This is a genomic window from Belnapia sp. AC561, from assembly GCF_979252845.1.
This window is the reverse complement of sequence record NZ_CEEDBP010000019.1, coordinates 42,233-97,024: the sequence shown is the minus strand read 5'-3', so window position 1 is coordinate 97,024 and position 54,792 is coordinate 42,233. Positions and strand designations below refer to the sequence as shown.

The 54,792-nt window shown below is 71.5% G+C and carries 51 protein-coding genes, 1 tRNA gene and 1 riboswitch (1 of these 53 running past the window's edge); of the genes, 25 read left to right on the top strand and 27 right to left on the bottom strand.

Annotation, left to right across the window (positions count from 1 at the left end; all coding sequences use genetic code 11):
- From rpmF to AC0IW9_RS16765, 5 genes are all read left to right on the top strand, one after another.
- Nucleotides 1–152: the 3' portion of a 50S ribosomal protein L32 gene (gene rpmF / locus AC0IW9_RS16785; RefSeq protein ID WP_290316048.1), read on the top strand. Its footprint begins 52 nt before the window's first position; only the last 152 of its 204 coding nucleotides appear in the window; the start codon falls outside the window, past its left edge; its stop codon occupies nucleotides 150–152.
- Nucleotides 153–187: 35 nt separating this feature from the next.
- Entirely contained in the window at nucleotides 188–1,243 is a 1,056-nt protein-coding gene (gene plsX, locus AC0IW9_RS16780; RefSeq protein ID WP_471649422.1) for a phosphate acyltransferase PlsX, read from the top strand.
- 47 nt (nucleotides 1,244–1,290) lie between these two features.
- Nucleotides 1,291–2,274 (top strand): beta-ketoacyl-ACP synthase III, encoded by a 984-nt coding sequence (locus tag AC0IW9_RS16775; protein ID WP_471649421.1) that lies wholly within the window; start codon nucleotides 1,291–1,293, stop codon nucleotides 2,272–2,274.
- A gap of 116 nt (nucleotides 2,275–2,390) precedes the next feature.
- Entirely contained in the window at nucleotides 2,391–2,705 is a 315-nt protein-coding gene (locus AC0IW9_RS16770) for an integration host factor subunit alpha (protein ID WP_471649420.1), read from the top strand.
- Nucleotides 2,702–3,097 carry a MerR family transcriptional regulator gene (locus AC0IW9_RS16765; protein WP_471649419.1) on the top strand — a complete coding sequence of 132 codons (396 nt, stop codon included), beginning with the start codon at nucleotides 2,702–2,704 and terminating at the stop codon, nucleotides 3,095–3,097. Before AC0IW9_RS16770 ends, AC0IW9_RS16765 begins: the two co-directional genes overlap by 4 nt.
- Here AC0IW9_RS16765 and AC0IW9_RS16760 read toward each other — a convergent pair whose 3' ends face one another.
- Together AC0IW9_RS16760 and AC0IW9_RS16755 are read right to left on the bottom strand one after the other, a co-directional pair.
- Nucleotides 3,098–3,562: a septal ring lytic transglycosylase RlpA family protein gene (locus tag AC0IW9_RS16760; protein WP_471649418.1), complete on the bottom strand. Its 465-nt coding sequence runs from the start codon at nucleotides 3,560–3,562 to the stop codon at nucleotides 3,098–3,100.
- 166 nt (nucleotides 3,563–3,728) lie between these two features.
- Nucleotides 3,729–3,917: a hypothetical protein gene (locus AC0IW9_RS16755; RefSeq protein WP_471649417.1), complete on the bottom strand. Its 189-nt coding sequence runs from the start codon at nucleotides 3,915–3,917 to the stop codon at nucleotides 3,729–3,731.
- Nucleotides 3,918–4,071: 154 nt separating this feature from the next.
- Here AC0IW9_RS16755 and AC0IW9_RS16750 point away from each other — a divergent pair.
- A tRNA-Pro gene (locus AC0IW9_RS16750) sits at nucleotides 4,072–4,148 on the top strand.
- A gap of 133 nt (nucleotides 4,149–4,281) precedes the next feature.
- A complete protein-coding gene (locus tag AC0IW9_RS16745; protein ID WP_471649416.1) occupies nucleotides 4,282–4,455 on the top strand; it encodes a hypothetical protein in 174 nt (57 codons plus the stop codon).
- On the opposite strand, the gene nrdR is transcribed toward AC0IW9_RS16745, so the two are convergent.
- The 14 genes from nrdR to dusB all read right to left on the bottom strand — a co-directional run bounded on the left by nrdR (nucleotide 4,456) and on the right by dusB (nucleotide 19,718).
- Nucleotides 4,456–4,908, bottom strand: coding sequence for a transcriptional regulator NrdR (nrdR, locus tag AC0IW9_RS16740; RefSeq protein ID WP_290316043.1), 453 nt, complete (start codon nucleotides 4,906–4,908; stop codon nucleotides 4,456–4,458). It lies immediately after the preceding gene.
- 25 nt (nucleotides 4,909–4,933) lie between these two features.
- Nucleotides 4,934–6,235, bottom strand: a complete 1,302-nt coding sequence (gene glyA / locus AC0IW9_RS16735; RefSeq protein WP_471649415.1) for a serine hydroxymethyltransferase — start codon at nucleotides 6,233–6,235, stop codon at nucleotides 4,934–4,936.
- Between the two features lie 4 nt (nucleotides 6,236–6,239).
- Nucleotides 6,240–6,698, bottom strand: coding sequence for a ribose 5-phosphate isomerase B (rpiB, locus tag AC0IW9_RS16730; protein WP_471649414.1), 459 nt, complete (start codon nucleotides 6,696–6,698; stop codon nucleotides 6,240–6,242).
- Between the two features lie 205 nt (nucleotides 6,699–6,903).
- Nucleotides 6,904–7,800 carry a pirin family protein gene (locus tag AC0IW9_RS16725; RefSeq protein ID WP_471649413.1) on the bottom strand — a complete coding sequence of 299 codons (897 nt, stop codon included), beginning with the start codon at nucleotides 7,798–7,800 and terminating at the stop codon, nucleotides 6,904–6,906.
- 75 nt (nucleotides 7,801–7,875) lie between these two features.
- Nucleotides 7,876–8,709: an inositol monophosphatase family protein gene (locus AC0IW9_RS16720; protein WP_471649412.1), complete on the bottom strand. Its 834-nt coding sequence runs from the start codon at nucleotides 8,707–8,709 to the stop codon at nucleotides 7,876–7,878.
- Complete coding sequence (gene hflX / locus AC0IW9_RS16715) at nucleotides 8,706–10,049, bottom strand: GTPase HflX (protein WP_471649436.1); 1,344 nt, start codon at nucleotides 10,047–10,049, stop codon at nucleotides 8,706–8,708. The genes AC0IW9_RS16720 and hflX overlap by 4 nt, the downstream gene beginning before the upstream one ends.
- 7 nt (nucleotides 10,050–10,056) lie before the next feature.
- Nucleotides 10,057–10,383: an RNA chaperone Hfq gene (hfq, locus tag AC0IW9_RS16710; RefSeq protein WP_471649411.1), complete on the bottom strand. Its 327-nt coding sequence runs from the start codon at nucleotides 10,381–10,383 to the stop codon at nucleotides 10,057–10,059.
- A 171-nt stretch (nucleotides 10,384–10,554) separates the two neighbouring features.
- On the bottom strand, nucleotides 10,555–11,208 hold the full coding sequence (locus AC0IW9_RS16705) for an HAD family hydrolase (protein WP_471649410.1): 654 nt from the start codon (nucleotides 11,206–11,208) through the stop codon (nucleotides 10,555–10,557).
- Nucleotides 11,205–12,077, bottom strand: coding sequence for a D-amino-acid transaminase (locus AC0IW9_RS16700; protein ID WP_471649409.1), 873 nt, complete (start codon nucleotides 12,075–12,077; stop codon nucleotides 11,205–11,207). The genes AC0IW9_RS16705 and AC0IW9_RS16700 overlap by 4 nt, the downstream gene beginning before the upstream one ends.
- Nucleotides 12,078–12,109: 32 nt before the next feature.
- The gene (ntrX, locus tag AC0IW9_RS16695; RefSeq protein WP_471649408.1) at nucleotides 12,110–13,519 is read right to left on the bottom strand and encodes a nitrogen assimilation response regulator NtrX; all 1,410 of its coding nucleotides are present in this window, start codon (nucleotides 13,517–13,519) and stop codon (nucleotides 12,110–12,112) included.
- Nucleotides 13,509–16,019: a sensor histidine kinase NtrY-like gene (locus tag AC0IW9_RS16690; protein WP_471649407.1), complete on the bottom strand. Its 2,511-nt coding sequence runs from the start codon at nucleotides 16,017–16,019 to the stop codon at nucleotides 13,509–13,511. Before AC0IW9_RS16690 ends, ntrX begins: the two co-directional genes overlap by 11 nt.
- Nucleotides 16,019–17,458: a nitrogen regulation protein NR(I) gene (ntrC, locus tag AC0IW9_RS16685; RefSeq protein ID WP_471649406.1), complete on the bottom strand. Its 1,440-nt coding sequence runs from the start codon at nucleotides 17,456–17,458 to the stop codon at nucleotides 16,019–16,021. Before ntrC ends, AC0IW9_RS16690 begins: the two co-directional genes overlap by 1 nt.
- Nucleotides 17,455–18,624, bottom strand: a complete 1,170-nt coding sequence (locus AC0IW9_RS16680; RefSeq protein WP_471649405.1) for a two-component system sensor histidine kinase NtrB — start codon at nucleotides 18,622–18,624, stop codon at nucleotides 17,455–17,457. Before AC0IW9_RS16680 ends, ntrC begins: the two co-directional genes overlap by 4 nt.
- The gene (gene dusB, locus AC0IW9_RS16675; protein WP_471649404.1) at nucleotides 18,621–19,718 is read right to left on the bottom strand and encodes a tRNA dihydrouridine synthase DusB; all 1,098 of its coding nucleotides are present in this window, start codon (nucleotides 19,716–19,718) and stop codon (nucleotides 18,621–18,623) included. Before dusB ends, AC0IW9_RS16680 begins: the two co-directional genes overlap by 4 nt.
- Before the next feature lie 155 nt (nucleotides 19,719–19,873).
- Between dusB and AC0IW9_RS16670 the strand changes: the two genes are divergently transcribed.
- Complete coding sequence (locus AC0IW9_RS16670; RefSeq protein WP_471649403.1) at nucleotides 19,874–21,031, top strand: bifunctional 2-C-methyl-D-erythritol 4-phosphate cytidylyltransferase/2-C-methyl-D-erythritol 2,4-cyclodiphosphate synthase; 1,158 nt, start codon at nucleotides 19,874–19,876, stop codon at nucleotides 21,029–21,031.
- Between the two features lie 257 nt (nucleotides 21,032–21,288).
- Here the strand turns inward: AC0IW9_RS16670 and AC0IW9_RS16665 are convergent, their stop codons facing one another.
- Nucleotides 21,289–21,498, bottom strand: a complete 210-nt coding sequence (locus AC0IW9_RS16665; RefSeq protein ID WP_471649402.1) for a hypothetical protein — start codon at nucleotides 21,496–21,498, stop codon at nucleotides 21,289–21,291.
- Nucleotides 21,499–21,538: 40 nt separating this feature from the next.
- On the opposite strand from AC0IW9_RS16665, the gene AC0IW9_RS16660 reads away from it, so the two are divergent.
- Nucleotides 21,539–22,504 (top strand): Bug family tripartite tricarboxylate transporter substrate binding protein, encoded by a 966-nt coding sequence (locus AC0IW9_RS16660; protein ID WP_471649401.1) that lies wholly within the window; start codon nucleotides 21,539–21,541, stop codon nucleotides 22,502–22,504.
- Here the strand turns inward: AC0IW9_RS16660 and AC0IW9_RS16655 are convergent, their stop codons facing one another.
- Nucleotides 22,505–22,966 (bottom strand): hypothetical protein, encoded by a 462-nt coding sequence (locus AC0IW9_RS16655; protein ID WP_471649400.1) that lies wholly within the window; start codon nucleotides 22,964–22,966, stop codon nucleotides 22,505–22,507. It lies immediately after the preceding gene.
- A 244-nt stretch (nucleotides 22,967–23,210) separates the two neighbouring features.
- Here AC0IW9_RS16655 and AC0IW9_RS16650 point away from each other — a divergent pair, with 244 nt between their 5' ends.
- Nucleotides 23,211–23,708: an SHOCT domain-containing protein gene (locus AC0IW9_RS16650; RefSeq protein ID WP_471649399.1), complete on the top strand. Its 498-nt coding sequence runs from the start codon at nucleotides 23,211–23,213 to the stop codon at nucleotides 23,706–23,708.
- Between the two features lie 125 nt (nucleotides 23,709–23,833).
- Here the strand turns inward: AC0IW9_RS16650 and AC0IW9_RS16645 are convergent, their stop codons facing one another.
- Nucleotides 23,834–25,015, bottom strand: coding sequence for an acetyl-CoA acetyltransferase (locus AC0IW9_RS16645; RefSeq protein WP_471649398.1), 1,182 nt, complete (start codon nucleotides 25,013–25,015; stop codon nucleotides 23,834–23,836).
- Nucleotides 25,016–25,097: 82 nt separating this feature from the next.
- On the opposite strand from AC0IW9_RS16645, the gene AC0IW9_RS16640 reads away from it, so the two are divergent.
- Together AC0IW9_RS16640 and AC0IW9_RS16635 are read left to right on the top strand one after the other, a co-directional pair.
- Nucleotides 25,098–26,660, top strand: coding sequence for an acyl-CoA carboxylase subunit beta (locus tag AC0IW9_RS16640; protein WP_471649397.1), 1,563 nt, complete (start codon nucleotides 25,098–25,100; stop codon nucleotides 26,658–26,660).
- Nucleotides 26,661–26,707: 47 nt separating this feature from the next.
- Nucleotides 26,708–26,893, top strand: a complete 186-nt coding sequence (locus AC0IW9_RS16635; RefSeq protein WP_471649396.1) for a hypothetical protein — start codon at nucleotides 26,708–26,710, stop codon at nucleotides 26,891–26,893.
- Between the two features lie 55 nt (nucleotides 26,894–26,948).
- On the opposite strand, the gene metE is transcribed toward AC0IW9_RS16635, so the two are convergent.
- A complete protein-coding gene (gene metE, locus AC0IW9_RS16630; protein WP_471649395.1) occupies nucleotides 26,949–29,231 on the bottom strand; it encodes a 5-methyltetrahydropteroyltriglutamate--homocysteine S-methyltransferase in 2,283 nt (760 codons plus the stop codon).
- A gap of 61 nt (nucleotides 29,232–29,292) precedes the next feature.
- A riboswitch (cobalamin riboswitch) is annotated at nucleotides 29,293–29,497 on the bottom strand.
- An 80-nt stretch (nucleotides 29,498–29,577) separates the two neighbouring features.
- Between metE and AC0IW9_RS16625 the strand changes: the two genes are divergently transcribed.
- The 4 genes from AC0IW9_RS16625 to AC0IW9_RS16610 all read left to right on the top strand — a co-directional run bounded on the left by AC0IW9_RS16625 (nucleotide 29,578) and on the right by AC0IW9_RS16610 (nucleotide 35,242).
- Nucleotides 29,578–29,919 carry a hypothetical protein gene (locus tag AC0IW9_RS16625; RefSeq protein WP_471649394.1) on the top strand — a complete coding sequence of 114 codons (342 nt, stop codon included), beginning with the start codon at nucleotides 29,578–29,580 and terminating at the stop codon, nucleotides 29,917–29,919.
- A gap of 63 nt (nucleotides 29,920–29,982) precedes the next feature.
- Nucleotides 29,983–31,665, top strand: a complete 1,683-nt coding sequence (locus AC0IW9_RS16620; RefSeq protein ID WP_471649393.1) for an efflux RND transporter periplasmic adaptor subunit — start codon at nucleotides 29,983–29,985, stop codon at nucleotides 31,663–31,665.
- Nucleotides 31,666–31,724: 59 nt separating this feature from the next.
- Entirely contained in the window at nucleotides 31,725–34,856 is a 3,132-nt protein-coding gene (locus AC0IW9_RS16615; RefSeq protein ID WP_471649392.1) for an efflux RND transporter permease subunit, read from the top strand.
- Between the two features lie 17 nt (nucleotides 34,857–34,873).
- The gene (locus AC0IW9_RS16610; RefSeq protein WP_471649391.1) at nucleotides 34,874–35,242 is read left to right on the top strand and encodes a hypothetical protein; all 369 of its coding nucleotides are present in this window, start codon (nucleotides 34,874–34,876) and stop codon (nucleotides 35,240–35,242) included.
- Between the two features lie 13 nt (nucleotides 35,243–35,255).
- Here AC0IW9_RS16610 and AC0IW9_RS16605 read toward each other — a convergent pair whose 3' ends face one another.
- Nucleotides 35,256–36,317 carry a glycosyltransferase family 2 protein gene (locus AC0IW9_RS16605; RefSeq protein WP_471649435.1) on the bottom strand — a complete coding sequence of 354 codons (1,062 nt, stop codon included), beginning with the start codon at nucleotides 36,315–36,317 and terminating at the stop codon, nucleotides 35,256–35,258.
- 332 nt (nucleotides 36,318–36,649) lie between these two features.
- On the opposite strand from AC0IW9_RS16605, the gene AC0IW9_RS16600 reads away from it, so the two are divergent.
- Complete coding sequence (locus AC0IW9_RS16600; RefSeq protein ID WP_471649390.1) at nucleotides 36,650–38,089, top strand: oligosaccharide flippase family protein; 1,440 nt, start codon at nucleotides 36,650–36,652, stop codon at nucleotides 38,087–38,089.
- 61 nt (nucleotides 38,090–38,150) lie between these two features.
- On the opposite strand, the gene AC0IW9_RS16595 is transcribed toward AC0IW9_RS16600, so the two are convergent.
- Entirely contained in the window at nucleotides 38,151–39,074 is a 924-nt protein-coding gene (locus AC0IW9_RS16595; RefSeq protein ID WP_471649389.1) for a glycosyltransferase family 2 protein, read from the bottom strand.
- Between the two features lie 437 nt (nucleotides 39,075–39,511).
- Between AC0IW9_RS16595 and AC0IW9_RS16590 the strand changes: the two genes are divergently transcribed.
- Nucleotides 39,512–40,507 (top strand): glycosyltransferase family 2 protein, encoded by a 996-nt coding sequence (locus tag AC0IW9_RS16590; protein WP_471649388.1) that lies wholly within the window; start codon nucleotides 39,512–39,514, stop codon nucleotides 40,505–40,507.
- Nucleotides 40,508–40,516: 9 nt separating this feature from the next.
- Here AC0IW9_RS16590 and AC0IW9_RS16585 read toward each other — a convergent pair whose 3' ends face one another.
- Both AC0IW9_RS16585 and AC0IW9_RS16580 read right to left on the bottom strand, forming a co-directional pair.
- Nucleotides 40,517–41,623, bottom strand: a complete 1,107-nt coding sequence (locus AC0IW9_RS16585; protein WP_471649387.1) for an alginate O-acetyltransferase AlgX-related protein — start codon at nucleotides 41,621–41,623, stop codon at nucleotides 40,517–40,519.
- Nucleotides 41,624–41,633: 10 nt separating this feature from the next.
- Nucleotides 41,634–43,034, bottom strand: coding sequence for an MBOAT family O-acyltransferase (locus AC0IW9_RS16580; RefSeq protein WP_471649386.1), 1,401 nt, complete (start codon nucleotides 43,032–43,034; stop codon nucleotides 41,634–41,636).
- A gap of 133 nt (nucleotides 43,035–43,167) precedes the next feature.
- Here AC0IW9_RS16580 and ggt point away from each other — a divergent pair, with 133 nt between their 5' ends.
- From ggt to AC0IW9_RS16555, 5 genes are read left to right on the top strand one after another with little or no spacing between them, the layout of a single operon-like run.
- Complete coding sequence (gene ggt, locus AC0IW9_RS16575) at nucleotides 43,168–44,778, top strand: gamma-glutamyltransferase (protein ID WP_471649385.1); 1,611 nt, start codon at nucleotides 43,168–43,170, stop codon at nucleotides 44,776–44,778.
- Between the two features lies 1 nt (nucleotide 44,779).
- Nucleotides 44,780–45,697 carry an ABC transporter permease gene (locus AC0IW9_RS16570; RefSeq protein ID WP_471649384.1) on the top strand — a complete coding sequence of 306 codons (918 nt, stop codon included), beginning with the start codon at nucleotides 44,780–44,782 and terminating at the stop codon, nucleotides 45,695–45,697.
- The gene (locus tag AC0IW9_RS16565; protein ID WP_471649383.1) at nucleotides 45,694–46,518 is read left to right on the top strand and encodes an ABC transporter permease; all 825 of its coding nucleotides are present in this window, start codon (nucleotides 45,694–45,696) and stop codon (nucleotides 46,516–46,518) included. The genes AC0IW9_RS16570 and AC0IW9_RS16565 overlap by 4 nt, the downstream gene beginning before the upstream one ends.
- Nucleotides 46,515–47,477: an ABC transporter ATP-binding protein gene (locus AC0IW9_RS16560; protein ID WP_471649382.1), complete on the top strand. Its 963-nt coding sequence runs from the start codon at nucleotides 46,515–46,517 to the stop codon at nucleotides 47,475–47,477. The genes AC0IW9_RS16565 and AC0IW9_RS16560 overlap by 4 nt, the downstream gene beginning before the upstream one ends.
- Nucleotides 47,474–48,415: an ABC transporter ATP-binding protein gene (locus tag AC0IW9_RS16555; protein ID WP_471649381.1), complete on the top strand. Its 942-nt coding sequence runs from the start codon at nucleotides 47,474–47,476 to the stop codon at nucleotides 48,413–48,415. The genes AC0IW9_RS16560 and AC0IW9_RS16555 overlap by 4 nt, the downstream gene beginning before the upstream one ends.
- A gap of 46 nt (nucleotides 48,416–48,461) precedes the next feature.
- Here the strand turns inward: AC0IW9_RS16555 and AC0IW9_RS16550 are convergent, their stop codons facing one another.
- The 3 genes from AC0IW9_RS16550 to AC0IW9_RS16540 all read right to left on the bottom strand — a co-directional run bounded on the left by AC0IW9_RS16550 (nucleotide 48,462) and on the right by AC0IW9_RS16540 (nucleotide 52,239).
- Entirely contained in the window at nucleotides 48,462–49,919 is a 1,458-nt protein-coding gene (locus AC0IW9_RS16550; RefSeq protein ID WP_471649380.1) for a calcium-binding protein, read from the bottom strand.
- 146 nt (nucleotides 49,920–50,065) lie between these two features.
- Nucleotides 50,066–50,707, bottom strand: a complete 642-nt coding sequence (locus AC0IW9_RS16545; RefSeq protein ID WP_471649379.1) for an MBL fold metallo-hydrolase — start codon at nucleotides 50,705–50,707, stop codon at nucleotides 50,066–50,068.
- 5 nt (nucleotides 50,708–50,712) lie between these two features.
- Nucleotides 50,713–52,239 (bottom strand): ABC transporter substrate-binding protein, encoded by a 1,527-nt coding sequence (locus AC0IW9_RS16540; protein ID WP_471649378.1) that lies wholly within the window; start codon nucleotides 52,237–52,239, stop codon nucleotides 50,713–50,715.
- Nucleotides 52,240–52,413: 174 nt separating this feature from the next.
- On the opposite strand from AC0IW9_RS16540, the gene AC0IW9_RS16535 reads away from it, so the two are divergent.
- Nucleotides 52,414–53,280 (top strand): DMT family transporter, encoded by an 867-nt coding sequence (locus AC0IW9_RS16535; RefSeq protein WP_471649377.1) that lies wholly within the window; start codon nucleotides 52,414–52,416, stop codon nucleotides 53,278–53,280.
- 300 nt (nucleotides 53,281–53,580) lie between these two features.
- A complete protein-coding gene (gene urtA / locus AC0IW9_RS16530) occupies nucleotides 53,581–54,759 on the top strand; it encodes an urea ABC transporter substrate-binding protein (RefSeq protein WP_471649434.1) in 1,179 nt (392 codons plus the stop codon).
- The last annotated feature ends 33 nt before the right edge of the window (nucleotides 54,760–54,792 follow it).

Genomic DNA, 54,792 nt, shown 5'->3' with positions numbered 1-54,792 from the left:
GCCATCAGGCCCTCACCAAGATGGCCCATGCGGAATGCTCCAATTGCGGCGAGCTGAAGCGCCCGCATCACGTGTGCTCCGCCTGCGGACACTACGATGGCCGGGAAGTCGTCCCCGCCGGTGACGCGCTGAAGGCCGCCATCCGCAACTGAGCGGCAGCAGGCACCCCGGCGGAGCATCAGGAACCGTGTCGCAAAACGTGGCGGCGCCCGCCTTCGCTCTGGCGATCGACGCGATGGGTGGCGACAATGCGCCCGACATCGTGCTCGATGGCATGGAATTGGCCGCGGAACGCCATCCGCAGGCCCGCTTCCTGCTGGTCGGCGACGAAGCCCGGGTCGGGGCCATGCTGGCCCGCCGGCCGCGTGCCGCCAAGGCCTGCATGCTGCGCCATGCGCGGGATGTCATCTCCGCCGAGATGAAGCCCACCGCCGCCCTGCGCCAGGGCCGGCAAAGCTCGATGCGAATCGCCATCGATGCGGTCGCCAACGGGGAAGCCTCCGGCGTGGTCTCCGCCGGCAATACCGGCGCGCTCATGGCGCTGGCCAAGATCGTGGTGAAGACGCTGCCGGAAATCGACCGGCCGGCGCTGGCCGCCATCGCGCCTTCCGCCCGGGGCGACGTGGTCATGCTCGACCTCGGCGCCAATATCCAATGCGATGCCCGCAACCTGGTCGAATTCGCCGTCATGGGCGACAGCTTCGCCCGCGCCGTGCTGGGCCTCAGCGCGCCGAGCTTCGGCCTGCTCAACGTCGGCTCCGAGGAGCTGAAGGGCGACGAGCGGGTCCGCGCCGCCGCCGATATCCTGCGCGAGAGCCATATCGGCGCCAATTTCCACGGCTTCATCGAAGGCCACGACATCGCCGCCGGCACCGTCGACGTGGTGGTGACGGATGGCTTCACCGGCAATGTCGCGCTGAAGACCGGCGAGGGCGCCCTCAAGCTGATGCGCGACCTGCTGCGGCAGGTCTTCACCAGCAGCGTGCCCGCCCGCATGGGCTACCTGCTCGCCCGCCCGGCGCTGGACCGGCTGCGCGAATGGATGGACCCCCGCCGCTACAACGGCGCCATCCTGCTCGGCCTCAACGGCGTCGTGGTGAAAAGCCATGGCGGCACCGATGCAACCGGCTTCGCCCACGCCGTTGATGTCGCCATGGACATGGTGACCCACCGCTTCAACGACCGCATCCGCGAGGGACTGGGCCTGCTGTCCAAACCGGTCGCCGCGCCGGCCCCTCCCTAAGCCCCCCAGGCGCCCCCCTGGGTGGGCCCCTCACCGAGGCAGTACCGATGCCGATGATCCGAAGCCTGCTCGCCGGTTGCGGCAGCTACCTGCCGGAACGCTGCGTGCCCAATGCCGCGCTGGCTGCCGAATTCGGCATCGAGACCTCGGACGAGTGGATCATCGAGCGGACCGGCATCCGCCAGCGGCATATCGCCGCGCCCGGCGAGACCGCCTCCGCCATGGGCAGCGCCGCCGCCCGCCAGGCGCTGGAGCGCGCCGGAATCGAGGTCTCGGCCGTCGATGCCATCATCGTCGCGACCGCCACGCCGGACAGCGCCTTCCCCGCGACGGCCGTCCGCGTCCAGCAGCAGCTGGGCATCACCCAGGGCTTCGCCTTCGATGTCTCGGCCGCCTGCACCGGATTCGTCTATGCCCTCAGCATCGCCGATGCGCTGATCCGCACCGGCCAGGCCCGCTGCGCCCTGGTCATCGGCACCGAGGTCTTCTCCCGCATCCTCGACTGGACCGACCGCGGCACCTGCGTGCTCTTCGGCGACGGCGCCGGCGCCGTGGTGCTGACCGCCGGCGAGGGCGAGGGCACCTCCAGCGACCGCGGCATCCTTTCCACCCATCTCCATTCCGATGGCCGCCACGGCGACATCCTGCTGGTCGACGGCGGCGCCGGCTCCACCGGCGGCACCGGCCTGCTGCGCATGGCCGGCAAGGAGGTCTTCCGCCACGCCGTCTCCAAGCTGGCGGCGGTGGTGGACGAGGCGCTGGCGGCCAATGGCCTGGGCCATGGCGACATCCGCTGGCTGGTGCCGCACCAGGCGAACCTCCGCATCATCGAGGCCATGGGCAAGAAGCTGAAGCTGCCGCCGGAGCGCGTGGTGGTGACGGTGGACCGCCATGCCAATACCTCCGCCGCCTCCATCCCCCTCGCCCTGGCCGAGGCCTCCGGCCGCGGGCTGATCGAGCGCGGCGACCTGGTGGCGCTGGAGGCGATCGGCGGCGGCCTCACCTGGGGCGCCGCATTGGTTCGCTTCTGATCCCAGGTTTGCGACATCTCGGCAACGCTGTGGCAGTTTCGCATCGCAGCGGTTGACGGCCGCAGTCGATCTGCGTTTCCTAATGGCCAGAATGGCTTGCAGGAACCAGTTGCCGGATGAATACGCTCACGCGCGCAAACCTGGCCGAAGCGATCTATACCGAGGTCGGGCTGTCGCGGAATGAATCCGCGGCGCTGCTCGAATCCGTATTGGAGCGAGTGGCGGCCGCGCTGGAAGCGGGTGAAGCGGTGAAGATTTCCGCGTTCGGCACCTTCATGGTGCGCCAGAAAGGCCAGCGAATCGGCCGCAATCCGAAGACCGGGGTCGAAGTCCCCATCCTGCCGCGCAAGGTGCTGTCCTTCCGTCCCTCCCAGGTGCTCAAGGCCCGCATCAACGGCCAGGCCCTGCCCGAGGGGGACAACGCCGCATGAGCGAGGCCTCCCCCGTCCTCCCCGGTGGCCGCGCCCGCAAGGCCCCCACCGCCTTCCGCACCATCAGCGAGGTCGCGGACGACCTGCATATCCCGCAGCACGTCCTCCGCTTCTGGGAAACCAAGTTCCCCCAGCTCAAGCCGCTGAAGCGGGGCGGCGGCCGGCGCTACTACCGGCCGGAGGATATCGGCCTGCTCCGCCGCATCTCCGACCTGCTCTATACCCAGGGCTATACCATCAAGGGGGTCCAGCGCCTGCTGCGCGAGGGCGGATTGGGCGAATCGGAATTCCCCCAGCCCGAGCCGCAGGAGGCCGGTCCCGACAGCCTCCGCGCCATCCTCGAGGATCTCGAGGACCTCGCCGCGGAGATGCACGCCCTGGCCGGGCGCTGATCAGTTGCTGGCGGCCCGGGTGCCGCCGGATGCCCCATCGGGGATCACTTCCGGCGTGACCTCCACCGGCGCCACGCCCTGGCGCCGCATGCCGAGCCGGCTGGCCACGCGCGGGCTGAGGTCGATGACCCGGCCGCGCACATAGGGGCCACGGTCGCGGATGGTGACCCGCTCGGACTGCCCGGTTTCCAGGTTGGTCACCTTGGCGACGGTGCCGAGCGGCAGGGTCCGATGCGCCGCGGTATCCGAGGCCGGGTCGAAGCGCTCGCCGCTGGCGGTGCGCCGCCCCTCGAACTCCGGCCCGTAGAAGGAGGCCTCGCCCCGCTGCGGCGGGGCCGCGGGGGCCGCCGCGGCAGTGGGCTCGGGCGCTGCGGGCGGCGTGCTGGCGCAAGCGGTCAGGGTGAGGGCTGCCAAGGTGAGGGCCGGCAGCAGGCAGGCGCTGCCGATCGTTCCTGTTCGTGCCATGGTCGGTGATGCTCCGGTTCGGTTCGTCCCCGCGCCCAGACGCCTGGCATCCCCGTCCGTTCTCACCGAATCGCGCGGCGCCGCTCCCGCTCGCGCTGCTGTGCAGGCCGCAACGCGCCCGGCGGGAATGCCGTCCCGCCGCCTCCCGCCCGCGGCGAAGCCGGCCTCAGGCCTGGTCCTCGCGCGCCCTGGCAACCGGCAGGGCCGCGGCCACCAGGCGGGCGACCAGCGCCAGGTCGGGCGCCTCGATCCCGGCCCGCAGCAGCCCGGCATAGGCCTCGGCTTCGGCCTGCCGCAGGGCCGCACGACGGGAGACAGGGGGTTCGGGGCACGGTTGGCGCAGGGATCGAAGCACCGGCAATCCTCCTCGGATCGGCTCGGCCGGCGCTGCTGCTTTCTCCCACGGGCCGATGGTCATTCCGGCGACCCTCCCGCGCAAGGGGCCGCAGCACGACAAAGGCCCTGGGGGGCTAGGCGGAGCGCGCCCGGGGTGCTATCCCGCGCGGCGACGGATCGTAGCGCAGCCTGGTAGCGCACTTGTCTGGGGGACAAGGGGTCGTGGGTTCGAATCCCGCCGGTCCGACCATCTCTTTCTCAAAATCCGGGATTGTCGCTTGACGCCGAAAGGCGCTTAGCACAACCTGTGGTTGTCCGGGGCAAGGCCTTGTGGACCGGGCGGGCAGGATGGCCGCATCCCCGATGCAAGGCCCCGCAAAGCGATGAGCAGCATTTCCGGCGTCAGCCCGCCCTTCATGGCCGGCGCGACGCATTCCACCCGCCCCATGCCGCGCGACACCGCGGCCGAACGCGCCGATGCGAAATCCGCGCCCCCTGCCCCACCCACGGCGCCGCAGTCCCCGGTCTCGAGCAAGCGGCTCGATATCCGGGTCTAGCTACTTGCCGTCGAGCTCGCCGAGGAAGGCGCGGAAGTCCTTCGCCTCGCGGAAGTTGCGGTAGACGCTGGCGAAGCGGACATAGGCCACCTGGTCCACCTCCTTCAGCGTCTCCATGACGATCTCGCCGATCTGGCGGGAGGAGACCTCGGCCTCCGCCTCCATCTCCAGCCGGCGCTGGATGCCGTTGACGATTCGCTCGACCCGGTCCTCGTCGATCGGCCGCTTGCGCAGCGCGACGCGGATGGACCGCGCCAGCTTCTCCCGGTCGAAGGGCGCCCGGCGGCCGTCGGTCTTCAGCACCGTCAGCTCGCGCAGTTGCACCCGCTCGAAGGTGGTGAAGCGGCTGCCGCAGGCGGGACAGGACCGCCGCCGGCGGATCGCCGCGGCATCCTCCGCCGGGCGGCTGTCCTTCACCTGGGTATCCTCGCTGCCGCAATAAGGGCACTTCATCCCGTGTGCCCTTTCCGGCCCCAGCCTATTGGTAGATCGGGAAGCGCTGGCAGAGCGCCAGGACGCGGGCCTTCACCGAGTCTTCCACCGCCGTATTGGCGGCCACGTCGTTGGCGCTGGCAAGCCCGTCCAGCACCTCGCCGATCAGCTTGCCGACCTCGCGGAACTCCGCCTCGCCGAAGCCCCGCGTCGTGCCGGCCGGGGTGCCGAGCCGCACGCCGGAAGTCACCATCGGCTTCTCCGGGTCGAAGGGAATCGCATTCTTGTTGCAGGTCAGGTGCGCCCGGTTCAGCCCGCCCTCGGCGAGCTTGCCGGTCAGCTTCTTCGGCCGCAGGTCGACCAGCACCAGGTGGTTCTCGGTGCCGCCGGTGACGAGGTCGAGGCCCTGGGCCTTCAGCTCCTCGGCCAGGGCCACGGCATTGCTGACCACGGCGCGGGAATAGGCGCGGAACTCCGGCTTCAGCGCCTCGCCGAAGGCGACCGCCTTGGCGGCGATCACATGCATCAGCGGCCCGCCCTGGAGCCCGGGGAAGACGGCGCTGTTGAACTTCTTGGCCAGCGCCTCGTCGTTGGTCAGGATCATGCCGCCGCGCGGCCCGCGCAGGGTCTTATGCGTGGTGGTCGTCGCCACATGCGCATGCGGGAAGGGCGAGGGATGCGCGCCGCCCGCCACCAGCCCGGCGAAGTGGGCCATGTCCACCATGAACCAGGCGCCGATCTCATCGGCGATCGCCCGGAAGCCAGCGAAGTCCCAGTGCCGCGCATAGGCGCTGCCGCCGGCGATGATCAGCTTCGGCTTGTTCTCCAGCGCGATCCGCCGGACCTCGGCCATGTCGATCCGCTGGTCGTCGCGCCGCACCGTGTACGGCACCGGCTTGAACCACTTGCCCGACAGGTTCGCCGGCGAGCCATGCGTCAGATGCCCGCCCGCCGCGAGGTCGAGGCCCATGAAGGCATCGCCCGGCTGCAGCAGCGCGAGAAACACCGCCTGGTTGGCCTGCGCCCCCGAATGCGGCTGCACATTGGCGAAACCGCAATCGAACAGCTTGGTGGCGCGGGCGACCGCCAGGTTCTCGGCGATGTCGACGTATTCGCAGCCGCCATAGTACCGGCGCCCCGAATACCCTTCGGCATACTTGTTGGTCAGCACCGACCCTTGCGCTTCCATCACCGCGCGGGAGACGATGTTCTCCGAGGCGATCAGCTCGATCCCGTCCTGCTGCCGGCCCAGCTCCAGGCCGATGGCCTCGGCAAGCTCGGGATCGGCCTCGGCGACAGAAGCGCTGAAGAAGCGGGCGGGGCTGCGATAGGCGGTTGTCTCGTTCATGGCGTCACCCAGGTATGGCGTTTGGCGCAAGCTTGGCGAGGCGGCGGGCATGCCGGCCGCCCTCGAATTCGGTGCCGAGGAAGGCCCGCAGCGCATCGAGCGCAACCTCGGGCCCGATCAGCCGGGCGCCGAAGGCCGCTACATTGGCATCGTTGTGCGCCCTGGTAAGGCGCGCCTCGGTGGTCGAATGCAGCACCGCGGCGCGGATCCCGCCGTGGCGGTTGGCGGCGATCGACATGCCGATCCCGGTGCCGCAGACCAGCACGCCGAAGCGCGCCCGGCCATCCTGCACCGCGCTACAGACCTCATGCGCGAAATCGGGGTAGTCGACGCTGGCGGTGGCATTGGTGCCGAAATCCAGCAGCGGATGGCCGGCCTCGGCCAGGGCCTGCTGGAGGATGGTCTTCAGCGGCAGGCCGGCATGGTCGCCGCCGATCGCAATGGGGAAAGGTGCGTCGGGCATGGGGCATCCCTATCACGCGGCGGTGGCCGGCGCGAAGGCCGGTGGCGCAATCCCGGCATGCAGGAAGGCAAGGTTGGGGAGGAAAAAGCATTTCCTCCCCAAGCCCCACCTTTGCTTTTTGTGAGTCCAGGCTTCGCCGCGCGGCAGGTGCCGACTCCCAAAAATAGATGAGGGGCTTGGGGAGAATACCTTCTCCCCAACCTTCCTACTGCGGCCCGATCCGCGCCTTCTCCGGCAGCGGGATGAACTCCTCCGCATCCGACGGCACCTTGGCGAACCGCCCCGCCTGCCAATCCGCCTTGGCCTGCTCGATCCGCTCGCGCGAGGAGCTGACGAAGTTCCAGAAGACATGCCGCGGCCCGTCCATGGCGGCGCCGCCCAGCAGCAGCAGCCTTGCCCCCTGCGGCCCGGCCTTGAGCGCGAGCGAGGAGCGCGGGTGAAAGACCAGCATCCGCCCCGCCCCATGCGTCTCGCCGCCCGAGGACACCTCGCCCTCCATCACATAGGCGGCGCGCTCCTCGTGCTGGTCCGGCATCGGCACCGAGGCGCCCGGCGCCAGCACCGCATCGGCATAGAACAGCGGGGAGGAGACGGCGACCGGCGCCCGCATCCCCCAGCCCTCCCCGGCAATCAGCCGCAGCGCCAGCCCGCCCTCCTCGGCGAAGGGCAGGGTCGCCGCGGCATGGTGGGCGAAGTCCGGCGCCGTCTCCTCGGCGGATTTCGGCAGCGCCACCCAGGACTGGATCCCCGCCAGGCTGCGCCGGGCCTGCCGGCTCTCGGCGCTGCTGCGCTCGGAATGGGTGATGCCCCGCCCCGCCGTCATCCAGTTCACGTCGCCCGGCAGGATCGGCTGGTCCGAGCCGAGGCTGTCGCGGTGCTGGATCGAGCCCTCGAAGAGGTAGGTCACGGTCGAGAGCCCGATATGCGGATGCGGCCGCACGTCGAGCCCGGCACCGGCGAGGAATTCGCCCGGCCCCATCTGGTCGAAGAAGATGAAGGGCCCGACCATCTGCCGCTGCTGGGCCGGCAGGGCGCGGCGCACCTCGAAGCCGCCCACGTCATGGGCGCGCGGCAGGATCACCAGGGAGATATCGTCGGACATGGTCGGATTCCCGTCTGTTCGGGCGGACCATAGCCGCCGGCGCGGCGTCCCGGCCATCACGGCTCGGGATGATGGCTATTCGCCGAGCAGCGCCTCGCGCAGGGCATCCCAGCTGTCCCGGTCGGGCGCCACGATCAGCCCGCCGCTGGTCAGGTGCGGCCCATAGGCGCTGCCGTCGAAGCGGGCGGCATAGCCCCCGGCCTCGCGGTGCAGCAGCCAGCCCGGCGCGTGGTCCCAGGGCATCAGCTTGTTGTAGAGCAGCGCATGGGCATGGCCGCCCGAGACCAGGCGGTATTCATGCGCGGCGCAGCGCAGGCTGAGGCTGGCCGCCAGCCGCGGCAGGCGGGAGGTGACGCGGGAGCGGAGCGGCTCCGCCAGCCAGCTCCAGGACACCCCGGCCACCATGCGGTTGACCGGCACCGGTGCCGCCACCCGCAGGTCCCGCCGATGCCCGTCCGGGGCCTCGATCCAGGCCCCCTCCCCGCGCAGCGCCATGGCGGTGTCGTCGCCGAGCGGATCGTGGATCCAGCTCGCCACGATCTCGCCCCGCACCATCGCGGCCGCCATGCAGGCGAAGAGCGGCAGGCCGGCGGCGAAATTGGCGGTGCCGTCGACGGGGTCGACCACGAAGGACAGCTCCACCCCAGCGATCCTGGTCAGCAGGGAGGGATCGGCCGCGCAGGCCTCCTCCCCCACCACCACGCAGCCAGGGAAGCGGGCGAGCAGGCCGGCGGTGATCATCCGCTCGGCCGCCTCGTCGGCATCGGTCACCAGGTCGAGCGGGCCGGACTTGGTCCGGATCTCGGCGGTGGCCAGGCGGCGGAAGCGCGGCAGGATCTCCGCCCGCGTCGCCTGCCGCAGCAGCGCCGCGACCTCGCCCATCGTCCGGGCATCGAAGCGCTGCGTCATGCCGGGGGCTGCTCGAAGCGGGCGCGGTCGGAGGCCGAAAGCCGCACCGTCACCTGCACGTCGTTGTCGGTATCCGCACGCTCGATGATCTCGCCATGGCGATAGAGCCAGGCGAGCCGGGCCCCGTCGCCGGCGGGAATGGCATAGCGCACGACCTCCATATTGGCGGAAAGCCGGGCGTCGAGCGCCTCGAGCAGCCCCGGCAACCCCTCCCCGGTGATGGCGGAGACTGCGATGGCATCGTCGCCTTCCATCGCCGCGCCGGGCACCGATCCGACGCCGCCGAGCAGGTCGGCCTTGTTCAGCACCTCCACCACCCGGCGCTGCCAGCCCTCGTCGAGCGGCGCATTGGCACCCTCGGCCATCTCCTCCAGCACTTTCAGCACGTCGCTGCGCTGCGCCGCGGTATCGGGATGCGCCACGTCGCGCACATGCAGGATGATATCGGCCGAGGCCACTTCCTCGAGCGTCGCCCGGAAGGCCTCGACCAGCTGGGTCGGCAGCTCGGAGATGAAGCCGACGGTATCCGAGAGGATGGCCCGCCGCCCGGAGGGCAGCCGGATGCCGCGCATGGTCGGGTCCAGCGTGGCGAAGAGCTGGTCCTGGGCATAGACGCCGGCGCCGGTCAGCGCGTTGAACAGCGTGGACTTGCCGGCATTGGTATAGCCGACCAGGGCGATGACGGGATAAGGCACCTTCTCCCGCTGCCGCCGGTGCAGCCCACGGGTGCGGCGGACCTGCTCCAGCTCCTTCTTCAGCTTCACCATGCGGTCGGTGATGAGCCGCCGGTCGATCTCGATCTGCGACTCGCCGGGGCCGCCGAGGAAGCCGAAGCCGCCGCGCTGCCGCTCGAGGTGGGTCCAGGACCGGACCAGCCGGGTGCGCTGGTAGTCCAGATGCGCCAGTTCGACCTGCAGCGCGCCTTCCTTGGTCCGCGCCCGCTCGCCGAAGATCTCGAGGATGAGGCCGGTGCGGTCGATGACCTTGCAGCGCCATTCCCGTTCGAGGTTGCGCTGCTGCACCGGGCTCAGCGCCGCATCGACGACGACGACGGCGACCCGCTGGTCGTCGATCGCCTGCTTGGCCATCGCCACCTGGCCATCGCCCAGGTAGGTGCTCGGCCGCCGCTCCCGCAGCGGCACGATCGCCTGGTGGACGATGGTCACGCCGATGCTCGCGGCGAGCCCTACGGCTTCCGCGAGGCGTGCTTCGGCAGCCCTGGGCGCAGCATCCTGGTGGAGGCCGGTGCTGCGCGGGTGCTTCTCGAAGGGCAGGATGACAGCGGCCCGGGTGGGGCCGGTATCGGAGCCGTCGCCGCGATCATTCGCTGGCGCGGGCAGCCCAGGCTCAGTCTCCGCCGACAGGATTGACCTCACGGTTCATGGTCAGGGTGTTGCCTTCCCGCGACACGGTGCTCACCGGTGCGCCTTCGCGCGCCGCGGCCGTCGCATCGAACAACTGGATCGGCGCGCCCGGCATGACGGTGCTGATGGCGTGCTTGTAGACCAGCTGGGTATGACCGTCCCGACGCAGCAGGACGGAGAAATTATCAAACCAAGTGATAATTCCTTGCAGTTTAACACCATTCACGAGGAAAATCGTGACCGGAGTCTTGCTTTTGCGAACGTGGTTCAGGAACACATCCTGCACGTTCTGGGACTTCTCGGCTGCCACGGCACGGTCCTTCTTTTTGTTGACGCCCACTCTTCGGGTGAACGCCGTAACGGGTTTACCCCGCTGAAGACTGCACCATCCAATGTTGATGCGGGGTTTGCAAGCGATGCCAGACCCTCACCGAGGGCATGGCAGACTCCCTTGCCAATGCCTGGGGCATCCCCCCGGCATTCAGCCCCGCAGATAGGCAGTCAGCGCCATCGCATCGGAAAATGCAAATTCCGGCGCCGCCGCCGCCACCCCGCCATCATGCGCCGCATCGCCCAGCAGGACGGGGGTGCAGCCGGCATTCCGGGCCGCCTGCATGTCGAGCGCCGTATCGCCGACGTACCAGACCGCCGGCCCCGCGGCGAGGCCGAGCGCCGGCAGGGCCAGGGCGAAAGGCGCCGGATCCGGCTTGTCCGCCGCCGCATCCCCCGCCCCGACGAGGCTCCGGAACTGCCCGGCCCAGCCGAGATGCTGCGCCTCGGCCCGCAGCAGCGGCCCCTGCTTGTTGCTGATGACCCCCTGCGGCAGGCCGAGCGCGGTGACGGCGGCGATGACCTCCCCCGCCCCCGGCATCGGCGTCAGCACGGCAAGGTGATGCGCCCGGACCTCGGCGTAGAAGACGTCGCGCGCCGCTTCCCAGTCGCTGCCGAAGATCTCCGGGAAGGTTTCCCGCAGGGACCGGCGGACCCGGCCGCGCACTTCCTCCAGCGTCCATTCCGGCAGGCCGAAGCGGGTGAAGGCGGCATTCAGCCCGGCGGCGATGGCGAGCCAGCCATCGACCAGGGTATTGTCCCAGTCCCAGAGGATGCCCCGGGGAAGCGCCCTGGGCTGCCTCATGCGGCATTCCTGCGGTCGCCCTGGACATGCCGGGCGAAGATCTCGAACAGCCGCCGCACGACAGGGCCCACCTTGCCATCCCCGACCGGCACGCCGTCGAGGGCCACGATCGGCTTCACGAAGGAGGTCGCCGAGGTGAGGAAGGCTTCCCGCGCCGCGCGCGCCTCCGCCAGGGTGAAGGCGCGGTCCTCGAAGGGGATGCCGGCGGCCGTCATCTCCGCCATCAGCGCCGCCCGGGTGCAGCCGGGCAGGATGACATGGTCGAGGTGCCGCGTCCGCACCACGCCCTCGGCATCGACGATCCAGAAGGTGGTGGCGGCGCCCTCGGTCACCAGGCCGGTGGCCTCGTCGTAGAGGATGGCCTCGATCGCCCCCTGCTCGCGCGCCGCCTGGCGGGCCAGGCAATTCGGCAGCAGGTTGATCGTCTTGATGTCCCGCCGCGCCCAGCGCAGGTCCGGCAGGGTGATGGCCTTGGCGCCCCAGCGATCCACGCTGACGGGATAGGGGGCGATCCGCTTGACCGTCACCACCAGCGCCGGCGCCGGGTGCCCGGCCGGGAAGGCATGGTCACGCCGCGCCACGCCGCGCGTCACCTGCATGTAGAGCAGCCCCTCGGTGACCCGGTTGCGCCGCGCCACCTCGGCCAGCACATGCCGCAGCGCCGCGCGGGACATCGGCATCGGCAGCCGGATCTCGGCCACCGAGCGTTCCAGCCGGGCGAGGTGCAGGTCCTCGTCCACGAAGCGCCCGGCGTAGAGGTGCACCACCTCATAGATGCCGTCGCCGAACTGGTAGCCGCGGTCCTCGATGTTCACTTCCGCCAGCCGCTGATCGACGTAGCGGCCGTTGACATAGGCAATGCGCGACATGAAGGACCCCGGTTTACCGAGGCCCGACCATGTCACAACCCGCTGTTCGCGGGCACCCGGTCCTCCGCATGCACGCCGAGGAATTTCAGCTTCCGGTGCAGCGCGCTGCGCTCCATGCCGACGAAATTGGCGGTGCGGCTGATATTGCCGCCGAAGCGCAGCAGCTGGGCCTCGAGGTACTGCTTCTCGAAGAGCTCCCGCGCCTCGCGCAGCGGCAGGGTCATGATCTCGGACGACCGGTCCAGCTTCAGCATGGCCGGCGCGGCGGAACCCACCTCGGGCGGCAGCATCTCGGCGCGGATCGGCTCCCGCGCCTCGCCCGGCGCCATGATCAGCAGCCAGTCGATCAGGTTGCGCAGCTGCCGGACGTTGCCCGGCCAGTCATAGGCCTGCAGCGCCGCCATGGCATCCTCGGCCAGCTCGCGGGACGGCATGCCGGAGGTCTCGCCCGAGCGGGTCATGAAATGCCGGGCCAGCGCCGGCACATCCTCCCGCCGCTCCCGCAGGGCGGGGATCTTCAGCGGCACCACCGCCAGGCGGTAGTAGAGATCCTCGCGGAAGCGCCCGGCGGCGATCTCGGCCTGCAGGTCGCGGTTGGTGGTGGCGATGACCCGCACATCCACCTTCACCCGGGTCGCCCCGCCGATCCGCTCGAAGCCCTGCTCCTGCAGGGCCCGGACGATCTTGCCCTGGGTCTCGAGCGGCATGTCCGCCACCTCGTCCAGCAGCAGGGTGCCGCCATGGGCACGTTCCAGCACGCCGGCGCGGCGCGGCGCGGCCAGGGCATCCGCCCCGGCTTCGAGGCCGAAGAGCTCCTCCTCGAAGCGGGCGGGATTGAGGGTGGCGCAGTTCAGCGCGACGAAGGGCCCATCCGCCCGGCGGGACCGGGCATGGATCATCCGCGCCGCCACTTCCTTGCCGGCGCCGGCCGGGCCGGTGACCAGCACGCGGCTGCCGGTCGGCGCCACGCGGTCGATCGAGGCCCGCAGCTGGGCGATGCCGGCGGAAGTCCCCACCAGCTCGGATTCCGGGCCGGCGCGCAGCCGCAGCTCCGAATTCTCCCGCCGCAGCCGCGCCGCCTCCAGCGCCCGCGCGACGATCAGCAGCAGCCGGTCGGAGTTGAAGGGCTTCTCGATGAAGTCGTAGGCGCCCTGCTGGATCGCCCGCACCGCCGTCTCGATCGTCCCATGGCCGGAGATCATGACGACCGGCATCTGCGGTTCCTCGCGATGGATCGCCGCGAGGATGCCCAGGCCATCGAGCTTCGAATTCTGCAGCCAGATGTCGAGCACGACCATGGACGGTCGGCGCTGCTTGAAGGCCGCCAGCGCCTGGTCCGAATTCGCCGCCTGCCGGGTTTCGTAGCCTTCATCCGACAGGATCCCCTCGATCAGGGCCCGGATGTCCGGCTCGTCGTCCACGATCAGGATTTCATGCGCCATGCGCGCGCCTCATGCTGCCATCCGGCCCAAAGTCAGGGGACATGTCGTTCGCCTCAATCTCCGTGCCGGCGGGTCGGTCCGTTGGTCGGTCACTTGGGCGGTCCGTCCCGGCACGCCACGGCAGGGTCAGCACGGCCCGGGCCCCGCCGCGCCCGGCGGCATCCTCCCGGGGCCGGTCTTCCAAGCCTAGCCTGCCTCCGTGGTCCTCCATGATCTTCTTCACGATGGCAAGGCCGAGACCGGTGCCTTTCGGCTTGTGGGTGACGTAGGGCTCGGCCAGCCGCTCCCGCTCATCTCCCTGCGGCAGGCCGATTCCATCATCCTCGATGGCAATGGCGACCGTCTCCTCGCCCGGCTCGATGCGCACGATTATGTGTCCGAGCGTGCCGGGGAAAAGCTGGGCGGCCGGCAGGGCGGCCGATTCGTCCTGCGGCTGCTCGGCCTGGGCCCGCATGGCGATCGCATCGGCGGCGTTCATCAGGAGGTTCGTCAAGGCCTGTCCCAGCAACCGGCGGTCACAGGGGACCACGGGACCCCTAACCCCGCCCTCCTCCGGCAGTTCCACCCGGTAGGCAATGCCCGGATGCGCGTCCCGCTGCAGCACCAGCGCCTCCCGCAGCACCTGGGACAGGTCCTCGGGCCGGATCACCGGCTGGGGCATCCGGGCGAAGGCGGAGAACTCGTCCACCATGCGGCCGATGTCGCCGACCTGGCGCACGATGGTATCGGTGCAGGCGACGAAGGTCTCGGGATCGTTGGTGATCTGCTTCAGGTAGCGCCGCTTCAGCCGTTCCGCCGAAAGCTGGATCGGGGTCAGCGGGTTCTTGATCTCATGCGCGATGCGCCGGGCGACATCGGCCCAGGCCGCCTTGCGCTGGGCGCTCAGCAGCGCGGTGATGTCGTCGAAGGTCAGCACGAAGCCGGCGATCTCGCCCCCCGCGTCGCCGCCCAGGCCCTTGCCCGGCCCATGCCGTTCCTCGCCGATCTGCGCCAGCAGGGTGCGGCGGTTGCTCGGCGGGCCGATGCGGATCTCCGCGGTGCGGGTCCGCTCGCCCAGCCCGTCGGCGGCCGGGCCATCGGCGGCCGAGAGGCTCCCCGGCGCCAGCAGCTCGGCGAATTCCGGCACCACCTCGGCCAGCCGCTGGCCGATGGCGGCATCGAGGTCGAGGCCCAGCAGCTCGCTCGCCCGGCGGTTCGGCAGGTTGATGCGGCCATCGGTCTCGAGCCCGACCACCCCGGCGGAAACGCCGGCCAGCACCGTCTCGGTGAAGCGGCGGCGGTCGTCGATCTGGCGATAGGCCTGCAGCAGCTCCGACCGCTGGGCGGCAAGCTGGTTGGTCATGCGGTTGAAGGCGCGGGCGAGGCTGGCGACCTCCTCGTCCGCCGCGCCCTCCTCCACCCGGGTCGAGAGGTCGCCGCCGCGCACCCGCTCGGCGGCGACGATCAGCCGGCCGATCGGCCGGGCGAGCTGGTTGGCCAGCACCAGCCCGATCAGCACCGCCGCCAGCAGCACCAGCAGCGCGGCGATGGCGAAGATCATGACGAAGGTGACCTGGAGGCCGGAGCGGTTGTTGTCCAGCTCCACGTATTCGGCGACCGCCTGTTCCACCGAATGCTGGTGCATCAGCACGGTGGTATCCAGCGGCCGGCCGATCAGCAGCATCCAGCCCTGGCCGAAGTCGAGCGCCACGACGGCCCGCACCCGGTCATCCGCCGGCAGCACCGCGACCTCGCCGAGCCGGGCGGCGGAGATGGCATCCTCCGGCGGCGGGTCCAGGGTGAAGCTGGTGGTATAGCCGGCATGGGCGATGACCTGCAGCGTCGCCGGGTCGAAGACCACCGCCTCGGTCAGGTTGCGCAGTGCGGTATGGGTCGCCAGGACGCGGGCGAAGGCGAGGCCGTTGTCCGGCAGCAGCACCCGCGCGCGAGAGAGGTCGGCGGCCATGGCCAGGGCGTCGCCGCGGATGGTGTTGCGATGCTCCTCCAGATAGCCGCGGCTGGCCTGCAGGCTGGCCTCCAGGGTGCCGCGCACCCGGTCGCTGAACCAGGTCTCGATGCCGAGGTTGAAGAACAGCGCCGCGAAGGCGGCGACGAGCATGGCCGGCACCACCGCCACCACGCCGAACAGCAGCACCAGCCGGACATGCAGGCGGGAGCCCGCCGAGCCGCGCCGGCGCTCCGCCCAGACCCGCACCAGCCGCCCGGCCAGGGAGGCCAGCAGCAGCAGCAGCACCGCGAGGTTGACCAGCACGATGCCGACCACGATGCCGGGCCGGGTCGGGCCGAAGGGGCTGCCATCCGACAGGACGGAGAAGGTGGCGATGCCCAGCACCAGGGCGCCGACCGCGAGGCCGAGGGTCATCCCCCGCCCGAGCAGCCGATCCGCCACCCGCCGCAGCAGGCCGCGGCGCTCGACCGGCGTCTCCCCCGGCCCCGGCTCGCCGCCCCGGGGCAAGCGGCCCTGGCCAGCGGCAGCGGGCGCGCGGCGGCGGAAGCGCATCAGCCGAGCCCGCGTACCACCGGCAGGTCCAGCTCCCGGATCTTCTTGCGCAGCGTGTTGCGGTTCAGCCCGAGCATGGCCGCGGCCTTGATCTGGTTGCCGCGGGTCGCGCCCAGCACCAGCCGCAGCAGCGGCCGCTCGACCTCGGCCAGGACCCGGTCATAAAGGTCGCGCACCGGCATGCCGTCCTTGTGGGCGGCGACGAAGGCCTTGAGGTGGCGCTCCACCGCCTGTTCCAGCGTCTCCGGCCCGCGGGTGCCGGCCTCGGTCGGCGGCTCGGCCTCGGACAGCTCGGCGCCGACCGCATCGGCGTCGATCGTCTCCTGCGCATAGAGCGCGGCCAGCCGCCGCATCAGGTTCTCCAACTCCCGCGCATTGCCCGGCCAGGAATGCTGCTTGAGGCGGTCCAGCGATTCCGGGCTGAGCTGCTTGGAGGGCAGGCCGGAGGCCTTGGCGCGGTCGAGGAAGTGGCGCGCCAGCAGCGGGATGTCCTCCAGCCGCTCCCGCAGGGGGGGCAGGCGGATCGGCACGACGTTGAGGCGGTAGAAGAGATCTTCGCGGAACAACCCCTGCCGGATGGACTGGCGCAGGTCGCGGTGGGTCGCGGCGACGATGCGGACATTCGCCTTGATCGGGTTGCGGCCGCCGACGGTGGTGAACTCGCCCTCCTGGAGGACGCGCAAAAGGCGCGTCTGGGCCTCCGGCGGCATGTCGCCGATCTCATCCAGAAACAGAGTGCCGCCAGCGGCCTGCTCGAAGCGGCCGATACCGCGGTTGAGCGCGCCGGTGAAGGCACCGCGCTCATGCCCGAAGAGCTCGCTCTCGATCAGCTCGCGCGGGATGGCGGCCATGTTGATGGCGACGAAGGGGCCGCCCCGCCTACGGCCGTAGTCGTGCAGGGCGCGGGCCACCAGCTCCTTGCCGGTGCCCGACTCGCCGGTGATCATCACCGTCAGGTCGGTGGTCGTGAGCCGGGCGACGGTGCGGTAGATCTCCTGCATCGCCGCGCTGCGGCCGACCAGCGGCAGGCGCTCCTCCGGCTCCTCCTCCTCGGCCGGCGCCGGGGCCTGCGGCGCCGCCAGGGCGCGCTCCACCACCGCCAGCAATTCCTTCAGATCGAAGGGCTTGGGGAGGTATTCGAAAGCGCCGCGTTGGGCGGCCTTCAGCGCCGTCATGAAGGTCGACTGCGCCGACATCACCACCACCCGCAGGTCGGGGCGGATGCGCTTGATGCGGGGGACGAGGTCCAGGCCATTCTCGTCCGGCATCACCACGTCGGTGATGACCAGGTCGCCCTCGCCGTCCTCGACCCAGCGCCAGAGGGTGGAGGCGGAGGAGGTGGCGCGCACCTGATAGCCGGAGCGCCCGAGCGCCTGGCTGAGCACGGTGCGGATGGCCCGGTCGTCGTCGGCGATCAGGATGGTACGGCTATCGGTCATGAACGGTCCTTGGCGCGCGACGCATCGGCGCCGCGAAAGCTGGCGGGCGGCATCGCCAGCGAGAGGCGGAAGATGGTCCGGCCGGGCCGGCTGTCGCATTCGATCAGCCCGCCCTGGTCGGCGACCAGCTTGGCCACCAGGGCGAGGCCGAGCCCCTGCCCGCCCCGCTTGGTGGTCACGAAGGGCTCGAACAGGGTGGCGCGGACCGGCTCCGGGATCCCCGGCCCGTTGTCGCGGACGATGACCTGCAGCGGCACATGTACCCGCTCGTTGCTGCCGGGCACGGCGATGCGGACGCCATGGTGATAGGCGGTGGCGAGGACGATCTCGCCGCCAAGCGGATCAACGGCTTCCGCGGCATTCTTCACCAGGTTCAGCAGCAGCTGCACCAGCAGGTCCCGGTTGCCCCAGACCAGCGGCAGGGAGGGATCGTATTCCTCCACGATGCGGAGATGCGCGGCGAAGCCGGTCTGGGCGACGCGGCGGACATGGTCCAGCACCTGATGGATATTGACCGGGGCCAGCTCGACCGGGCGGTCGGAGAACATGTCCAGCCGCTCGACCAGGTTGCGGATGCGGTCGGCCTCGTCCTGGATCAGCACGCAGAGCTCGCGGTCGGGCTCGCTGGCATTCTGCTCCAGCAGCTGGGCGGCGCCGCGGATGCCGGACAGCGGGTTCTTGACCTCATGCGCCAGCATCTCCGCCATGGCGGAGGCGCCGCGCGCCGCGCCGAGGAAGTTGAGCTGGCGGTTCATCATCTGCGCGGTGGAGCCGTCCTGCAGCGTCAGCACCACGGCGCCCGGCATCTCCGGCAGTGGCGCGCCGTGGGCGGCGACGCCGCGGCGGTTCAGCCGCGGGCTGTCCAGCACCAGGTCATGGTCGGAGACCGGCGCCTCATGCTGGCGGACCTGGGCCAGCAGGGCAAACAGCCGGCTGTCCGGCGGCAGCAGGTCGCCGAGCCGCATCGCCGCCAGGGTGGCGAAGGACAGGTGGAAGAAGAGCTCCGCCGCCTGGTTGGCGTAGCGGAAGCGGTCCTCGGCATCCAGCACGACGGCCGGCATCGGCAGGGCGGCCAGGATGGCGGCGCAATCCGGCAGCGGCGCCGGCAGTGCCGGGGCGATGGGCAGCCGCGGCTGGCGCGTGCGGGTGGCGAAGGCGCCGCTCATGCCGCGATCTTTTCGCCCGCATGGCCGAGGGCATGGAAGCGGGCGCGGGCGGCCTCCAGCCCCAGGTCCAGCAGCGGGCGGTAGAAGCCCTCGATCCGGGCGGCGACCTCGGCCGCGGTATCCACCTGGTTGATGCCGGAGCGGAACTCGGCGGAACCCGGCAGGCCCTTGGAATACCAGGCGATATGCTTCCGCGCGAGGCGGACGCCGGTGATGGTCCCGTGGTGCGACAGCATGTCGGCGTAGTGCTCCAGCAGGGTCGCCAGCTGTTCCGCAAGGCTTGGCTCGGCCGGCTCCTGGCCGGTCGCCAGGTAGTCCGCGACCTGGCGGGGGAACCAGGGGCGGCCGTAGCAGCCGCGGCCGATCATCACCCCATCGGCGCCCGAAAGGCGCAGCGCCTCCGCCGCATGCTGCGGGCTGAGGATGTCGCCGTTGACCAGGACGGGGATGCGGACCGCATCCTTGACCAGCCGGACGAAGCCCCAGTCGGCGGTGCCGGTATAGAGCATCTGCCGGGTGCGGCCGTGGATGGTCACCAGCCGGATCCCGCAGTCCTCGGCGATGCGGGCCAGCTTCGGCGCATTGAGCGAGCTGTGGTCCCAGCCCATCCGCATCTTCAGGGTGACCGGGACCGATACCGCCTTGACCACCGCCTCGAGGATGGCGGCGGCGCGGAGCTCGTCCCGCATCAGGGCGCTGCCGGCGGACTGGCCGACCGCCACCTTCTTCACCGGGCAGCCGAAGTTGATGTCGATGATGGCGGCGCCACGGTCGGCGGCGAGGCGGGCGGCCTCAGCCATGACGGCCGGCTCGCAGCCGGCGAGCTGCACCGCGGAGGGGGCGCCGAAGCCATCGACCTCGGCCATCTTGAGGGTCTGGCGATTCTCCCGGACCATGGCCTGGGAGGCGATCATCTCGCTGACCACCATGCCGGTGCCGAGGCGCCGGGCGAGGCGGCGGAAGGGCAGGTCGGTCACGCCGGACATCGGCGCGAGATAGACCGGCACCGCGATCGGGACGTCGCCGACCATGATCGGCGGCAAACCGCTCGCTTCAACGGCAATTGTGGCCGCGGGGGCCTGAGGGGCGGGCATGTCGATGCTCATGATTTGGGCAAAATAGGGGAAGTCGGCGCTTTCGGCAACGCGCCTCCGGCAGAAAGGCGAGAGACGTCCCAATTTGGTGCATCGCGGCGTCCAGCCGGGGGCGGGGATTCCGCAGGGAGGCCATCTGGGCTAGCCTGCCGGGGATGAGCATCGCCGCACTCCTGATGGCCGCCGGCAGCGGCACGCGCTTCGGCGCCGCCCTGCCGAAGCAATACCTGCCCCTGCTGGGCCGCCCCGTCATCCGCCACGCGGCGGAGGCGCTGCTGGCCGAGGGCGGGGTGACCCTGCTGCTGCCGGTCTGCGCCGCCGGCGAGGAGGCGCGGGTCGCCGGGCTGCTGGAGGGCCTCCCCGGGGTGCTGCCGCCCATCGCCGGCGGCGCCACCCGCCAGGCCAGCGTCCGCGCCGGGCTGGAGGCCCTGGCGGCGCATGCGGCACCGCCCGCGGTGGTGCTGGTGCATGACGCGGCACGGCCGGTGGTGCCGGCCGGGACCATCCCGGCGCTGCTGGCGGCGCTGGACGAGGCCGAGGGCGCGATTCCCGCCCAGCCCGTGGCCGATACGCTGAAGCGCGCGAGCGAGGGCAGGATCGAGGCGACGGTGGCGCGGGCCGGGCTGTTTCGGGCGCAGACGCCACAGGCCTTCCGCTTCCCGGTGCTGCTGGCGGCGCATCGGGCGGCGGCGGCGGAGGCGACCGACGATGCGCAACTGCTGGAACTCTCCGGGTCGGCGGTGCGGCTGGTCCCAGGATCGGAGACGAATGTGAAGATCACCTTTCCCGAGGATCTGGACAGGGTGGCCGCCCAGATGGGCCAGCGGATGCTGCTGCCGCGGATCGGCACCGGCTTCGACGTCCACCGGACCGAGGTCGGGCGGCCGATGGTGCTCTGCGGCATCGTGGTGCCCTGCGAATTCGGGCTGGAGGGGCATTCGGATGCGGATGTCGGCATCCATGCCCTGTGCGACGCGATCTACGGCGCCCTGGCGGAGGGCGACATCGGCCGCTGGTTCCCGCCCAGCGAGATGCAGTGGAAGGGCGCCGACAGCGCGCAATTCCTGACCCATGCGGCGTCCCGGGTGGCGGCGCGGGGCGGGGTCATCGCCAATGTCGACGTGACCATCCTCTGCGAGCGGCCGAAGATCGGGCCGCACCGGGAGGCGATGCAGCTACGGCTGGCTGAGCTGCTGGGCGTCGAGCCGGGCAAGGTAGGCGTGAAGGCGACGACGACAGAACGGCTGGGCTTCACCGGCCGGGGCGAAGGGATTGCGGCCCAGGCGGCGGCGATGGTGCTGCTGCCGGGCTGAAATCGGGCGGATAAACTCTGCTAAATTGCGCTAAATCCGGCTCAATTCGCTAAAATTCCGCTCAATTCCGTAAAATTCGCCTCAAATTTTATGAGTTTCGACCTCAGGAACGCCCCGTAAGCCATTGTTCCTGCAGCATTGCTGCCAGGGGCATCCGGTCGCCAGGGGGGCTTCCTGGCCGACCCGGCCCGCCAAGGGCGAGAAAGCCCCCTTGGCAAGGTCGGATCAAATCACGAACGATTGCGAAACGCAACGTCTCAGCGATTGGCCGCCTTGTGCGTGCCGACATTCTCGTTCCATTCCACCGGCATCCCGTCCCAGCTCGCCAGCGGCTTGCCCGGCCATTTGCGGCGGAGGTAGACGACGAAGCCATCGGCGGTCGCCTCGACATAGCCGGACTTGCCATCGGTCAGGCGGAGGTGCTCGGCCAGGGCGGCGGCCTGGTCCTGCATGTAGCTGTCGGTCATCGGGACTCCCTCGGCGGCATGGCGATTGCTGGATCATGCCATGAAACGTCGCACCCTGCTTGCTGTTGCCACCGGCCTTCCCGCGGCTGCCCTCGCCCAAGGGGGCACTGCCTGGCCCGACCGCCCGGTCCGCATCGTCATCCCCTTCCCCGCCGGCGGGCCGACCGATGTCGCGGTGCGGCTGCTGGCGGAGGCGCTGAGCCGGCAGCTCCCGCAGCGGGTGGTGGTGGAGAACCGGCCCGGCGCCGGCTCCATCCTCGGGACCGAGGCGGTGGCGCGGGGGCCGAGGGACGGCTCCGTCTTCCTGACCGCGACGGTCGCCCATGCGGTCAATCCGGCGCTGTACCGGACGCTCTCCTTCGACCCGGTGGCGGATTTTCGCGGCGTCGGGCTGATCGGCACGGTGCCGCTGCTGCTGGTGGTGCCGGCGGCGAGCCCGGCACAGGACCTCGCCGGGCTGCTGGCGATGCTGCGGGAGCGGCCGGGCGGCCACGACTACGGCAGCGCCGGCAACGGCTCGGCCCAGCACCTGGGCGCGGAGCTGCTGCAGGCGATGGCCGGGGTGCAGGTGAACCACATCCCCTATCGCGGCAATCCGACGGCGCTGACCGACCTGGCGGCGGGGCGGCTGACCTTCGTGGTCGAGAGCATGGCGACCACCCTGCCGCAGGTCCGCGGCGGCACGCTGCGCGCCCTGGCGGTGACGGCGCCGGAGCGGGTCCCGCTGGCGCCCGAGATCCCGACGGTGGCGGAGACGATCCCCGGCTATGCCGCCTGGACCTGGAACGCCATCCTCGCCCCCAGCGGGACACCGCCAGCGGCCATCGCCGGGATGCATGCGGCGATGGCCGCGGTGCTGGCCGAGCCGGCGCTGCAGGCCCGGCTGGAGGAGCTGGGGCTGGCGCTGCGGCCGGGGATCACCCCCGCCGGGGTGGATGAGTTCATCGCCGCCGAGGCGGTGAAGTGGCAGGGGCTGATGCGGGCGGCGGGGGTCCGGGCCGACTGATCAATCGGCCTGCTGCGGCGCGACCGTCTGGCGCTGGGCCGCAGTCTCGGCCGCCTCGGCGAGGCCGGTGACGGTGGCGGCGACGGCGGCCTCGGTCGCGGCGTCATCCTGCTGCGCGGCATCGGCGCCGAGCGGGGCGGTGAATTCCACGCAGGCGACGACCTGGGCCAGGTTCACCGTGGCCTCGACCGCGCCGGGCACCGGGGCGCCGAGGTAGTGCTTGGATTGCCAGGCGGTATCGGCCCGGGCGGGGACGCCGGCGTGGTCGAGCTGGACATCGAGCAGGATGGTGCCGTCCGAGCCGAGGTGGGCGGCGCGCAGCGCGGCGACGCGGAGCACGTCCCCGGTGGTCAGCAGCAGGCCGAAGGCGCCCTGCCGGGCGCCGAGCATGCGGCGGGCGAACCAGGCCGGCAGCAGATGGGTCTCGGTCGCGGGGTCGGCCACATGGGTCCAGGTGGGCATCGGGGTCAGGCGTCCTCGGGCTCGGGTTCGGTCGGCAAGGGCGATGGGGTGGCGGGCGGTTCGCCGGGCAGCGGCAGCGGCGGCTCGAGCGGGCGTTCCGGCGGCGGGTCGGCGTCTGGCGTCATGGCGGGCATGCGGCCTCCGGTCCTGGTTTCCGGGCACAACGCCGGGGCGGGCGATCTGTTCGCCGGGGGCTTTTGCCGGCCTCGGGCGTTCGACGCGGGCGAGTTCCAGGAGATAAGTCATGGCGGAGCTGACCGAGGCGATGCGCGCGGCGCTGGCGGCACTCGCCGCCCGGCATGGGGTGAGCCCGGAGGCGGCGCAGGCGCTGCTGCGGGCGGTGGCGGAGGGCGGCGGCCGGATGGCGCAGTTCAGCCATCCGGAGCTGGGCGGGCCGGGGCAGTGGATGGCCGGCGGGCTGACCATGGTCGGCGACATGTTCAACCCGGCGCTGCGGGCGCGGGTGGAGGCGCTGGCCCAGGCGGCGGCGGCGCTGCTGCGCGAGGCCGTCGCACCTCAGGATGGCGCCGGGCCGGAGGCGCCGTCCGAACCGGGAATGCCCGGGCCGGAGTTGGCCGGGCGGGACGTGGCGGGGCAAGACCTGGCCACGCCGGCACCCGGCCCTTTGCCGGTTGCCGATCCGCTCGGCCTGATCGAGCGGCTGGCGGTGCTGCATCGCCAGGGGGTGCTGACCGCGGAGGAATTCGTGGCGAAGAAGACGGAACTGCTGGGCCGCCTCTAGACCATGCCCGGCGCCGGCAGACGCAGCCGGCATGGTCCGACTTTTCGTGTTCTCGCGTGATTTACGTCTGTCGGTGATTGCACCTCAGACGATCACGCTCCAGGCCGGCGGCCCGTCGCCGGCCCTCAGCTCACCCGTTCGAGCACGCTGACGTAGTTGGCGACCGCGGCGCCGCCCATGTTGAAGACCCCGCCGAGGTCGGCCTTGGGCAGCTGCAGCGCGCCGGCGGTGCCGGTGAGCTGCATCGCCGTCAGCACATGCATCGAGACGCCGGTCGCGCCGATCGGGTGGCCCTTGGCCTTCAGCCCGCCGGAGCGGTTGACCGGCAGGCGGCCGTCGGCTGCGGTCCAGCCCTCCAGCACCGCCCGCGCCCCCTGCCCTTCCGGCGTCAGGCCCATCGCCTCGTATTCGATCAGCTCGGCGATGGTGAAGCAGTCATGCGTTTCGACGAAGGAAAGGTCGGTGACATTGCCGAGGCCGGCCTGCGACAGGGCGCGGGACCAGGCCTCGCGCGGGCCCTCGAAGCGGGTGATGTCGCGGCTGGCGATGGGCAGGAAGTCGTTCACCTGCACCGCGGCGCGGAAGCGGACGGCCTTGGCCATGGCCTTGGCCGTCTCGGCATCGGTGACGATCATGGCGGCGGCGCCGTCCGAGACCAGGGAGCAGTCGGTGCGCTTCAGCGGCGGGGCGACGAAGGGGTTCTTCTCGCTCTCGGCCCGGCAGAAGGCGAAGCCGAGGTCCTTGCGCATCTGCGCCCAGGGGTTGTCGACGCCGTTCTTGTGATTCTTCGCGGCGATGGCGGCCAGCGCATCGGACTGGTCGCCGTGGCGCTGGAAATAGGCCTCGGCGATGCGGCCGAAGACGCCGGCGAAGCCGCCGCGGATATCCTGCTCGGTCTTGCGGTAGCTGGCGTTGAGCAGGATCTCGCCGACCTGCGGGCCGGGCGTCGCGGTCATCTTCTCGGCGCCCAGCACCAGGGCGAAGCGGCCGCGCTTGGCGGCGAGGAAGTCGAGCGCGCCGTGGATGGCGGCCGAGCCGGTGGCGCAGGCATTCTCGTAGCGGGTGATGGGCTTGAAGCGCAGCTCCGGGATGGACTGCAGCACGAGGGAGGCGGGGAAGCCCTGGTTGGTGAAGCCCTCGCCGAAGACGCCGAGGAAGCCGGCATCGACATCAGCGGGGGTGATGCCGGCATCCTCGATGGCGGCGCGGCCGACGCGGGCCAGCAGGCTCTCGATATCCGGGTCCTCGAGCTTGCCGAAGGGGGTATGGGCCCAGCCCACGATGCAGGCGTCGAGCATTTCGGCCATGACGGTTCTCCTCGGGTTTCGGGGGAGGATAGGCGCCCCCGCCCGGCCCGGCTAGCGTGGCGCAAAGGACGGAGGGAATGCGATGAGCTGGCAGGCCGAGCTGGACGAGTTGGCGGCGCGCGAGACGATGGCCCGGGCCATGGGCGGGCCGGAGAAGGTGAAGCGCCAGCACGACGGCGGCCGGCTGACGGTCCGTGAGCGGATCGATGGCCTGCTGGACGACGGCAGCTTCCACGAGGTCGGCGCCATCGCCGGCAAGGCCGCCTATGGGCCGGATGGCAGGCTGGCGGAGTTCACCCCCTCCAACTGCGTCATGGGGCGGGGGCTGGTCGATGGCCGGCCGGTGGTGGTGGTCGGCGACGACTTCACGGTGCGGGGCGGCAGCGCCGATGCGACCATCCGCGACAAGCCGATCATGGCGGAACGCATGGCCGGGGAGCTGCGGCTGCCGATCATCCGGGTGATCGAGGGCTCGGGCGGCGGCGGCTCGGTCAAGACCATCGAGACGACGGGGCGGGCGAACCTGCCGGGCGGCGTCGGCGGGACCTGGCTGTACCACCACACCGGCGACAACCTGTCGCGCGTGCCGGTGGTGGGGCTGGGGCTGGGCTCGGTCGCCGGGCTGGGGGCGGCGCGGCTGGCGGCGACGCATTACTCGGTGATGACGAAGGAGACCTCGGCGATGTTCGTCGCCGGGCCGCCGGTGGTGAATGCGCTGGGGTCGAAGAAATACACCAAGCAGGAATTGGGCGGCTGGGAGATCCAGTGCCGGGCCGGCGCGGTGGACCATGCGGTGGACAGCGAGGAGGAGGCCTTCGCGGCGGCGCGGCGCTTCCTCTCCTACCTGCCGAGCTCGGTCTTCGAGGCGGCGGAGCGCGGGCCCTGCGCGGATGACCCGGCGCGGGTCGAGGAGAGCTGGCTGTCGGCCATCCCGCGCGACATCCGCAAGCCCTACAAGGCGCGGCCGCTGCTGGAGAGCATCTTTGATGCCGGCAGCGTCTTCGAGATGGGGCGGCTCTACGGGCGGTCCGTCATCACCGCCTTCGCCCGCCTCAATGGCCTGCCCGTCGCGGTGATCGCCGGCGACCCGATGCACTACGCGGGGTCCTGGACCGCCGATGCCTGCGCGAAGATCATCCGCTTCGTCGACCTCGCCGATACCTTCCACCTGCCGGTGGTCCATATGATGGACTGCCCCGGCTTCATGATCGGCCTCGAGGCGGAGCAGCGGGCGACCATCCGCTGGGGCGTGCGGGCGATGGCGGCGATCAACCAGTCCTCCATGCCGTGGTGCACCGTCATCCTGCGCAACGCCTTCGGCGTGGCGGGGGCGATCCACCAGCCGGCGGGGCGCTACTCGATCCGCTATGCCTGGCCCTCGGCGCGCTGGGGGTCGCTGCCGCTGGAGGGCGGGATCGAGGCGGCGTACCGCGCCGACATCGACGCGGCGGAGGACCGGGGGGCGAAGCTGGCGGAGATCGAGACGCGGCTGCAGCTGCTGCGCAGCCCGCTGCGGACGGCCGAGGCCTTCTGGGCGGAGGAGGTGATCGACCCGCGGCAGACCCGGCGGCTGCTGGTCGAGTTCGCCGGCTATGCGGAGAAGCTGCGCGGGGCCGGGCAGACGGCGCGGGGGATCCGGCCCTGACGCCGGGTGGGGCGCCGGGGGCGTGGCGGCGCTGGGTCGGGCTCGGCGTGCTGGTGCTGCTGCTGGGGCTGGCGATGCGGGCGGCCTGGGTGGGCTGGGTCTCGGTGGGGGATACCGAGGTCAGCGGCCATGGCTTCCTGGCGCTGGCGCTCGGCATCTTCTTCAGCCTGGCGGTGGCGGGCGGGCTGGTGGCGCTGCTGCTCTACAGCCGCCGCAACGGCTACGACCAATAGGGCTGGCGTGCAGCGGGAGAAGCGGGGGGGAGCCTTCTCCCCCCGCCCATCCCGGTCAAAGCTCGGCGCGCACCAGCCGCGCCGCCGCGACGAGGTTCTCGAGCGCCGGCCTGACCTCCGCCCAGCCGCGGGTCTTCAGCCCGCAGTCGGGGTTCAGCCAGACCCGCTCCGGTGGCAGGTTGCGCAGCGCGAGGCGCAGCAGCCCGGCCATCTCGCCGGCATCCGGCACGCGCGGGCTGTGGATGTCCCAGACGCCGGGGCCGATGCCGCTGGGCCAGTCGAACTGCTCGAAGGCCGTGAGCAATTCCATCCGGCTGCGGGCGGTCTCGATCGAGATGACGTCGGCATCCATCGCGGCGATGGCCTCGATGATGTCGCCGAACTCGCTGTAGCACATGTGGGTATGGATCTGCGTCTCGTCGCGCACGCCGGCGGCCGAGAGGCGGAAGCAGGCGACCGCCCAGCGGAGGTAGTCGGCGCGGTCGGAGGCGCGCAGCGGCAGGCCCTCGCGGAAGGCCGGCTCGTCGATCTGCACGATGGGGATGCCGGCGGATTCGAGGTCCAGCACCTCCTCGCGGATGGCGAGCGCGATCTGGCGGCAGACCGCCTCGCGCGGGATGTCGTCGCGGACGAAGGACCATTGCAGCATGGTGACCGGGCCGGTGAGCATGCCCTTCATCGGCCGGTTGGTCAGCGACTGGGCATAGGCGCTCCAGCGGATGGTCATCGGCTCCGGGCGCGTCACGTCGCGCCAGATGATCGGCGGGGCGACGCAGCGGCTGCCGTAGCTCTGCACCCAGCCGTGCCTGGTGAAGGCGTAGCCGGCGAGGCGCTCGCCGAAATACTTCACCATGTCGTTGCGCTCGAACTCGCCATGCACCGGCACGTCGATGCCGATGCTGTCCTGCCAGCGGACGCTTTCCGCGATCAGGTCGCGCATGGCGGCCTCGTACCCGGCCTCGTCCAGGGTGCCGCGGGCGAGGCCGGCGCGGGCGGCGCGGACCTCCGCTGTCTGGGGGAAGGAGCCGATGGTGGTGGTCGGCAGCGGCGGCAGGTTGAGGCGGGCCTGCTGCGCCGCGGCGCGGGCGGGGTAGGCGCTGGCGCGGTGCTCGGCGGCGGGGCCGAGGTCGATCGGCGCGGCTGGGGGTTCGGCGCGGCGCTCGGCGGCGATGCGGTCGCTGGCGGTCAACGCCTCGGCGACGGCGGCCTCGCCCTCATCCATGGCGCGGGCGAGCGTCGCGACCTCGGCCAGCTTCTCCTCGGCGAAGGCGAGGCGGCGGCGCAGCGCCGGGTCGAGCGCGGTCTCCTCGCGCAGGCTGTGGGGGACGTGCAGCAGCGAGCAGGAGGGGGCGACCATCAGGCGGCGGGCGCCGCCGGGGCGGAGCGCGGCCTGGGCCAGCAGGCCGAGGGCGGCGCGGAGGTCGGTGCGCCAGACGTTGCGGCCATCGACCACGCCGAGCGAGAGCCATTGCTCCGGCCGGGCGAGGCCGAGTGCGGCCTCGAGCTGGCCGGGATCGCGGACCAGGTCGAGGTGGACGCCGTTGACCGGCAGGCCGAAGGCCAGCGCCATGTTGTCGCGCAGGCCGCCGAAATAGGTGGCGAGCAGCAGGTCGAGGCCGGGGGCGGCCTCGGCGAGCGCCGCGAAGGCGGTGCGGTAGGCTTCGGCGGCGCCGGGCGGCAGGTCGGTCACCAGGCAGGGCTCGTCGATCTGCACCCAGGCGGCGCCGGCCTCGGCCATGCCGCGCAGCGCCTCGGCATAGGCGGGGAGGATGGCGGGCAGCAGGTCGAGGGCGGCGCTGCCGTCGGTGGTCTTCGACAGCAGCAGGAAGGAGACCGGGCCGAGCAGCACGGGGCGGGTGCGGCAGCCGGATTCCAGGCCCTCACGCACGGCATCGGCCCAGGGATTGGCGGTCAGGGCGAAGCGCTGGCCGGCGGCGAGCTCGGGGACGAGGTAGTGGTAGTTGGTGTCGAACCACTTGGTCATCTCGAGCGCGCTGGACGCGTGGTGGCCGCAGCAGGACTCGGTTCTGCCGCCGCGGGCCAGGGAGAAGTAGGTCTCCAGCGAGACCGGCCCCTCCCCCTTCCAGCCATGGCCGGGGGGGATGGCGCCGAGGGCGCAGGCGGTCTCCAGCACGTGGTCATACAGGGCGAAGTCGCCGCCCGGGATATGGCCGATGCCGGCGCCCTGCTGCAGCCGGCGGGAGGCGGCGCGGAGGCCGGCGGCGGTGGCGCGCAGCTCGGCCTCCGGGGTCTTGCCGGCCCAGAAGGATTCGAGCGCGGCCTTCAGCTCGCGGCGTGGGCCGATGCGGGGATAGCCGAGGTTGGCGGCGATGGTCATGGCTGTCGCGTGCTCCGCCCCCGGTGCACCCAGCCCGGCGGAAAAGGTTGCGGCCCCCGGTTCGGGGTGGCCGGCGATGGCAGGTCTCCTGGCTTGCGGGTCGTCGCTGCCGGCCTGGCCTTCCCACATGGCGGACCATGCAGTGGCGTGTCCCCGAAGCGTGGGGAGGCCGGCGGCTCACCGCCTACAGTTGCTGGGGCAGCCGCCGACGAGATCGGCGTTCCCTTTTCACCCGCTCGCGCGGGACCATCGCGATATAAACATATCCTTATGGATTTTGCGGCGCAAGGGGTCGCGGCATGCGGCTTGACGCGGCGGCAGCGGCCGGCCATCTCGGAGGCGGTTCATGCTCGCCCGCCTCCTCCGGCTCCGCTGCTGCCGCATCCTCGCCCTTCTGGCCGCCTTGCTGGTGGCTGGGGTGCTGCCGCATGGGCATGCGGAAGCGGCCATGGCGGCGGGCTGTGAGCAGGCCATGGCGGACCAGGGCAACGTGCCGGCGCCGGACAAGGCGGCGCCGGCGCATTGCGGGCTCTGCCATGCGGTGCGGGCGATGCTGCCGCTGCCGGAAGGCGCCGGCGTGCCGGGCGTGATGCCGGGCGAGGCGCTGGCCCTGGCGATGGCGGCGGCGCCGGAGGGCCTGCCGGGCGGCGTGCCGGCGCGGCCACCGCGAGTCCCGACGATCCTCTAGCCGCGGCCTGTCGAAGGACGGGCGCGGTCGGTCGCGTCCCGCTCCCTGTCTGCAAGGCCCAGCATGTCCCCCCTTCCCGTCCCGCGCGCGGCTGCCTGCCTGCGTGCCCTTGTCTGCGTAGTCCTTCTCTCCCTGGCCGCGCCCGTCGCGGCGCATGAGGGGCATGACGAGGCGGGCGAGGCCGCCGCCCCGGCCCGGCCGCGCGTCGCGGTGCATTCCGAGCTCTATGAGATCGTCGCGGTGCGGGAGGCGCCGGACCGGCTGCGCCTCTGGCTCGACCGCTTCGAGGGCAATGCGCCGGTGACCGAGGCGCGGCTGGAGGTGGCGATCGGCGAGGAGACCGTCGCGGCCGAGGCGGAGCCGGATGGCACCTGGCGGCTGGTCTCGCCGCTGCTGGCACGGGCCGGGGTGCCGCTGGAGCTGGTCTTCGCCATCCTCGGCGGGCCGGAGGGCGATGACCTGCTGAGCGGCAGGCTGCCGGCGCTGCCCGCGCCCGACCCGCATGAAGGCCCCTTCGAGGACCCCTGGCACGCGGCGCGGGAATGGCTGGCGCATCGGCCCTGGCTGGTCGCCGGCGGCGGGATGCTGGCCGGGCTGGCCGCGGGGCTGGCCCTGGCGCGGCCGCGCCGGCGGCGGCGGGTGGCCGTCGCGGCCGCGCTGGCGCTGCTGCTGGCCCCGGCGGGGGCGCGGGCGGATGCGGGGCACGACCATGCGGAGGATGCGGCGCCGGCGGGCACCATGCTGGATGCGCCGGTCCGGCTGCCGGATGGGCGGGTCTTCCTGCCCAAGGTCAGCCAGCGGCTGCTGGAGCTCCGCACCCAGACCCTGCGCGAGGGCGCGGCCTCCCGCACCGTCACCCTGGTCGGCCGCATCGTCGCCGACCCGAATCGCGGCGGCGTCGCGCAGAGCCTGGCCGGCGGCCGCATCGCCCCGCCGGAGGGCGGGCTGCCGCGGCTCGGCCAGCCGGTTCGGCGCGGCCAGGTGCTGGCGGTGGTGGAGCCGGCCATCCCGGTCGCCGACCAGACCACCATCGCCGAGCGCTCGGGCGACCTGGCGCAGCAGATCGCGACCGCCGAGGCGCGGCTGGCCCGCGCGCGGAACCTGGCGGCCTCGGGCGCCGGGACGCGGGTGATGGTGGTGGATACCGAGATCGAGCTGGAGGGGCTGCGGCGGCGGCGGGTGCTGCTGGCGCAGAACCGGGTGGCGCCGGAGGAGATCCGGGCGCCGGCCGATGGCGTCATCGCCAGCGCCCGGGCGGTCGCCGGGCAGGTCGTCGCGGCGCAGGACGTGCTGTTCCAGATCGTCGATCCCGGCGGGCTCTGGGTGGAGGCGCTGGTCTTCGGCGGCGATGCGGCGATGGACCTGCGCGGGGCGAGCGCCTCGGTGCGCGGCGGGCCGCCGATGCGGCTGGAGCTGCAGGGCTTCGGCCGGGCGGTGCAGCAGGGCGCGACGCTGGCGCAGTTCCGGGTGGAGGCGCCGGCCCCGGGCCTGTCGCTGGGGCAGCCGGTGACGGTGGTGGCGCAGGTCTCGGAGCCGCTGGTCGGGCTGGTGCTGCCGCGGGCGGCGGTGGTGCGGGCGGCGAATGGCGAGCCGGTGGTCTGGCGGCATGTGGAGCCGGAAACCTTCGCCGCCGCGCCGGTGCGGGTGGAGCCGCTGGATGCGGCGCGGGTGCTGATCGCCGCGGGCCTTGCCGCCGGGGAACGGGTGGTGGTGCAGGGCGCCGGCCTCCTGAACCAGGTGCGCTGATGATGCGGCCGATTCACGCTTCCGGCGCTGCGCGCCGTCACCGATCGGAGCGCTGAGCCATGTTCGCGCTGTTGGTTTCCGCCAGCCTCCGCAGCCGGATGCTGGTGCTGATCGCCGCCGCCCTGCTGGTCGGCTATGGCGTGCTGGTGTTGCCGCGGGTGCCGGTGGATGTCTTCCCCGACCTCAACCGCCCGACCGTCACCCTGCTGACCGAGGCCGAGGGCCTGGCGCCGGAGGAGGTGGAGCGGCTGGTCAGCTTCCCGCTCGAGACGGCGATGAACGGGATGCCCGGCGTGATGCGGGTGCGCTCGGTCTCGGCCGTCTCGCTTTCCATCGTCACCGTCGAATTCGACTGGTCGGCGGAGCTGTATCGCGCCCGGCAGCTGGTCGCGGAGCGGCTGTCGGTGGTGCGGTCGGCGCTGCCGGCCAATGTCGCGCCGGTGATGGGGCCGGTCAGCTCCATCATGGGCGAGATCATGCTGGTCGCGGTCCGCGCCGAGGGGCTGAGCCCGATGCAGGCGCGGGAGGCGGTGGATTTCACCATCCGGCCGCGGCTGCTGGCCATCCCCGGCGTCGCGCAGGTCATCCCGATCGGCGGCGAGGTGCGGCAGTACCGGGTCTCCCCCGACCCGGCGGCGATGCTGGCGCTGGGGGTGAGCGCGGCGGAGGTGGAGGCGGCGGTCGCCCGCTTCGGCACCAATACCGGCGGCGGCTTCGTCGACCAGCGCGGGCGGGAATATCTGATCCGCAACCTCGGCCTGACCCGGCGGCTGGAGGATCTGGCGGATACGCCGGTGGCCCAGCGCCCGGGCGCGCCGACGCCGATCCTGCTGCGGCAGGTGGCGGCGGTGGAATTCGCGGCGCGGCCGAAGCGCGGCGATGCCGGCTACCAGGGCGGGCCGGCGGTGATCTTCGGCGTCCAGAAGCAGCCGGGGGCGGATACCATCGGGGTCACCCGGGCGGTGGAGGCGGCGCTGGCGGCGCTGCAGCCGGGCCTGCCGCCCGGGCTGGACGCGAGCCGGGTGCAGTTCCGCCAGGCGGATTTCATCGCCACCTCCATCGCCAACGTGGAGCGGGTGCTGCTGGAGGCGGCGGCCGTCGTCGCCGTGGTGCTGCTGCTGTTCCTGCTGGATGTCCGGGCGACGGCCGTCTCGCTCGTGGCCATCCCGGTCTCGGTGCTGGCGACGGTGGTGGTCTTCCACCTCGCCGGGCTGACGATCAACACCATGACCCTCGGCGGGCTGGCGATCGCCATCGGCGAGCTGGTGGATGACGCGGTGGTGGATGTGGAGAATATCCTCCGCCGGCTGCGGGAGAATGCGGCGCGGGCGATGCCCCGCCCGGTGCTGGCGGTGGTGGCGGCGGCGAGCCAGGAGGTGCGCTCCGGCATCGTCTATGCGACGGCGGTGGTGGTGCTGGTCTTCCTGCCGCTGTTCGCCCTGCCGGGGATCGAGGGACGGCTCTTCGCCCCGCTCGGCGTCGCTTACATCGTCGCCATCCTCGCCAGCCTGCTGGTCTCGGTGACGCTGACGCCGGTGCTGGCCTATTGGCTGCTGGGCCATCGGCCGGCGGCGGCGCATCGGCCCGACAGTTTCGTGCTGCGCTGGGCGAAGCGGCTGAACCGGGCGGCGCTGCTGCGGGCGCTGGCACGGCCGCGGCTGGTCTTCGGCGCGGTGGCGCTGCTGTTCCTCGGCGCGGCCTGGGGCGCGACCCTGCTGCCGCGCGCCTTCCTGCCGGCCTTCAACGAGGGGACGGTGCTGGTCGGCGTCAGCTTCCGCCCCGGCATATCCCTGGCCGAGAGCGCCCGGCTGGGCGCCGTCGCGGAGCGGCTGGTGGCCGGGGTGCCGGAGGTGGTCTCGGTCGGCCGCCGCACCGGCCGGGCCGAGCTGGACGAGCATGCCGAGGGCGTGCACGTGAGCGAGCTGGATGTGGCGCTGCGGCCCTCCGGCCGCGACCGGGCCGCGGTGCTGGCGGATCTTCGCGCCCGGCTGGCGCCGCTGCCGGCGGCGATCAACCTCGGCCAGCCGATCCAGCACCGGCTGGACCACATGCTCTCCGGCGTGCGGGCCGAGGTGGCGGTGAAGCTCTTCGGCCCGGACCTCGACAGCCTCGGCACCCTGGCGGAGGGGCTGCGGGCGCGGCTGGCGGGCATCGCCGGGCTGGTCGACCTGCAGGTCGAGCGGCAGGTGCGGATCCCGCAGCTCCGGGTGGTGCCGGATTATGCCGAGGCATCCTTGTACGGGCTGACGCCGGCGGCGCTGACGGCGGCGCTGGAGGGGCTCTCGAACGGCCGCATCGTCAGCCAGATCCTCGACGGGGTGCGGCGATTCGACGTGGTGGTGCGGCTGGCCGACAGCGACCGCACGACCGAGGGCCTGGGCGAGCTGCTGGTGGCGACGCCGCAGGGCCATGTGCCGCTGCGGCTGGTCGCCAGCATCGAGGAGGTGGACGGGCCGAACCAGGTGCTGCGGGAGGGCGGGCAGCGGCGCATCGTCCTTTCCGGCAACGGCGACGGGCGGCGCGACATGGCGGCGATCGCCGCCGAGCTGCGCGCCGTGATCGCCGGCTTCCCGCTGCCGGCCGGCTATGCGGCGGTGCTCGAGGGGAATTTCCGGGCGCAGGAGGAGGCGATGCGGACCATCGGGCTGCTGTCGCTGGTCTCGCTCGCGCTGGTCTTCGTGGTGCTGCGGCAGCGCTACCGGTCGGCGGCGCTGGCGCTGGTGGTGATGGGGAATATCCCCCTCGCGCTGATCGGCAGCGTGGCGGCGCTGTGGCTCGCCGGGCTGCCGCTGTCCGTCGCCTCCATGGTGGGGTTCATCACCCTGGCGGGGATCTCCGCCCGCAACGGCATCCTGAAGGTCAGCCACATGCTGAACCTGGCGCTGCACGAGGGGGTGCCCTGGGGCCGGCGGCTGCTGCTGCGGGGCAGCGGGGAGCGGGTGGCGCCGGTGCTGATGACGGCGCTCTCGGCCGGGCTGGCGCTGGTGCCGCTGCTGTTCGGCGCCGGCGAGCCGGGGCGGGAGATCCTGCACCCCGTCGCGGTGACGATCTTCGGCGGGCTGGTCAGCGCGACGCTGCTGGATGCGGTGCTGACGCCGCTGCTGTTCCGCCGCATCGGGCGCGCCGCGCTCGGGCGGCTGCGGGCCGAGGGGGATGCGGTGCCCCCGGGCCGACTGGTCGAATCCTTCTGAGAACAGGGAGAATGCGCATGATCGATCGCCGGATGCTGCTGGGGGCGCTGGTCCTGGCCCCTTCCCTCGCCGCGGCCCAGCGGGCGCCGGGGCCGAATGGCGGCATCGTCGTGGTGGCGGATGGCCACCCGATCGAGCTGCGGGTCGCGGGGCTGGAGGTGACCGTCTTCCTCAATGGCGAGGATGGCCGGCCCTCCTCCAGCCGGGGGGCCTCCGGCCGGGTGGTGGTGCAGTCGGGCGGGCAGACGGCGACGGTGCCGCTGGCGCCGGCGGAGCCGAACCGGCTGGTCGGGCGGCTCGCCGGGCCGGTGGCGGCGGCGCGGCTGGTCTTCACCGGCGCCATGGCGGATGGGCACCGGGTGCAGGCGCGATTCGTGCTGGACTAGCGCGGGCCGCCGGCTAGCCGCCGCGCGCCTGGCGCCAGGCCGGGGTGTCCCGCATCAGGCTGAGTTCGACGAGCTGCGCCGGGCCCTCATAGGCCCGGCTGCGCGGGCCATGCAGGCTGAAGGCCGGGTCCCGCTTCAGGGCCGCGAGGTAGCGCCGGTACTCGGCCGAGCCGTCGAAATGCGCGTCCCGCGCCACGGCATCCATGACCCGGGCATGGAAATCCTGCAGGAACTTGAAGTGCAGCAGCACCCCGCTGGGCTGTTCCTCCGCGATGGCCACCGGGCTCAGGGCATGGGCGGAAACGAAGCCCACCCCCTCCCGCCAGCGGACCAGCGGCACCTTGGTCATGTTGGGGGACCGCTTGGGCGCCAGGGCGCGGTACCAGGGGGCCTCCCGCAGGGCGGGCAGGCGCCAGCCGAGGTTGTAGAGCTTCTGCTGCAGCAGCCGCAGCGGCCGGGAGGGATCGGCCTCGGGGAAGAACAGCCGTTCCCGCACCCCGCCGTATTCGGCGACATAGGGGAAGTCGGCCGCCGCTTCCTGCCGCAGCCGGGGCAGCTCGAACCAGCCCGCCGCCTCGGCCAGCGGCTGGCCGGGGCGGTAGCCGGCCTCGGCGAGGGGCTGGCGGGGGAAAAGGTCGAGCATGACGACGCGCAGGGCCTCGGAGCCGAGCCGCTCCAGATGGGCGCAGAGCGCCGGCAGGGCGCCATCGGCCTCGGCGCCGGGGAAGACCAGCACCTCGTCCGCGTCGAACATCAGCGCCCAGTGGCCGCGGGCCCAGCGGTCGAGCACGGCATTGATCCAGTGGATGCCGAAGACCGAGCCGGCATAGCTTTCGGGCGCCTCGACGACATGGACCCGGTCGAAGCCGGCGGCGATGGCGCGGGTCTCGTCGGTCGAGAGGTTGTCGATCAGGATGATCGGGCCGATGCCGATGCGCCGCGCCTCGCCGAGGGCGGCGCCCAGGCGCAGGGCCTCGTTGCGGGCGACGATGACGCCCACCACCTCGCCCGGGGCCGGCTGCGGCGGGTCGCCCACCACGCGCAGGCTGTAGGGCAGCGCCGCTCCCATCTCCACCGTCAAACCGCCACTCCTTGATATTCGGGGGGGGAATGGCACATCCAGCCACGCCCTCCCATGCGCGGGGGGGTGATCACGCCATGATGTGAATGGGCGGCCGCTGCCGGTGGGGCTAAGGGGGCGTCCGATGCCGGGTGCCCGAAGGCCCCGGGCGGCCCTCCCGGCTGCGACCTGATACTCCGCTTCACGATGGCCCGATCCATGATACCCCGACCTGGGCCGCGATGACACCTCGGCGAGGACCGCCGCCACACCCCGCCGTGACACCCCGGCGCGGAACCACTGGTTCATAACGGGGCCCATCCCCCGCAACCAAAAGGCACCATAGCTTGCGCATCCGCCTGCCTGGACCCCATGCCCCCGCCTGGGTGCTGGCCGAAAGCATCGCTGCGGCGATCTTCTCCTTCGCCTCGATGATGGTCATCGGCCGGGTCATCGGCCCGCATGCGACCGGTGTCGGCACCATCGCCATCGCCAGCTTCCTGTTGCTGGAGGTCTTCGGCGCCACCCTCTTCCCCGATGCGCTGGTGCAGTACCGCAAGCTGGACGAGCGGCATGCGAGCAGCGCCGCCACCGCCTCCGTCCTGCTCGGCCTGGTGCTGGGGCTGGCGATGGCGGCGGCCAGCCCCTTCATCGCGGCCAGGACCGGGAGCCCGGAGGTGGTCTGGCTGATCCTCGCGCTCGCGCCGATGATGCCGCTGACGGCCTTTTCCGGCACCGCCTCGGGCCTGCTGCTGCGCGACCAGCGCTACCGGCTGATGTCGATGCGGCTGCTGGTCGGCCAGCCGATCGCCCTGGCGGCGGGGCTCGGCATGGCCGCCGCCGGCTACGGGCCCTGGGCGATGGTGGTGAACCAGTGCGTCGCCACGGTGATCACCTTCCTGCTGCTGCTGCGCGGCGGCAACCTGAAGCTGCGGCCGCGCTGGGACATGGCGGCGCTGCGCGACCTCTGGCCGGTGGCCGGGCCGCAGGTGGCCGGCGTCGCCGTCATGGTCGGGCGCTACCGGCTGTTCCTGCTGGCGCTGGGCTTCGTCGTCAGCCAGTCCGTCCTCGCCGTCTCCCACTTCGCCTTCCGGCTGCTGGATGCGGCGCTGGCCATCGTCTGGCAGACCGTCGGGCGGCTGGCGATGCCGCGGCTCTGCGCCCTGCAGCACGACCGGTCCGCCATGGCCGAGGCCTATGGCGAGCTGGCGCAGCTCCAGGCCCTGCTCGGCCTGCCGATCGCCGCCGGCCTGGCGCTGATCGCCCCCGACCTGGTGCATGGCCTGCTCGGGCCGGAATGGGCCGGGGCGGCGAGTGCCGCCCGGGTCGCCGGCTGCGCCGTGCTGGTGACCTTCCTCTACGGCGACCATGTCGCGCTGTTCGTCGCCATCGGCCGGGCGAAGTGGAATTTCTACGTGGCGCTCGGCACCCTGGTGCTGCCGATGGTGGCGCTGGTGGTGATCCAGCCGGAGACGCCGGAGGCGGTGGCGATGGTCTGGGGCGCGCAATGCCTGCTGTTTGCGCCGGTGCTGGCCTGGGTGGTGCTGCGCCAGCTCCGCCGGTCGCTGTTCTGGCTGGGCCGGAAGGTGGCCCCGGGGGTGCTCGCCACCGCGGCGATGGCGGTGGTGGTGGCGCTGATCGAGCAGGGGCTCGACCTGCCGCCGATCGCCCGGGTGCTGGCCTCGGTGGGGGCCGGTGGCCTCACCTATGTCGCGGTCGCCTGGCTGGCGCTGGGGGGCAAGCTGCCGCCGGCGCTGCTGCGGGCGGCGATGGTCCGGCCGAGCTAGGTTCCTGCCCGCCTGGGGCCTGCGCTTGATCAGGCCCGCGCTTGACTAGGCCTGCGCTTACCTAGGCCCGCAGCCGGCGGCGGAGCGCGCCGGCGGCGATGCGGGCCTGGCGGAAGGCGAGGCCGGGACTGCCCCAGACCACGTGCCGCAGGGCGGCGGCGGGCTCGCCCTCGGCCAGGGCCTGGACGAAGCCGTCGAGGTCCAGCAGGTGCTGGCGGCGGCGCAGCAGGGCCTGCAGCGGCTCGTCCGCCGCCGGCACCAGCGCCCGCATCCGGCGATTGGCGGCGGCCAGATGCCGCGCGCCGCGGCCATGGTTCGAGAGCGAGCCGGGGCGGATGCGGTAGACGTAGCCGGATTCGTCCAGCAGATGCAGCCGGGCGCCCTTGGCGAGGCAGGCGAACAGCAGCAGGAAATCCTCGCCGACGCGGATCTCCTCCGCGTAGCGCAGCCGGTGGCGCACCAGGAAGTCGCGGCGGAACAGCGGCTTGAGGAAGCCGAGCTTGCCCTCCGGCGGCTGGTCCGGCATGTCGCCCTGGACCAGCTCCAGGGGGTCGAGCGGGGCCTGCGGCAGCGCATCCGGCAGCAGCCGGCCGAGCGGCCGGCCGCTGGCGAAGTCGCGCCGTTCCGGGTTGTCCGCGACCAGCTCGGCGCCGAGTCGCTCGGCCCGGGAGATGAGGTGCCGCAGCCGGTCCGGGGCCATCAGGTCATCGGCATCGAGCGGGGCGATCCAGCGGCCACGGGCCAGGGCCAGCCCGGCATTGCGCGCCGCGCTGGGGCCGCCGGCGGTGGCGCGGCGAAGCGGACGGATGCGCCGGTCCCCCGCCGCGGCGGCGGTGATGACGTCCCAGGTCGCATCGCGGGAGCCGTCGTCCACGATGATGATTTCAATGTCATCGAGGGTCTGGGCGAGGCTACTACTGATGGCTTCTGGTAGAAAATCAGCTGTATTATGCGCGGGAATGATGACCGAAGCTGCGATAGGCATCGGGTAGTCCCTGAAGTCAGGGATGGGGTCCTGCCATGCGGCGTGATCGAATACAAATCACAGCCGCTTCGTCGGGCCCACCGTTACTATAAGCGCGATTTCTACTTGGTTGCGCCTGCGAATGACTTCCCGCGAGCGTCACCGGCATTGCCGCGACCGCACAAGCCATGGCATTGGTATATCACAACCTTTATCCGCGTGAGGCGATCACAGCCACGCCAGGACCGATTGGCAATAACGGATATCTGCTACTATTGGGGGTGCAGGGTAATTCCACCACATGGGCTAAAATTTTGGCAAGATATATCAGTCCATCGCAGAACAAACCGCGAGGCCGCCGAAATTCGACGTCATCCATGGAACCGGGGAAACCAAATCCCCTTGGTTACCATGCAGGAGGCGAGCTCATGCAACAACCGCAGGTACTGTCCTAGGCCATGAAAGTTTCAGCAGAAACCGCGGCGATGGCCGAGGCGCCCTCCCCTCCCAAGGGGCGGGCCGTCACTGTCTGCATCTGCACGCATGACCGAACCCATTACCTGCGAAGCTGTCTCGACAGTCTGCGGCGGCAGACCGTCGGGCCCCAGGGCTTCAGCATCGTCGTGGTCGATAGCTGCTCCGGCCCGGAGGCCTCGGCCGAGATCGCCCGGCTGGTCGCCACCATGCCGAATGCCACGATGGTGCGGGTCGATACCCTCGGCATCAGCCTGGCGCGGAATGCCGGGGCGCGGGCCGCGACGGGCGACTACGTCGCCTATATCGACGACGATGCCCAGGCGGCCGCGGACTGGGTCGAGCAGATCATGCAGGTGGTGGCCGATGCGCCGGCCCGGCCGGCGGTGCTCGGCGGCCGGGCCCTGCCGGTCTGGGAGGCGCCCCTCCCCGCCTGGTGGCCCGACAAGCTGATCGGCGTGCTGACCATCACCGAATGGGAAGGCCGCGGCGAGTACCGGACCAAGGAAGTGCCGGAAGGCATCGGCCCCTATGGCGCCAATTTCATCGTCGAGCGCGAGGCGCTGCTGGCGATGGGCGGCTTCATCGAGGACCTGGGACGGCGCGGCAACATGCTGCTCTCGGACGAGGACGTGCATCTCGCCTGGGCGCTCCAGGACAGCGGGCGCTCGACCCGGCACGATGCGCGGATCGTGGTGCACCACAGCATCCAGGCGCAGCGGCTGACGCCGAAATGGCTGCTGAACCGGCTGTACTGGCAGGGCGCCTCCACCGTCGCCACCCGGCGGCTGCTGGGGCACCAGGAGGAAGTCTGGCGCGAGCTGCCGCGGCGGCTGGCCGTCGCGCTGCTGTTCGCACCGGCGGCGCTCATCCCCGCCAGCAGCAGCCTCGCGCTGGGGCTGCGGTGGCGGCTGGCCTATGCGCTGGGCTATATCCGCATGGCGGTGTGGCAGCCGGCGGATATGCCGGCCCGCAGCTAGGGGCCCGCGCTACGGGAAGCCGGCGAGGAAGGCAGCTTCCTCCAACCCGATGGGCTGGCCGAGGGCGCGTTCCGGCACTTCCCAGATGACCACCCGGGGCGGGGTTTCCCGCCAGGCCGGGCTGGCGAAGAAGGCGCGGGCGCTGCCCGCGAAGCCGCTGCCGGCCTGGGCGAAATTCACCACCGTGCCGCGCAGGGCCTGCTGCAGGCGGCCGTGGAAATTCGCATTCAGGCTGTAGCTGCTGCCGATCAGGGCGATCTCGGGCGCCGGGGCCTCGTCCAGCAGGCCGCCGCCGGAGGCTGCCGCCTCGGGCGTGGTGGATTCGACCCGGAGGCGGTCCGCCGCGGGGCGCAAGGCGTCGGGCAGGCGATCGAGGCTCATCAGCCGCAGCAGGTCGCCGGGGCCCTCGCTCTCGGCCGGGGCCGCGCGGGTCCGGAAGGTCTCGGCGCGGGACAGCGGCAGGCTGGCGGTGGCCTCGGCCAGGGCGGCGGCGGCGATGGCGGCGCCGTGCTGGCTCCAATGGGTATCGGTGCGGAAATGCACGGGGCCAGCGGCCTTGCCGGCCTGGAGCGGCGTGAGCCAATCGACCGGGGCGAGCCCGGCCTGGCGCAGCAACGTGGTGGCCTCGGCATGGCGGCGGCCGGCCTGGGCGGAAGGGCGGGCGGCGCAGAGCCGTTCCGGGTTCACCCGCGCCTTGTCCGGGGTGATGGCGACGACGAGGGTGATGCCCCTCTCCCGCAGGGCGGCGGCGATGCGGCCGAGGGCGGCGGCACGCGCCGCCATCGCCGCCTGGGCGCCGGGCCAGGGGCGCAGCTCCTCGGTCAGGAAGAGCCAGCCGTCGCAGCCGACCGCGACCTGCGGGCCGCCGGAGCGGAAGAGGCCCCAGCGCAGCAGCCCGCCGGCGGCGCGCAGCCAAGGGTCGGCCGGCAGGGCATGCGCCATGACGTGGTTGATGGCGCCGGCGGTGCGGCCGGCGAGGAAGGCCTCCCAGGTCAGGGACTCGGCCAGGCGCTGGCGGGAGGCGGGATCGGCCAGCGCGGCGATGCCCTGCCCCGCCCCCCAGAGCAGCAGCGCGATGGCGGCGAGGGCCTGCAGCCGAGCGATGCGGATCGGCATGGCGGCGCGCTCAGAACTGGAAATACAGGAAGGGGACGGCGGCGCGGCTGTAGAGCAGCACGATGCCGAGGGCGAAGGCGGCGAGCGGGGCGACGGGCGCGAGCAGCCGGCCCGATGCCGCCAGGAGCGCGGGCCAGCGCAGCCGCGGCAGATAGATCGCCACCGCGGCGATGAGCAGGCATCCCCATTGGTCCGGCGTGACCTGCCAGGCGAGTTCGTCGGAGAGCGGCCCGCCGTTCAGGCCGAGCATGCCGCGATAGACCCGCCCGGCCTCGGCGAGATCGGCAGCGCGGAAGACGACCCAGCCGAGGATGACGGCGAGCATCAGCAGGGCATGGCCGGCGAGCCAGGGCAGCGGCCGCCCGCCGGCGGCGCGCCACGACCGATGCGCGGCGAGCAGGCCGCCATGCCAGGCGCCCCAGGCGACGAAGGTCCAGTTGGCGCCGTGCCAGAAGCCGCCGATGACCATGGTCAGCAGCAGGTTGATGGTGGTGCGGCGCGGGCCGCGGCGGTTGCCGCCGAGCGGGATGTAGAGATAGTCCCGCAGGAAGCGCGAAAGGGTCATGTGCCAGCGCTGCCAGAATTCCTGGATGCTGCCGGCGAGGTAGGGATTGTCGAAATTCTCCGGGAAGCGGAAGCCGCAGATCGCGGCGAGGCCGATGGCCATGGCGGAATAGCCGGCGAAGTCGAAGAAGAGCTGCAGGGTATAGGCGATGGCGCCGGTCCAGGCATCGGCCAGGCTCGGCGCCGGCAGGGTGAAGGCGGCATCGACCAGCGGCGCAAGCGTATCGGCGAGGCAGACCTTCATGGCGAAGCCGAGCATGAAGCGGCGGGCGCCGAGGCCGAATTGCGCCAGGGAATGGGCGCGGGATCGCAGCTCCCGCTCGATCTCGGCATAGCGGACGATGGGCCCGGCGATGAGCTGGGCGAAGATCGCCTTGTAGGCGGCATAGTCGACGAAGCGGCGGCTGACCGGGACGTCGCCGCGCCGGACATCGATGAGGTAGCTGACCGATTGCAGCACGTAGAACGACAGGCCGATGGGCAGCAGGATCCCGGCCCAGGGCATGGGGGCGAGGCCGGCGGCCAGCAGCAGCGCATTGAGGCTGGCGACGCCGAAATTGGCGTATTTGAAGTAGCCGAGCACGCCGAGGTTGCCGACGAGGCCGAGGACCAGCAGCCGCCGGCCGCGGGGCGTGCCCGGGCCGGCGCGGTCCATCGCCAGGGCGGTGACGAAGGTGAAGCCGGTGACCGCGACCAGCAGCGCCAGGAAATCGACCCGCCACCAGGCATAGAAGCCCCAGGACAGGATCAGGATGGGCCAGTTCCGCCAGCGGAAGGGCGTGGCGAAATAGACCGCGAAGAACAGCGGGAGGAAGAGGAACAGGAACTCGAAGGAGGCGAAGATCACGCGGGCGAATTATCCCGTATATCGTAACATTCTCCGCGCCGATGGCGGGAATGTCGAGACGGGATGCAGGGTTTTCGGCGCTTCCCCGGCAGGCTGGTTCGTGGTGGGGTGACGGCACCAGGGGAGCGCCGCCATGTATCCGAGTCTGCGTTCGCATCGTCCGCTGATCATGGGCCGCAGCGGGGCGGTGGCGACCAACCATCCGGTGGCGACCCAGGCGGGGCTGGACGTGCTGCGGGCCGGCGGCACGGCGATGGATGCGGCGGTCGCCATCTCCCTGACCCTCGGCGTGGTCGAGCCGCAGATGTCGGGCCTCGGCGGCGACGGCTTCTTCAACGTGCATCTGCCGGGCCGGCCGGGCCTCTGCGTCAACGCGACCGCGGCGGCGCCGGCGGCGGCGACCGTCGCGCGGTACCGGGCCGAAGGCGGCGTGCCGGTGGATGGGCCGCTCAGCGTGCAGACGCCGGGGCTGCTGGCCGGGCTGGCGATGCTGCATGCCGGGCATGGCACCCTCCCCTGGGCCCGGCTGGTGGCGCCGGCCGAGGCGGCGGCGCGGGAGGGCTTCGCCGCGACCCATGCCTACCGGCATTTCGCCGCCGAGAATCTCGGGCGGCTGCGGCGGGATGCGGGGAGCGCGGCGCGCTTCCTGGTAGCGGGCGAGGCCCCTGCCCTGGGCCATGTGCTGGCGCAGCCGGAGCTGGCGGAAACGCTCGGCGAGATCGCCCGCGACGGAGCGGAGGGCTTTTATCGCGGCAAGCTGGCCAGGCGGCTGGCCGCCGGGATCGCCAAGGCGGGCGGGCTGGTGGCGGAGGGCGACCTGGCCGGTTGCGCGGCGGAGCGGCAGGCGCCGATCTCGGTGCCCTATCGCGGCTTCGAGGTGCGGCAGACCGGGCCGAACTCGACCGGCTTCAGCTTCCTGCAGATGCTGCGGATCATCGAGCGCTTCGACGTGGCGGCGCTGGGCCGGGACAGCGCGGCGCTGATCCACCTGCTGGTGGAGGCGAAGAAGCGGGCCTTCCTCGACCGCGAGACCTATGGGGCGGACCCGCGGCTGCGGGAGGTGCCGCTGGACCGGCTGCTCTCGGCCGAGCACGTGGCGATGCATGCGGCGGCGATCGACCCGGGGCGGGCGGCACACCTGCCGGTGCGGGCGATGGCGGAAAGCGACACGACCTATTTCTGCGTGGTCGATAAGGCGGGGAATGCGGTTTCGGCGATCCAGTCGATCAACTCGGCCTTCGGCAGCGGGGTGACGGCGGGGGATACCGGCGTCCTGATGAACAACCGCATGGCCTATTGGCACCTGGACGAGGGGCATGCGAACCAGCTCCGCCCCGGGCAGCGGGTGCGGCATACGATGAATGCGCCGATGGTCCTCCGCGACGGTCAGCTCTGGGGCCTGTTCGGCACGCCGGGGGCGGACAACCAGGTGCAGGTGAACCTGCAGATCCTGGTGGGGATGGCGGATTTCGGCCTCGATGCGCAGCAGGCGGTGGAAGCGCCGCGCTGGACCAGCAGCCAGCCGGGCCAGGCGGCGAATTACCCGCATGGCGGGGATGCGGTGCTGACCATGGAGGCCGGGCTGGCCGCTGCGGCGCCGGGGCTGGAGGCGCTGGGGCACCAGGTGAAACTCGTGCCGCCGCTGGAGGGGGCCTGCAGCGTCGCCGCCATCCGGGTGCTGGAGAACGGCGTGCGGGCGGCGGGGAACGATCCGCGGCGGGATGGCTGGGCGGGGGCCTACTAGCGTGCTGCGCTTCGCGCTGCGGCGGCTGGTGGTGGCGCTGCTGGTGGCGCTGACGGTGATGACCCTGAGCTTCGCGCTGACGCGGGTCTCGGGCGACCTGGCGATTTCCATCGCCGGGGCCTCGGCGACCGAGCAGGACGTGGCGCTGATCCGCACGGCCTATGGGCTGGACCGGCCGTTGGCGGTGCAGTTCCTCGACTGGGTCGGGCGCGCGGCGGTGGGCGACTTCGGCGAGAGCTATTTCTTCAAGGCGCGGGTCTCCGACCTGATCTTCGAGCGGATGCCGATCACCCTGACCCTCGGGCTGACCGGGCTGGCGATCGCGCTGGTGGTCTCGATCCCGCTCGGCGTGCTGGCGGCGGTCCGGGAGAACAGCTGGGTGGACCGGCTGGTGCAGCTGTTTGCCATGATCGGCCAGGCGATGCCGAGCTTCTGGCTGGGGCTGATCCTGATGATCACCCTCGGGCTGAACCTCGGCTGGCTGCCGATCTCGGGGACGGGGTCCTGGGAGCATTTCGTCATGCCGGGGATCGTGCTGGCGTTTTCCGCCATCCCGGCGCTGACGCGGCTGACGCGGAGCGGGATGATCCAGGCGCTGGGCTCGGACTACATCCGCACGGCGCGGGCCAAGGGGCTGTCGCGGCTGTCGATCCTGGGGAAGCATGCGCTGCGGAATGCGGCGATCCCCGTAGTTTCCATTGCGGCGGTGCAGCTCGGCTTCATGCTGGGCGGGTCGATCGTGATCGAGACGGTCTTCGCGCTGCATGGCGTCGGCTTCCTCGCCTGGGAGAGCATCAGCAAGAACGACTTCCCGGTGGTGCAGGCGGTGGTGCTGGTGCTGGCGCTGATCTACATCGCGCTGACCATGGCGGCCGACCTGCTGAATGGATTGCTTGATCCCAGGCTGCGCGCCCAATGAAGAAGGCGGGGCTGATCCTCGGCGGGATCATCATCGGCATCGTCGTGGTCTGCGCAGTCTTCGCGCCCTGGATCATGCCGCAGGATCCCTTCGCGCAGGACCTCGACAACCGGCTCGCGGTGCCCTTCTGGATGGAGGGCACGAAGCCGGGCTTCTGGTTCGGCACCGACGGGATCGGGCGGGACTACCTCTCGCGGCTGATCTACGGGGCGCGGATCTCGCTGCTGATCGGGCTGCTAACGGTGGTGACCTCGGGGGCGATCGGCATCACCCTCGGCGTGGTCGGCGGGTTCTTCGGCGGCCGCGTCGATGATGCGGTGCTGTTCGCCATCACCTGCCGGCTGGCGATCCCGGTGGTGCTGGTGGCACTCGCGGTGGTGGGGCTGCTGGGGTCGAGCCTGACGCTGGTCATTCTCGTGCTGGGGCTGCTGCTGTGGGACCGCTTCGCCGTCGTGGCGCGGTCCACCACCATGCAGGTGCGCAACCTCGATTACGTGGCGGCGGCCTGGGCGGCCGGGTGCTCGACGCCGCGGATCCTGCTGCGGGAGGTGCTGCCGAATATCGCCAGCCATCTGGCGGTGGTGGCGACGCTGGAGATGGCGCTGGCCATTCTGCTGGAGGCGACCTTGAGCTTCCTCGGCCTCGGGGTGCCGCCGCCCCTGCCCTCCTGGGGGCTGATGATCGCGGAGGGGAAGGACTACATGTTCTTCAGCCCTTGGGTAATCTTCATTCCCGGCGTGGCGCTCTTCGTGCTGGTGATCGGGATCAACCTGCTGGGCGACGGGCTGCGGGACCTGCTGGGGACGGGGGATACGCGGTGAGCCTTCTCGAAATCGAAGGGCTGCGGGTCACCTTCGGGCAGACGGCGGCCGTGCGCGGGGCGTCCTTCAGCGTGGCGCGGGGGGAGACGCATTGCGTCGTCGGCGAGAGCGGCTGCGGCAAGTCGGTGACGGCGCTGGCGGTGATGGACCTGCTGGTGCGGGGCGCGCGGCGGAGCGCGGACCGGATGACGTTCGGCGGCGAGGATCTGCTGACCCTGCCGGCCAAGCGGATGGCGGCGCTGCGGGGCGACCGGATGGCGATGATCTTCCAGGAGCCGATGACCAGCCTGAACCCGGCCTATACCATCGGCTCGCAGATGGCGGAGGTCTTCACCCGGCATCGCGGCGGCAGCCGGGCGGCGGCGCTGGAGCGGGCGGCGGGCCTGCTCGGCCGCGTCGGGATCACCGCGCCGGGGATGCGGCTGGGGCAGTTCCCGCACCAGCTCTCGGGCGGGCTGCGGCAGCGGGTGATGATCGCCATGGCGCTGATGTGCGACCCGGAGCTGCTGATCGCGGACGAGCCGACGACGGCGCTCGACGTGACGGTGCAGGCGCAGATCCTGCGGCTGCTGGCGGAATTGCAGCGCGACCTGGGGCTGGCGATCCTGCTCATCACTCATGACCTCGGCATCGTCGCCCGGATCGCCCACAAGGTGAGCGTGATGTATGCCGGCGAGGTGGTCGAGAGCGGGGCGACGGCGCCGATCTTCGCCGCGCCCTCGCATCCCTATACCCGCGGGCTGCTGCGCTGCGTGCCGGTGCCGGGCAAGGTGAAGCGGGGTGACCTGCTGGGCAGCATCCCCGGCGTGGTACCGCGGATCGCGCCGGGCTTCGTCGGCTGCGGCTTCCGGGACCGCTGCGAGCATGCGGCGGCGGAATGCGCGGCGCCGGTACCGCGGCAGGATGCGGGGGGCGGGCATGACTACCTCTGCCGCCTCCAGCCGGGGTGGGCGGCATGAGCGGGCCGGCGATCGAGGTCAGGGGGTTGCGGCGGACCTTCCGCGTGGGTGGCGGGCTGCTTGGGCGGGACCGGGAGGTGGTCGCGGTCGACGATGTCTCCTTCCAGGTGCCGAAGGGCGGCGTGCTGGGGGTCGTCGGCGAATCCGGCTGCGGCAAGTCCACTCTGGCGCGGGTCATCCTCGGGCTGCTGCCGCCGACGGCGGGCGAGGTGCTGGTGGAGGGGCAGCGGCTCGACACCATGGACCGCCGGGCACGGGCGCGGCTGATCCAGCCGGTGTTCCAGGACCCCTTCGCCTCGCTCAATCCGCGGCGGCGCATCCGCGACATCGTGGCGATGCCGCTGGAGGCGCAGGGCGGCATTGCGCGGCGGGAGGTGGAGGCGCGGGTCCTCGAAATGCTGGGGCGGGTCGGGCTCTCGGCCGAGCAGGCGGGGCGGTATCCGGCGCAGCTCTCGGGCGGGCAGCGGCAGCGGGTGGCGATCGCGCGGGCGCTGGTGCTGCGGCCGCGGATCGTCATCTGCGACGAGCCGACGTCGGCGCTGGATGTGTCGGTGCAGGCGCAGATATTGAACCTGCTGGCGCAGTTGCGGCGGGACCTGGACCTGACGCTGTTGTTCATCAGCCACAACCTGGCGGTGGTGGAGCACGTGGCGACGGAGGTGGCGGTGATGTACCTCGGGCGCATCGTCGAGCGGGGAGAGGCGGATGCCTTGTTCCGGGCGCCGCGGCATCCCTATACGCGGGCGCTGCTGGCGAGCGTGCTGACGCCGGAGCCTGGGCTTGGCGTGCCGGATGTAGGGCTAGGGGATGTGCTGCCCGACCCGGCGAATATCCCGCCCGGCTGCCGCTTCCACCCGCGCTGCCCGATCGCGGAGCCGCGCTGCGCCATCGATGTGCCGCAACGCGGCGCGGTGGAATGCCTGCTGGCGGCCGACTGATAAAAATAGAAGGGGGATTGGGGGGATACCTCCCCCCAACCTTTCTTTACGCGATCACGAAATCCGCCGCCGACACCCCCGCCGGCTTCGTCGTCAGCACCGCGAAGTTCACGAGGTCATCGCGCGACCCGCCATCCGCGTCGAAGAAGAGATTGCCGGTATCCGCGTCATAGAGGATGCGGTCATCGGCGGATTCGGCCGCGGACAGCAGGGCGAAGGAGTCCGCCGCCAGCACGCCGGCGGGCAGGCCCTGGAAGACCCGGCCGTCGAGCTGGATGGTATCGTCGGCCGCGACGAAGTCGACGATGCTGTCCGGGCTGGTGTCGCAGCTGTCGAAGACGAAGGTATCGGCACCGCCGCCGCCGAGCAGGGAATCCTGGCCGGCACCGCCGGTCAGGGTATCGTTGCCGGCGCCGCCGACGAGGAAGTCGCGGCCGCTGCCGCCGGTGACGGCATCGTCGCCCATGCCGGCGTTGACGTAGTAGGCCTCGGTATCGTGGCTGTGGTCGATGACGTCGTTCGCCATGGTGCCGAGCTGGACCGCCTCGAACTGGTCACCGCGCTGGGTGCCGGCGACCAGGTCGCGGACGTCGAAGGTGGAGCCGTGGGTCGCCTTGAAGGTGATGCCCTCGTCGTCGAAGCGGCTGATGGGGCCCTTCAGGCCGTCGGCGCCGTCCTCCATCTGGAAGCGGACGGCGAGGCCGCCGTCCTGGTTCAGCATGGTGGCGCCGTCGTTGGCGTTGCCGTTGCCGACCTCGGCGCTGGTGAAGGTCAGGCGGATCTGTTGGCCGTGGCCGTGCTGGACCAGCACCGTGTCGTCGCCGGCGCCGAGATCGACGGTGTCGGCTCCGTCGCGGGCGGGCTTGAAGACGGCGGTGTCGTTGCCGGCGCCGCCGAGCAGGGAATCGTCGCCGCGGCCGCCCTTCAGCCGATCGTCGCCGGCGCCGCCGACCAGGAAGTCGTTGCCACGGCCGCCGGTCAGGCTGTCGTTGCCCATGCCGGCGTTGATGTAATAGGCCTCGCGGCTGCCGCTCTCGTTGATGCGGTCGTTCCCGGCGGTGCCGAGGGTGACGGCATCGAACTGGTCGCCGCGCTGGGTGCCGGCGACGAGGTCGCGGACGTCGAAGGTCAGGCCGGGGCTGGCCGACTTGAAGGTGATGCCCTCGTCGTCGAAGCGGCTGACCGGGCCGGTGAGGCCATCGGCGCCGTCCTCGGCCTGGAGCCGGACGGCGAGGCCGCCGTCCTGGTTGGCCATGGTGTTGGAATCGAGCGGGTTGCCGTTGCCGACCTCGGCGCTGGTGAAGGTGAGGCGGACCTGCTCGGCGGCGCCCTTGACCAGGACGGTGTCCTCGCCCTTGCCGAGGTCCTGGCTGGTGGCGGCGTCCTTGGTAACGTCGAGGCGGGCGGTATCATCGTGGCGGCCGCGCCAGAGGCTGGCGAGCGGCGCCTTCACCTGCTGCAGGATGTCGGCGATCGGCGCAAAATCGAACTGTTTCCAGGCCATGCTGCTGTCGTCTCCCATAGGATGAACCCGGCGGTCCATCGGATGGGTTACGGGCCTGCAATGCGGCCGGATGCGCAACCAGCGGAAAAATATGGAGGTCCGTCGAAATTGGCGGCCGGACCCCCTCGATTTGGGTTACCGGCGGTTCAGCCTTGCAGGAAAGGATTCCGCTTCCGCTCATGGCCCAGGGTCGAGCCGGGGCCATGGCCGCAGAGGAAGGAGATGTCGTCCCCCAGCGGCAGCAGCTTGCCATGGATGGCGGCCAGCAGCGCGGCATGGTCGCCGTAGGGGAAGTCGGTGCGGCCGATGGAGCCGCGGAAGACCACGTCGCCGACGACCGCCAGGCGCAGCGCCTCGCTGACGAAGACGATGTGGCCCGGGGTATGGCCGGGGCAGTGGAGGACGGCGAAATCCTCGCCGGCGATGGCGACGGTATCGCCCTCCGCCAGCCAGCGGTCCGGCGTCACGTTGCGGCTGGCGAGGCCGTATTTGGCGCCCTGGGTCTCGAGCGCCTGGAGCAGGAATTCGTCGCGCCGATCGGGGCCGATGATGGGCGGGCTGTCCGGCAGGGCATCCTTCAGCTCGGCGGCGCCGCCGGCGTGGTCCATGTGGCCGTGGGTGAGGAGGATGGACTCGACGGTGATCTTCAGCTCGGCGACGGCGGTGAGGATGCGGTCGACCTCGCCGCCGGGGTCGATGACCACGCCGCGCAGGGTGACGTCGTCCCAGAACAGCGAGCAATTCTGCTCGAAGGGGGTGACGGGGATGACGGCGGCCTTGAGCGCCATGCGGCTTACTTCCACTTCGCCAGGTAGAAGCGCGGGAGTTCGTCCCGCGTCGGCTTGAAGTCGAGCTGCTTGCTGAAGCCGTAGATGGTGACGTAGGTGTGCAGCGGCAGCCAGTAGGCGTTCTCGGTGATGCGGCGGATGGCCGCGCTGTAGGCGGTTTTGCGGGTGGCCTCGTCGGTGGTGGCGCCGCCCTCGGCGATGAGCTTCTGGACCTCCGGGTCACGCGTGTAGTCCTCGGAGCCGCCGCCGAACATGACCGGCAGGATGGCGGAGACGTCGTTGACCGAGTAGCTGCCCCAGCTTCCCATATACAGCGGGTTGCGGCCTTCCCAGGCGCGCTGCACCGCCGCGGCGACCTGCATCTGGTTCACCTTGGCGCGGATGCCGACGGCGCCGAGGTAGCTCTGCACCGAGGCGGTCCATTGCGGGGTGACGTAGCTGACCAGCTCCATCTCGAAGCCATTGGCGAAGCCGGCCTCGGCGAGCAGTGCCTTCGCCTTGGTGGGGTTGTAGTCGTAGAGGACGGCGGCCGAGGCGTCGCAGCCGAACTGCGAGGGATAGCAGGGCGCGGCGGGGACGCGGGAGCCGCCGGTGATGAGGCGGTTGGCGATGGTCTCGCGGTCGATCGCATGCCAGATCGCCTGGCGGACCTTGAGGTTGGTGAGCGGATTGCCGGGGCCGCTGCGGCCGGCGGCATCGATCGAGAGGTAGCCGACGCGCATCGACTCCTGGCGCACCGCCTGGACCATCGGCAGGCGGTTGATGTTGTCGAACTGGTCGGGATTGACGTTCCAGACCCAGTCGGCGCGGCCGGACAGCAGCTCGGTCATCTCGGTGGTGGCGTCGGGGACGAAGCGGACCTGCAGGCGGCGGATGGCGGGGCGGCCCTTGGGGCTGCCGGCCCAGTAGTCCTCGAAGCGCTCATACTCGACGCTGGCACCGGGCTCGAATTTAGTGATGCGATAGGGGCCGGAGCCGACGGGGGCCTTGGTATAGGCCTCCGGCCCGACGCGCTGGCGATAGGCCGCGGGGTAGATCGGGATCACCAGCGCGAAATATTCGAGCGCGGCCGGGGTCGGCTGCTTCAGGTTCACCCGGACCTTGAAGTCGTCGATCTTCTCGGCATTGGCGATCCAGGAGAAGTTGCTGGGCGTCGCCACCCGGCTTTCCGGGCTGCTGGCGAGGTTCAGGGTATAGACCACGTCATCGGCGGAGAAGGCGCTGCCGTCGTGGAACTTCACGCCGCGGCGGAGGGTGAACTCCAGCTGCTTGGGGTCCACCCAGTGCCATTCGGTGGCGAGCAGCGGCTTCAGCTCGAAGCTGTCGGGGTCGCGGTGGACCAGCGTGTCCCAGGCCTGGTGCGCCTGCACGAGGCCGGTGCGGAGCGAGTTGTAGTAGGGGTCGATATTCGGCAGCGCGAAGCGGTCGACGATGCGGAGGGTGTCCTGCGCCTTCTGCGCCGCGGCATCCCGAGCCAGGGCGAGGCCCGCGGCCGTGCCGGCGCCCGCCAGCAGCATATCCCGTCGCAGCATGTGATCCGCCCCCCGCTTCCGTGCCGCGAGGCTAGGGCAGGCGCCGGTGCGGCGGCAAGCGGGCTGGACGCCCCGGGCTGGACGGATGCGGCGCGGCACCGCAGGTTGGCGGCGATGCCAGATCAACCACGCGCTGCGAATGGCGGAGCCCTGCCGCCCCGGGCGGTCGCCGCCATGCTCATGCTCTGCCTGGTCTGGGGGCTGAACCTGGTCGCCATCAAGCTGGGCAATGCGGGGATCGCGCCGGTGCTGCAGGCGGGGCTGCGGTCCGTCATCGCCGGGGTGCTGCTGCTAAGCTGGTGCCGCTGGCGGGACATCCGCTTCGGCGACTGGTGGCGGGACGGGACCCTGTTGCCGGGCGTGGTGGCCGGGGCGCTCTTCGCGGTGGAATTCGTTGCGCTGTTCATCGGCGTCGGGCTGACCACGGCCTCGCGCGGGGTGGTCTTCCTCTATGGCGCGCCCTTCTTCGTGGCGCTGGGGGCGCATTGGCTGATCCCGGACGACCGGCTGAACGCGGCCAAGGCCGTCGGGCTGCTGGTCGCCTTCGGCGGGCTGGCGCTGGCCTTCGCCGAGGGGCTGCGGGCGCCGGCCGGGGAGATGGCGCTGCTCGGCGATGCGCTGTGCCTGCTGGGCGGGGCCTTGTGGGGGGCGACGACGGTGCTGGTGAAGGCCTCCCGCCTCAGGGCGGCGCCGCCGCTGCTGGTGCTGGTCTACCAGCTCGCGGTCTCGGCGCCGCTGCTGCTGCTGGCCTCCTGGGCGCTGGGGGAGGACTGGCGGATCGCGCCGACGCCGCTGGTGCTGGGGGCGCTGCTGTACCAGGGCTTAGGGATAGCCGGGATCAGCTATGCGGTCTGGTTCGGGCTGGTGTCGAAGCATTCGGCCTCGCGGCTCGCGGCCTTCAGCGTGCTGACGCCGATCTTCGGGGTGGTGGCGGGCTGGGCGCTGATGGGGGACCGGCTTGGCAGCCTGTTCGGCGCGGCGGTGGTGCTGGTGGCGCTGGGCCTCTGGCTGGTGAACCGGCCGGCGGCACGCCGGGCTTGATGACAAAGACGCAACCTGTCCGGCGGTCACCGGGCCTCGGATAGCGGTCCTGCTGCGCTGCGCCGCAGCAATGGACGGTTTTTCGCGCTTTTGCATGAAATTTGGGCGGAACGGTTGCGTATCGGCCTGATCCGGCCGGACAGCGCTTGGCATGCATCTCGCAATACCGTGTCCGCATCCGAACGCCCGGCAAGGGTGACGCGGCTGCTTGCCGCCAATAGGAAGGAAAAATCGGTGACCTCGAACACCCCCCGCTTCACCCGGCGCGCGACGCTCGGCGGCTTCGGCGCCGCCCTCGCCCTGCCCTCCATTAAGCCGTCCTTCGCCCAGTCGGCGCCGATCAAGGTCGGCGTGCTGCATTCGCTGTCCGGCACCATGGCGATCAGCGAGACGGCGCTGCGCGATACCGTGCTGATGATGGTCGAATACGCCAACAGCAAGGGTGGCGTGCTCGGCCGCCGGCTCGAGGCGGTGGTGGTCGACCCCGCCTCCAACTGGCCGCTGTTCGCCGAGAAGGCGCGCGAGCTGCTGGCAGTGCACAAGGTGGACGTGACCTTCGGCTGCTGGACCTCGGTCTCCCGCAAGTCCGTCCTCCCGGTCTTCGAGGAGCTGAACGGGTTGCTGTTCTACCCCGTCCAGTACGAGGGCGAGGAGGAGAGCAAGAACATCTTCTACACCGGCGCCGCGCCGAACCAGCAGGCGATCCCGGCGGTCGAGTACCTGATGTCGAAGGACGGCGGCGAGGCGAAGCGCATCGCGCTGCTGGGCACCGACTACGTCTATCCGCGCACCACCAACCGCATCCTCCGCGGCTTCCTGAAGTCGAAGGGCATCGCCGATGCCGACATCATGGAGGAATACACGCCTTTCGGGCATTCCGACTGGCAGGGCATCGTCGCCCGGGTGAAGCGCTTCGCCGGCGAGGGCAAGAAGACCGCCATCGTCTCCACCATCAACGGCGATGCCAATGTCCCCTTCTACCGCGAGCTGGGCAACCAGGGGATCAAGGCCGAGGACATCCCCTGCGTCGCATTCAGCGTGGGCGAGGAGGAGCTGGCCGGCATCGATACCAAGCCGCTGGTCGGGCACCTGGCCGCCTGGAACTACTTCATGTCCACGCCGGGCAAGCCGAACGAGGAGTTCAAAGCGCTCTGGCAGTCCTACATCAAGAATCCGAAGCGGGTGACCAACGACCCGATGGAGGCCACCTATACCGGCTTCCGCATGTGGATGCAGGCGGCGGAGAAGGCCAAGTCCACCGCGGTCGGTGCCGTCACCCCGGCGCTGATCGGCCAGAAGCTGATGGCGCCCTGCGGCTACGAGGAGGAGATGCTGCCGAACCATCACCTCTCGAAGCCGGTGCTGATCGGCGAGATCCAGGCCGATGGCCAGATCAACACCGTCTGGAAGACCCCGGATGCGGTGAAGGCCGAGAATTGGTCGCCGTATATCCCGGAGAATGCCAACCGCCGTCGGTAAGCATGCTGGGGCGGCGCCGGCTCATGCCGGCGC

Excerpts from the sequence above, each read along its gene's own strand:
- AC0IW9_RS16775 (WP_471649421.1), top strand. The coding sequence starts at position 1,291 with ATGCCGATGATCCGAAGCCTGCTCGCCGGTTGCGGCAGCTACCTGCCG.
- AC0IW9_RS16770 (WP_471649420.1), top strand. The coding sequence starts at position 2,391 with ATGAATACGCTCACGCGCGCAAACCTGGCCGAAGCGATCTATACCGAG.
- AC0IW9_RS16765 (WP_471649419.1), top strand. The coding sequence starts at position 2,702 with ATGAGCGAGGCCTCCCCCGTCCTCCCCGGTGGCCGCGCCCGCAAGGCC.
- AC0IW9_RS16760 (WP_471649418.1), bottom strand. The coding sequence starts at position 3,562 with ATGGCACGAACAGGAACGATCGGCAGCGCCTGCCTGCTGCCGGCCCTC.
- AC0IW9_RS16745 (WP_471649416.1), top strand. The coding sequence starts at position 4,282 with ATGAGCAGCATTTCCGGCGTCAGCCCGCCCTTCATGGCCGGCGCGACG.
- nrdR (WP_290316043.1), bottom strand. The coding sequence starts at position 4,908 with ATGAAGTGCCCTTATTGCGGCAGCGAGGATACCCAGGTGAAGGACAGC.
- glyA (WP_471649415.1), bottom strand. The coding sequence starts at position 6,235 with ATGAACGAGACAACCGCCTATCGCAGCCCCGCCCGCTTCTTCAGCGCT.
- rpiB (WP_471649414.1), bottom strand. The coding sequence starts at position 6,698 with ATGCCCGACGCACCTTTCCCCATTGCGATCGGCGGCGACCATGCCGGC.
- AC0IW9_RS16725 (WP_471649413.1), bottom strand. The coding sequence starts at position 7,800 with ATGTCCGACGATATCTCCCTGGTGATCCTGCCGCGCGCCCATGACGTG.
- AC0IW9_RS16720 (WP_471649412.1), bottom strand. The coding sequence starts at position 8,709 with ATGACGCAGCGCTTCGATGCCCGGACGATGGGCGAGGTCGCGGCGCTG.
- AC0IW9_RS16705 (WP_471649410.1), bottom strand. The coding sequence starts at position 11,208 with ATGAGGCAGCCCAGGGCGCTTCCCCGGGGCATCCTCTGGGACTGGGAC.
- AC0IW9_RS16700 (WP_471649409.1), bottom strand. The coding sequence starts at position 12,077 with ATGTCGCGCATTGCCTATGTCAACGGCCGCTACGTCGATCAGCGGCTG.
- ntrX (WP_471649408.1), bottom strand. The coding sequence starts at position 13,519 with ATGGCGCATGAAATCCTGATCGTGGACGACGAGCCGGACATCCGGGCC.
- AC0IW9_RS16690 (WP_471649407.1), bottom strand. The coding sequence starts at position 16,019 with ATGCGCTTCCGCCGCCGCGCGCCCGCTGCCGCTGGCCAGGGCCGCTTG.
- ntrC (WP_471649406.1), bottom strand. The coding sequence starts at position 17,458 with ATGACCGATAGCCGTACCATCCTGATCGCCGACGACGACCGGGCCATC.
- AC0IW9_RS16680 (WP_471649405.1), bottom strand. The coding sequence starts at position 18,624 with ATGAGCGGCGCCTTCGCCACCCGCACGCGCCAGCCGCGGCTGCCCATC.
- dusB (WP_471649404.1), bottom strand. The coding sequence starts at position 19,718 with ATGCCCGCCCCTCAGGCCCCCGCGGCCACAATTGCCGTTGAAGCGAGC.
- AC0IW9_RS16670 (WP_471649403.1), top strand. The coding sequence starts at position 19,874 with ATGAGCATCGCCGCACTCCTGATGGCCGCCGGCAGCGGCACGCGCTTC.
- AC0IW9_RS16665 (WP_471649402.1), bottom strand. The coding sequence starts at position 21,498 with ATGACCGACAGCTACATGCAGGACCAGGCCGCCGCCCTGGCCGAGCAC.
- AC0IW9_RS16660 (WP_471649401.1), top strand. The coding sequence starts at position 21,539 with ATGAAACGTCGCACCCTGCTTGCTGTTGCCACCGGCCTTCCCGCGGCT.
- AC0IW9_RS16655 (WP_471649400.1), bottom strand. The coding sequence starts at position 22,966 with ATGCCCACCTGGACCCATGTGGCCGACCCCGCGACCGAGACCCATCTG.
- AC0IW9_RS16650 (WP_471649399.1), top strand. The coding sequence starts at position 23,211 with ATGGCGGAGCTGACCGAGGCGATGCGCGCGGCGCTGGCGGCACTCGCC.
- AC0IW9_RS16645 (WP_471649398.1), bottom strand. The coding sequence starts at position 25,015 with ATGGCCGAAATGCTCGACGCCTGCATCGTGGGCTGGGCCCATACCCCC.
- AC0IW9_RS16640 (WP_471649397.1), top strand. The coding sequence starts at position 25,098 with ATGAGCTGGCAGGCCGAGCTGGACGAGTTGGCGGCGCGCGAGACGATG.
- metE (WP_471649395.1), bottom strand. The coding sequence starts at position 29,231 with ATGACCATCGCCGCCAACCTCGGCTATCCCCGCATCGGCCCACGCCGC.
- AC0IW9_RS16625 (WP_471649394.1), top strand. The coding sequence starts at position 29,578 with ATGCTCGCCCGCCTCCTCCGGCTCCGCTGCTGCCGCATCCTCGCCCTT.
- AC0IW9_RS16620 (WP_471649393.1), top strand. The coding sequence starts at position 29,983 with ATGTCCCCCCTTCCCGTCCCGCGCGCGGCTGCCTGCCTGCGTGCCCTT.
- AC0IW9_RS16615 (WP_471649392.1), top strand. The coding sequence starts at position 31,725 with ATGTTCGCGCTGTTGGTTTCCGCCAGCCTCCGCAGCCGGATGCTGGTG.
- AC0IW9_RS16610 (WP_471649391.1), top strand. The coding sequence starts at position 34,874 with ATGATCGATCGCCGGATGCTGCTGGGGGCGCTGGTCCTGGCCCCTTCC.
- AC0IW9_RS16595 (WP_471649389.1), bottom strand. The coding sequence starts at position 39,074 with ATGCCTATCGCAGCTTCGGTCATCATTCCCGCGCATAATACAGCTGAT.
- AC0IW9_RS16590 (WP_471649388.1), top strand. The coding sequence starts at position 39,512 with ATGAAAGTTTCAGCAGAAACCGCGGCGATGGCCGAGGCGCCCTCCCCT.
- AC0IW9_RS16585 (WP_471649387.1), bottom strand. The coding sequence starts at position 41,623 with ATGCCGATCCGCATCGCTCGGCTGCAGGCCCTCGCCGCCATCGCGCTG.
- ggt (WP_471649385.1), top strand. The coding sequence starts at position 43,168 with ATGTATCCGAGTCTGCGTTCGCATCGTCCGCTGATCATGGGCCGCAGC.
- AC0IW9_RS16565 (WP_471649383.1), top strand. The coding sequence starts at position 45,694 with ATGAAGAAGGCGGGGCTGATCCTCGGCGGGATCATCATCGGCATCGTC.
- AC0IW9_RS16555 (WP_471649381.1), top strand. The coding sequence starts at position 47,474 with ATGAGCGGGCCGGCGATCGAGGTCAGGGGGTTGCGGCGGACCTTCCGC.
- AC0IW9_RS16550 (WP_471649380.1), bottom strand. The coding sequence starts at position 49,919 with ATGGCCTGGAAACAGTTCGATTTTGCGCCGATCGCCGACATCCTGCAG.
- AC0IW9_RS16545 (WP_471649379.1), bottom strand. The coding sequence starts at position 50,707 with ATGGCGCTCAAGGCCGCCGTCATCCCCGTCACCCCCTTCGAGCAGAAT.
- AC0IW9_RS16540 (WP_471649378.1), bottom strand. The coding sequence starts at position 52,239 with ATGCTGCGACGGGATATGCTGCTGGCGGGCGCCGGCACGGCCGCGGGC.
- AC0IW9_RS16535 (WP_471649377.1), top strand. The coding sequence starts at position 52,414 with ATGCTCATGCTCTGCCTGGTCTGGGGGCTGAACCTGGTCGCCATCAAG.